Source organism: Bradyrhizobium sp. RP6 (assembly GCF_003837805.1).
Classification (GTDB): domain Bacteria; phylum Pseudomonadota; class Alphaproteobacteria; order Rhizobiales; family Xanthobacteraceae; genus Bradyrhizobium.
Genome location: NZ_RQIT01000022.1, coordinates 1 through 56,078 on the forward strand (window position 1 = coordinate 1; position 56,078 = coordinate 56,078).

Annotated in this window: 52 protein-coding genes and 2 pseudogenes (1 of these 54 running past the window's edge); 30 read left to right on the plus strand and 24 right to left on the minus strand. The window is 64.7% G+C overall.

The features are described from left to right. The coding region (locus tag EHH60_RS29150; protein ID WP_124162827.1) for a DUF1036 domain-containing protein at positions 1–540 on the minus strand (540 nt) is incomplete at its 3' end. Positions 541–706: 166 nt separating this feature from the next. Here EHH60_RS29150 and EHH60_RS29155 point away from each other — a divergent pair. The 3 genes from EHH60_RS29155 to EHH60_RS29165 all read left to right on the plus strand — a co-directional run bounded on the left by EHH60_RS29155 (position 707) and on the right by EHH60_RS29165 (position 3,385). Continuing rightward, entirely contained in the window at positions 707–1,012 is a 306-nt protein-coding gene (locus EHH60_RS29155) for a DUF1244 domain-containing protein (RefSeq protein WP_124162828.1), read from the plus strand. A 251-nt stretch (positions 1,013–1,263) separates the two neighbouring features. Then, positions 1,264–1,536, plus strand: a complete 273-nt coding sequence (locus tag EHH60_RS29160; protein WP_008546273.1) for a DUF2312 domain-containing protein — start codon at positions 1,264–1,266, stop codon at positions 1,534–1,536. A gap of 82 nt (positions 1,537–1,618) precedes the next feature. Next, positions 1,619–3,385, plus strand: coding sequence for an adenylate/guanylate cyclase domain-containing protein (locus tag EHH60_RS29165; RefSeq protein ID WP_124162829.1), 1,767 nt, complete (start codon positions 1,619–1,621; stop codon positions 3,383–3,385). Positions 3,386–3,433: 48 nt separating this feature from the next. Here EHH60_RS29165 and EHH60_RS29170 read toward each other — a convergent pair whose 3' ends face one another. The 3 genes from EHH60_RS29170 to EHH60_RS29180 form a co-directional block, all read right to left on the minus strand. Then, positions 3,434–5,080, minus strand: a complete 1,647-nt coding sequence (locus EHH60_RS29170; RefSeq protein WP_245454618.1) for a peptidoglycan L,D-endopeptidase MepK — start codon at positions 5,078–5,080, stop codon at positions 3,434–3,436. Positions 5,081–5,365: 285 nt separating this feature from the next. Next, positions 5,366–7,573, minus strand: coding sequence for a L,D-transpeptidase family protein (locus tag EHH60_RS29175; protein WP_124162831.1), 2,208 nt, complete (start codon positions 7,571–7,573; stop codon positions 5,366–5,368). 350 nt (positions 7,574–7,923) lie between these two features. Then, a complete protein-coding gene (locus tag EHH60_RS29180) occupies positions 7,924–9,420 on the minus strand; it encodes a sigma-54-dependent transcriptional regulator (protein WP_124162832.1) in 1,497 nt (498 codons plus the stop codon). A 127-nt stretch (positions 9,421–9,547) separates the two neighbouring features. Here EHH60_RS29180 and EHH60_RS29185 point away from each other — a divergent pair, with 127 nt between their 5' ends. The 12 genes from EHH60_RS29185 to EHH60_RS29235 all read left to right on the plus strand — a co-directional run bounded on the left by EHH60_RS29185 (position 9,548) and on the right by EHH60_RS29235 (position 20,414). After that, complete coding sequence (locus tag EHH60_RS29185; RefSeq protein ID WP_124162833.1) at positions 9,548–11,470, plus strand: M3 family oligoendopeptidase; 1,923 nt, start codon at positions 9,548–9,550, stop codon at positions 11,468–11,470. A 101-nt stretch (positions 11,471–11,571) separates the two neighbouring features. Further along, positions 11,572–11,796 carry an AbrB/MazE/SpoVT family DNA-binding domain-containing protein gene (locus tag EHH60_RS29190; RefSeq protein WP_124162834.1) on the plus strand — a complete coding sequence of 75 codons (225 nt, stop codon included), beginning with the start codon at positions 11,572–11,574 and terminating at the stop codon, positions 11,794–11,796. 11 nt (positions 11,797–11,807) lie between these two features. Continuing rightward, positions 11,808–12,203, plus strand: coding sequence for a type II toxin-antitoxin system death-on-curing family toxin (locus EHH60_RS29195; RefSeq protein ID WP_124162835.1), 396 nt, complete (start codon positions 11,808–11,810; stop codon positions 12,201–12,203). Between the two features lie 97 nt (positions 12,204–12,300). Then, positions 12,301–12,453 (plus strand): aa3-type cytochrome c oxidase subunit IV, encoded by a 153-nt coding sequence (locus EHH60_RS29200; protein WP_008136857.1) that lies wholly within the window; start codon positions 12,301–12,303, stop codon positions 12,451–12,453. A gap of 137 nt (positions 12,454–12,590) precedes the next feature. Then, on the plus strand, positions 12,591–13,721 hold the full coding sequence (locus EHH60_RS29205; protein WP_124162836.1) for a Re/Si-specific NAD(P)(+) transhydrogenase subunit alpha: 1,131 nt from the start codon (positions 12,591–12,593) through the stop codon (positions 13,719–13,721). Positions 13,722–13,743: 22 nt separating this feature from the next. Then, positions 13,744–14,061 carry a proton-translocating transhydrogenase family protein gene (locus EHH60_RS29210; protein ID WP_028180801.1) on the plus strand — a complete coding sequence of 106 codons (318 nt, stop codon included), beginning with the start codon at positions 13,744–13,746 and terminating at the stop codon, positions 14,059–14,061. Between the two features lie 39 nt (positions 14,062–14,100). Beyond that, positions 14,101–15,498: an NAD(P)(+) transhydrogenase (Re/Si-specific) subunit beta gene (locus EHH60_RS29215; RefSeq protein WP_124162837.1), complete on the plus strand. Its 1,398-nt coding sequence runs from the start codon at positions 14,101–14,103 to the stop codon at positions 15,496–15,498. 216 nt (positions 15,499–15,714) lie between these two features. Beyond that, positions 15,715–16,512, plus strand: coding sequence for an alpha/beta hydrolase (locus tag EHH60_RS37720; RefSeq protein ID WP_199752174.1), 798 nt, complete (start codon positions 15,715–15,717; stop codon positions 16,510–16,512). A gap of 97 nt (positions 16,513–16,609) precedes the next feature. After that, positions 16,610–17,944 (plus strand): sodium:proton antiporter, encoded by a 1,335-nt coding sequence (locus EHH60_RS29220; protein WP_199752172.1) that lies wholly within the window; start codon positions 16,610–16,612, stop codon positions 17,942–17,944. Between the two features lie 49 nt (positions 17,945–17,993). Next, entirely contained in the window at positions 17,994–19,091 is a 1,098-nt protein-coding gene (locus tag EHH60_RS29225; protein ID WP_124162839.1) for a calcium:cation antiporter, read from the plus strand. Between the two features lie 20 nt (positions 19,092–19,111). Then, complete coding sequence (locus EHH60_RS29230) at positions 19,112–19,396, plus strand: cupin domain-containing protein (protein WP_124162840.1); 285 nt, start codon at positions 19,112–19,114, stop codon at positions 19,394–19,396. Between the two features lie 94 nt (positions 19,397–19,490). Beyond that, positions 19,491–20,414, plus strand: a complete 924-nt coding sequence (locus EHH60_RS29235; RefSeq protein ID WP_124162841.1) for a hypothetical protein — start codon at positions 19,491–19,493, stop codon at positions 20,412–20,414. A gap of 21 nt (positions 20,415–20,435) precedes the next feature. Here EHH60_RS29235 and EHH60_RS29240 read toward each other — a convergent pair whose 3' ends face one another. Together EHH60_RS29240 and rpsU are read right to left on the minus strand one after the other, a co-directional pair. Then, complete coding sequence (locus EHH60_RS29240; protein WP_124162842.1) at positions 20,436–21,086, minus strand: tetratricopeptide repeat protein; 651 nt, start codon at positions 21,084–21,086, stop codon at positions 20,436–20,438. Positions 21,087–21,209: 123 nt separating this feature from the next. After that, a complete protein-coding gene (gene rpsU / locus EHH60_RS29245) occupies positions 21,210–21,506 on the minus strand; it encodes a 30S ribosomal protein S21 (protein WP_008546194.1) in 297 nt (98 codons plus the stop codon). Positions 21,507–21,764: 258 nt separating this feature from the next. On the opposite strand from rpsU, the gene aqpZ reads away from it, so the two are divergent. After that, positions 21,765–22,487: an aquaporin Z gene (aqpZ, locus tag EHH60_RS29250; RefSeq protein WP_124162843.1), complete on the plus strand. Its 723-nt coding sequence runs from the start codon at positions 21,765–21,767 to the stop codon at positions 22,485–22,487. A 36-nt stretch (positions 22,488–22,523) separates the two neighbouring features. Here aqpZ and EHH60_RS29255 read toward each other — a convergent pair whose 3' ends face one another. Then, the gene (locus tag EHH60_RS29255) at positions 22,524–23,612 is read right to left on the minus strand and encodes a 5-(carboxyamino)imidazole ribonucleotide synthase (protein ID WP_502697429.1); all 1,089 of its coding nucleotides are present in this window, start codon (positions 23,610–23,612) and stop codon (positions 22,524–22,526) included. Positions 23,613–23,626: 14 nt separating this feature from the next. Further along, complete coding sequence (gene purE, locus EHH60_RS29260) at positions 23,627–24,115, minus strand: 5-(carboxyamino)imidazole ribonucleotide mutase (RefSeq protein WP_124162845.1); 489 nt, start codon at positions 24,113–24,115, stop codon at positions 23,627–23,629. 142 nt (positions 24,116–24,257) lie between these two features. Between purE and EHH60_RS29265 the strand changes: the two genes are divergently transcribed. Beyond that, positions 24,258–24,980: a GGDEF domain-containing protein gene (locus EHH60_RS29265; RefSeq protein ID WP_199752148.1), complete on the plus strand. Its 723-nt coding sequence runs from the start codon at positions 24,258–24,260 to the stop codon at positions 24,978–24,980. 2 nt (positions 24,981–24,982) lie between these two features. Here EHH60_RS29265 and EHH60_RS29270 read toward each other — a convergent pair. The 3 genes and pseudogenes from EHH60_RS29270 to EHH60_RS29280 form a co-directional block, all read right to left on the minus strand. Then, a pseudogene (locus EHH60_RS29270) lies at positions 24,983–25,227 on the minus strand (hypothetical protein). Between the two features lie 22 nt (positions 25,228–25,249). Next, positions 25,250–25,468, minus strand: a complete 219-nt coding sequence (locus tag EHH60_RS29275; protein WP_124162847.1) for a hypothetical protein — start codon at positions 25,466–25,468, stop codon at positions 25,250–25,252. A 128-nt stretch (positions 25,469–25,596) separates the two neighbouring features. Beyond that, positions 25,597–25,803, minus strand: a complete 207-nt coding sequence (locus EHH60_RS29280) for a YdcH family protein (protein WP_008546179.1) — start codon at positions 25,801–25,803, stop codon at positions 25,597–25,599. Positions 25,804–26,132: 329 nt separating this feature from the next. On the opposite strand from EHH60_RS29280, the gene EHH60_RS29290 reads away from it, so the two are divergent. Then, positions 26,133–26,312: a YdcH family protein gene (locus EHH60_RS29290; RefSeq protein WP_061880823.1), complete on the plus strand. Its 180-nt coding sequence runs from the start codon at positions 26,133–26,135 to the stop codon at positions 26,310–26,312. Between the two features lie 137 nt (positions 26,313–26,449). On the opposite strand, the gene EHH60_RS29295 is transcribed toward EHH60_RS29290, so the two are convergent. Next, positions 26,450–27,577 (minus strand): NAD(P)/FAD-dependent oxidoreductase, encoded by a 1,128-nt coding sequence (locus EHH60_RS29295; protein WP_124162848.1) that lies wholly within the window; start codon positions 27,575–27,577, stop codon positions 26,450–26,452. A 172-nt stretch (positions 27,578–27,749) separates the two neighbouring features. Between EHH60_RS29295 and EHH60_RS29300 the strand changes: the two are divergent. From EHH60_RS29300 to EHH60_RS29320, 5 genes and pseudogenes are all read left to right on the plus strand, one after another. Then, positions 27,750–30,431, plus strand: a pseudogene (locus EHH60_RS29300) (sensor domain-containing protein). A 34-nt stretch (positions 30,432–30,465) separates the two neighbouring features. After that, entirely contained in the window at positions 30,466–31,944 is a 1,479-nt protein-coding gene (locus EHH60_RS29305; protein WP_124162849.1) for a glycerol-3-phosphate dehydrogenase, read from the plus strand. Between the two features lie 52 nt (positions 31,945–31,996). Then, a complete protein-coding gene (locus tag EHH60_RS29310; protein ID WP_124162850.1) occupies positions 31,997–33,169 on the plus strand; it encodes an ABC transporter ATP-binding protein in 1,173 nt (390 codons plus the stop codon). Continuing rightward, positions 33,166–34,080 (plus strand): ABC transporter permease, encoded by a 915-nt coding sequence (locus EHH60_RS29315; protein ID WP_124162851.1) that lies wholly within the window; start codon positions 33,166–33,168, stop codon positions 34,078–34,080. The genes EHH60_RS29310 and EHH60_RS29315 overlap by 4 nt, the downstream gene beginning before the upstream one ends. A 4-nt stretch (positions 34,081–34,084) precedes the next feature. Continuing rightward, positions 34,085–34,897, plus strand: coding sequence for an ABC transporter permease (locus EHH60_RS29320; protein WP_124162852.1), 813 nt, complete (start codon positions 34,085–34,087; stop codon positions 34,895–34,897). A 116-nt stretch (positions 34,898–35,013) separates the two neighbouring features. Here EHH60_RS29320 and EHH60_RS29325 read toward each other — a convergent pair whose 3' ends face one another. The 4 genes from EHH60_RS29325 to EHH60_RS29340 all read right to left on the minus strand — a co-directional run bounded on the left by EHH60_RS29325 (position 35,014) and on the right by EHH60_RS29340 (position 40,391). Further along, entirely contained in the window at positions 35,014–35,865 is an 852-nt protein-coding gene (locus tag EHH60_RS29325; protein WP_124162853.1) for a carbohydrate ABC transporter permease, read from the minus strand. Next, a complete protein-coding gene (locus EHH60_RS29330) occupies positions 35,862–36,734 on the minus strand; it encodes a carbohydrate ABC transporter permease (RefSeq protein WP_124162854.1) in 873 nt (290 codons plus the stop codon). The genes EHH60_RS29325 and EHH60_RS29330 overlap by 4 nt, the downstream gene beginning before the upstream one ends. A 94-nt stretch (positions 36,735–36,828) precedes the next feature. Then, positions 36,829–38,214 (minus strand): ABC transporter substrate-binding protein, encoded by a 1,386-nt coding sequence (locus EHH60_RS29335; protein WP_124162855.1) that lies wholly within the window; start codon positions 38,212–38,214, stop codon positions 36,829–36,831. Between the two features lie 248 nt (positions 38,215–38,462). Further along, the gene (locus EHH60_RS29340; protein ID WP_199752150.1) at positions 38,463–40,391 is read right to left on the minus strand and encodes an AsmA family protein; all 1,929 of its coding nucleotides are present in this window, start codon (positions 40,389–40,391) and stop codon (positions 38,463–38,465) included. A gap of 272 nt (positions 40,392–40,663) precedes the next feature. Here EHH60_RS29340 and EHH60_RS29345 point away from each other — a divergent pair, with 272 nt between their 5' ends. Together EHH60_RS29345 and EHH60_RS29350 are read left to right on the plus strand one after the other, a co-directional pair. After that, on the plus strand, positions 40,664–41,401 hold the full coding sequence (locus EHH60_RS29345; RefSeq protein ID WP_124162857.1) for a CoA transferase subunit A: 738 nt from the start codon (positions 40,664–40,666) through the stop codon (positions 41,399–41,401). Beyond that, positions 41,401–42,051, plus strand: coding sequence for a CoA transferase subunit B (locus EHH60_RS29350; protein WP_124162858.1), 651 nt, complete (start codon positions 41,401–41,403; stop codon positions 42,049–42,051). The genes EHH60_RS29345 and EHH60_RS29350 overlap by 1 nt, the downstream gene beginning before the upstream one ends. 59 nt (positions 42,052–42,110) lie before the next feature. On the opposite strand, the gene EHH60_RS29355 is transcribed toward EHH60_RS29350, so the two are convergent. From EHH60_RS29355 to EHH60_RS29380, 5 genes are all read right to left on the minus strand, one after another. After that, on the minus strand, positions 42,111–43,757 hold the full coding sequence (locus EHH60_RS29355) for an ABC transporter permease (protein ID WP_124162859.1): 1,647 nt from the start codon (positions 43,755–43,757) through the stop codon (positions 42,111–42,113). A 55-nt stretch (positions 43,758–43,812) separates the two neighbouring features. Continuing rightward, entirely contained in the window at positions 43,813–44,838 is a 1,026-nt protein-coding gene (locus tag EHH60_RS29360) for a Fe(3+) ABC transporter substrate-binding protein (protein ID WP_124162860.1), read from the minus strand. Positions 44,839–45,013: 175 nt separating this feature from the next. Beyond that, entirely contained in the window at positions 45,014–45,892 is an 879-nt protein-coding gene (locus EHH60_RS29365; RefSeq protein WP_124162861.1) for an SUMF1/EgtB/PvdO family nonheme iron enzyme, read from the minus strand. 52 nt (positions 45,893–45,944) lie between these two features. Further along, positions 45,945–47,042 (minus strand): copper-containing nitrite reductase, encoded by a 1,098-nt coding sequence (nirK, locus tag EHH60_RS29370; RefSeq protein WP_199752152.1) that lies wholly within the window; start codon positions 47,040–47,042, stop codon positions 45,945–45,947. A 476-nt stretch (positions 47,043–47,518) separates the two neighbouring features. Continuing rightward, complete coding sequence (locus EHH60_RS29380; protein ID WP_124162863.1) at positions 47,519–47,719, minus strand: hypothetical protein; 201 nt, start codon at positions 47,717–47,719, stop codon at positions 47,519–47,521. A 165-nt stretch (positions 47,720–47,884) separates the two neighbouring features. Here EHH60_RS29380 and hemN point away from each other — a divergent pair, with 165 nt between their 5' ends. Beyond that, positions 47,885–49,237: an oxygen-independent coproporphyrinogen III oxidase gene (gene hemN, locus EHH60_RS29385; protein WP_124162864.1), complete on the plus strand. Its 1,353-nt coding sequence runs from the start codon at positions 47,885–47,887 to the stop codon at positions 49,235–49,237. A 207-nt stretch (positions 49,238–49,444) separates the two neighbouring features. Continuing rightward, positions 49,445–49,642 carry a DUF1858 domain-containing protein gene (locus EHH60_RS29390; RefSeq protein WP_124162865.1) on the plus strand — a complete coding sequence of 66 codons (198 nt, stop codon included), beginning with the start codon at positions 49,445–49,447 and terminating at the stop codon, positions 49,640–49,642. A gap of 107 nt (positions 49,643–49,749) precedes the next feature. Here EHH60_RS29390 and EHH60_RS29395 read toward each other — a convergent pair whose 3' ends face one another. After that, entirely contained in the window at positions 49,750–50,460 is a 711-nt protein-coding gene (locus EHH60_RS29395; protein WP_124162866.1) for a Crp/Fnr family transcriptional regulator, read from the minus strand. A 129-nt stretch (positions 50,461–50,589) separates the two neighbouring features. Here EHH60_RS29395 and EHH60_RS29400 point away from each other — a divergent pair, with 129 nt between their 5' ends. After that, entirely contained in the window at positions 50,590–51,801 is a 1,212-nt protein-coding gene (locus tag EHH60_RS29400; protein ID WP_124162867.1) for an NnrS family protein, read from the plus strand. Between the two features lie 2 nt (positions 51,802–51,803). On the opposite strand, the gene EHH60_RS29405 is transcribed toward EHH60_RS29400, so the two are convergent. Beyond that, complete coding sequence (locus EHH60_RS29405; protein WP_124162868.1) at positions 51,804–52,835, minus strand: AraC family transcriptional regulator; 1,032 nt, start codon at positions 52,833–52,835, stop codon at positions 51,804–51,806. Positions 52,836–53,038: 203 nt separating this feature from the next. On the opposite strand from EHH60_RS29405, the gene EHH60_RS29410 reads away from it, so the two are divergent. Together EHH60_RS29410 and EHH60_RS29415 are read left to right on the plus strand one after the other, a co-directional pair. Then, positions 53,039–53,659 (plus strand): response regulator transcription factor, encoded by a 621-nt coding sequence (locus EHH60_RS29410; protein WP_124162869.1) that lies wholly within the window; start codon positions 53,039–53,041, stop codon positions 53,657–53,659. A gap of 169 nt (positions 53,660–53,828) precedes the next feature. Then, positions 53,829–55,502 (plus strand): mucoidy inhibitor MuiA family protein, encoded by a 1,674-nt coding sequence (locus tag EHH60_RS29415; protein WP_124162870.1) that lies wholly within the window; start codon positions 53,829–53,831, stop codon positions 55,500–55,502. A 146-nt stretch (positions 55,503–55,648) separates the two neighbouring features. Here EHH60_RS29415 and EHH60_RS29420 read toward each other — a convergent pair whose 3' ends face one another. Beyond that, on the minus strand, positions 55,649–56,078 hold the 3' portion of the coding sequence (locus tag EHH60_RS29420; RefSeq protein WP_124162871.1) for a heme ABC transporter ATP-binding protein. Its footprint extends 371 nt past the window's final position; 430 of the gene's 801 nt are visible here — the last part of the coding sequence; its start codon lies off the right edge, out of view; its stop codon occupies positions 55,649–55,651.

Genomic DNA, 56,078 nt, shown 5'->3' on the forward strand with positions numbered 1-56,078 from the left:
GGGCGTACCACTGGGCGGACCATTGGGCAAACCCGGAACGCCGCCGGGGCCAACCGGGCCGGGCAGGCCTGGTACGCGTTGCTGCGCCGGCTGTTGTTCGTTGGCGTCGGTCAACTGCACCGTCCAGGCCCGCTGCTCACCGGTATCGACCTCGAAATAGCCGGTCCGGTCGTAGCCGCGCGCGAGGCAATCCTCGGTGCCGCGGATGGTGAACTCCTTGTCGCGCGAGCACATGAAGGCCTGGCCCGACCATTCGCCGCCGCGGTCATAGTCGATGGCATAGATGTAGTAGTAGCGGGCGACCAGCGTGCCCCGGAGCAGCGTCTCACAAGAGCGCGACGAGATGTTCCACCAGCCTTCGGTGGTCCAGCCCTCGGCGTCCTTGTAGCCGAGCGCGATCCCGACCCGGCTCGATGTGTTGTTGCAGAGGCGGAAATCGGCCGAGGCCGGGCTGGCGTAAAGGCACAGCAGGGCGACCACCAGCACCGGAACCAACCGGGCGACGAGGCGAAGCGGGGAGGGGGGAGATTCGGCAATCATTGTCGCGGAAGCTATACCAGATCATTGACGATTTGGCGTTGGGCCGGGGCCCGTCCCGAAGCCGGGCGTCGGCCCGTTTGCGCCGCGATATGGCAAAATCTGTGACAGGACCCACCTGATCCCGTAAGGGTGACCGCCATCGGGACGGGCCTTAAGGAACACAGCCATGGCAATCGACGACAAAACCAGAACGGAGCTTGAGGCGGCGGCTTTCCGGCGCCTGGTCGATCATTTGCGGAGCCGGACGGACGTCCAGAACATCGATCTGATGAATCTGGCTGGTTTCTGCCGCAACTGCCTCTCCAACTGGCTGAAGGACGCGGCCGACGCCCAGGGCGTGCCCTTGAGCAAGGACGAGAGCCGGGAGGCCGTCTACGGCATGCCGTACGAGACCTGGAAGTCGAAATACCAGGGCACGGCCACGCCCGAGCAGCTTGAGACGATGAAGAAGGTCCATCCCCACGGGCATTGACCAATTTCGTTCCGTCGTTCCGGCGATCCAAAGCATCGACCCGGGATCTCGAGATTCACCGGTGCGCAAGTGCGCAGCGCAGTTCGCCCTTCGGGCGCCCCGGAATGACGGCGTCATCTCCTGTGGGCGCGCTGTGGACGAGTGCGATGCTTGCTTGAATGCAGCTGGCGCCAACCCTAAGGGTCTACCCAGCACGCGCGGTGAGGGATGCCGGCGTCACCTCATTTTGCCAGTTCCATTGGGAGTACAAGATGGCCACCTCCGCCGCCGTCCGCGACGACGAGCCCGCGACGAAATTTGCCAAGGACCAGCTCAAGTCCATCATCGAGCGCATCGAGCGGCTGGAGGAAGAGAAGAAGGCAATCTCCGACGACATCCGCGACGTTTATGCCGAGAGCAAGGGCAACGGCTACGACGTCAAGGCGCTGCGCACCATCGTGCGCCTGCGCAAGCAGGATCCCAACGAGCGGGCGGAGGCCGAGACCATTCTCGAGACCTACATGCAGGCGCTGGGGATGATCTGAGGCACATCTCCCGGCGTTGCCGCTCATCACGCTTGGGCAGAACCTCTGCGTCTGCTAGATTGCTCGGGGAAGAGACCGAGCGATGGATGTGCCGGGACCAGAGCGCAGGCTCGCCGCGGTCCTCGCCGCCGACATGGTCGGATTTAGCCGGCTCATGGAGGTCGACGAGGCCGGCACTCTCGCGCGGCTCAAGACCCATCGGGTCGAACTCATCGATCCAGCCATTGCCAAGAACCGCGGCCGTATCATCAAGACGACCGGCGACGGCATGCTGGCCGAATTCTACAGCGTCGTCGATGCCGTGCTCTGTGCCGCCGAGGTCCAGCGCCGCATGGCGCGGCGCAATGCCGACGTCCCGCCGCCGCGGTGGATACAATTCCGCATCGGCATCAATCTGGGCGATGTGATCGTCGATCAGAGCGACATTTTCGGCGATGGCGTCAACATCGCTGCGCGACTGGAGGCGCTGGCCGAGCCCGGGGGAATCTGCGTTTCAGGCGCGGTGCGCGATCAGGTCGGCGACCGCCTGGACGGAGTTCAGTTCGATGATCTCGGTGAACAGAGCGTCAAGAACATCGCCCGCCCGATCCGCGTCTTCCGCATTCGGCTGGTGGAGGGGCCTGCAGGCCCGCCCGGCGGGTCGAACACTGCGGCGACGCCACCAGGTGTCTCGAAGAAGCCGTCCATCGCCGTGCTGCCATTCGCCAATATGAGTGGCGATCCGGAGCAGGAGTTCTTCGCGGACGGTCTCACCGAGGACATCATCACTGAGCTTTCACGCTTTCACGATCTGCTTGTCATCTCCCGCAACTCGACGTTCGTCTACAAGGGCAAGGCCGTGAAGGTTCAGGACATCGGCCGCGAGTTCGGAGTTGACTACGTCATCGAGGGCAGCGTGCGGAAGGCCGGGGAGCGCGTCCGCGTCACCGTGCAGCTGATCGATGCAGAGACCGACCGCCATATCTGGGCCGAACGCTACGACCGCGAGCTCCAGGACATCTTCGCCATCCAGGACGAGATGACCCGCGCGATCGTGGCGACTTTGCCCGGTCGGGTAGAAGCCGCAACGCACGACCGCACCAAGCGCAAGCCGACCGACAACATGCCCGCTTACGAATGCGTGCTGGCTGCAAAGCTCCTGCATCACCGATCAACCCGCGACGACAACGCTCAGGCGCAGACGCTGCTCAACCGCGCGCTGGCGATGGATCCGAACTATGCCCACGCTCATGCCTGGAAGGCATGCGTGCTCGGCCAGTGCTGGATCTATGGCTGGTGCGCCGACCGCGAGGCGACCTTCGAGCAGGTGGCTTCGGAGCTCGAGACCGCGCTGGCGCTCGATGACAATGACGCTGACGTGCACCGGATTCTCGCCGCACTCAACCTGACGCGCCACGATTACGAGAAGGCCACCTATCATCAGGAGCGCGCGCTCGCACTCAATCCAAACTACGACCTCGTGGTCGTGCAACAGGGGGAACTCCTGACCTGGCTGGGCCTGCCGGAGGAAGGCATCGACTGGATCAGGAAAGCGATGCGCCTCAATCCCTATCATCCCGAGCGCTTCTGGAGCCATCTGGGCCGCGCCTACTATTGCGCGGAGAAATACGCCGAGGCCGCCGAAGCATTTTCAAGGATCACGCGCCCCGATTACACCCATCATGCGTTTCTGGCGGCGACATTCGCGCAGATGACGAATGCGGTCGCGGCTGGCGCTCACGCCGCGGAGGTCTTGAAGCGCGAGCCGGGGTTCTCGGTGGCAGCTCATCTTGCGACGCTCCACTACAAGCGCGAACTCGACCGGCAGCGCCACGAGGCTGGCCTCATCGCGGCTGGCCTGCCGGCTTGATCGACCGGAGCGAGGAAGAGCAGCAAGAGCCTTGCTGCCACCCGGGACTCAGCGCAGCGCGGCGGTGCGCACGACGAAGGACGTCGTCTCGAGCCTCGCGGTCGCGCTGCCCGAAAAACTCTCGCAGGACAGACCGTGCATGGGATCGTCGGCAAAACCCATCGTGATCACGGATTGCGGCTTGACGAAGAAGCCGCGCAGCGCTGCGGTATCGAGTTCGCCCATCAGCGTCACCGACATCGCGCGGCTGGCGCTCGGCGACAGCATCACGATCTTGAGCCAGATGCTCTCGCCGGCGGCGGAGAGGCGGGTGGCGGTGGCGACCCTGCCGTCGATGCTCTTGCCGACCACCATGTTGACGTCCGTCGCGTGAGCCACGCCGCGGGATGCAGCAGCGGGTCGGGCGGTGCGCGGGATCGGCGCGGAGGCGGCGACGACATTGGCGCGGTCGACCGGGGAGGCGGCCGGCGCGTAAGCCAGGGCCTGGAAGGCTGCGTTGGAGACGCTCGCGGTTGGTTGCGGATCGGTGGCGGCGGCCAGCGCCTGACGCGCCTTCAGCGCTGCGACCTGAGCCGGCGTCGCCTGCTGCGGCGCGGCCGGGATATCATCCCAGAAGCCGCGGGCATTGATGATGTCGGCCGGGGTCTCCAGCTTGCCTTCAACAGAGTTGCTTTCAACAGACTTGCCCTCAACAGACTTGCCGGCCGCCGGCTTGTCAGCCACGGGCGCGGGCTTCGGCTTGGCCGGCGCGACGATCTGGGCATCGGCCGAAGCGAGCTGGAGGGTCCCGGCAATCTGCGGCTTGGCGCGGGGCGTCGGCACCAGCTCGGCGGGCTTGGCGGCGGCAGCGACCAGGGTCGGTGCGGACGGCTTCGCGGCCGTTGCGGGCGCGCCCTCCTCATCCTCGTCGCTGCTCGCGGCGGGAGCCGGCTTGCTCCTGAACAAGGCGGCAAAGAAACTCGGCTTGCTGCCGGCATCGTCGCCGCTGCCGCGCCGCTCGATCTCCGCCTTGGCCAGCTCATAGTTCTTCAGCGGTACGCCGTCGGTCGGCAGGTGCACCGTCTTGCCGTCCGGGAAGACGCGGGCGAGCTGGTCATGCGTCATGCGCGGCCAGTGCCGGATGCTGCCGGTGTCCAGATGCACGAAGGGCGAGCCTGACGTTGGGTAGAAGCCGACGCCGCCGCGCTGGAGGCGCAGGCCGGCGAAGCGGATCTGCTCGAGCGGCACGCCCGGAATGTAGAAGTCCATCGCATGTCCCAGCATGTGCTGGCTGAAGCGCGCCACACCGGAGGAGCGGCGGCGGAGCATGGCGTTGGTGGCGGGAGAGCGATAGGAGGAAATGATCTGGATCGGCTGCTTGCCGTCGACATCGCGATAGACTTCCCAGAGGATGTCGAAGAGGCGACGGTCCATGACCGTCTCGTCCTGGGTGCGCCAGTCGCGCAAGAAGTGGTTGAGCTGCTTCAGCGCGGCTTCGTCGTAGCGGCCGTCGCGCTTGAAGGTGACGGTGAGGTCTTCGCCGGAATGGGTATGGTGGAAGGAGAGCGTCTTGGTCTCGTTCAGCGCGGCGGCGTCATGGACCGAGCCTGCGGCGGCAAGCAGCAACACGGAGGCGAGGCCGATCCTGGATCCGGCCTTCACCCCCGCATGGGACAACGACAGCACAGCGAATTGGCGTGCGAGACCAGTCAGCACGTATGAGCCCACCCAGTCGACGAGCGTTCAAAATGGACTCTCCCGCCAACCCCGTTAGCAGCGCGAAGAGGATGAACGCTTTCTTAAAGCAAGAAGGTTAATTCGAGGTTGACCTTCCCGCCCCCAAACCAAGTCAGAGTACGATCCTAAACGGTTGACTGTGGCAAAAAAACGCCCGCTGTCCGAGTGCAGGTTGGCGCATGGTTAACGTTAAGCGGCCCCATCCAAAGGACGGGGCCGCTGATTTCATTGCAGAATTCTTGTAATCCAGGCGCTGAGCCGGGCTCAGCGGGTAAACACCCGCTGGGGACGACGGCCGACCGGCGCCGGCGGCTGGGCCGGGGTCGGCGCTCCGAACAGCCGCTCGAAGAAGTTTGGCCCCGACGAACCGAAGCCACCGCCATTGTTGGCCACCGCCATGCCGGAGGGCAACGTCGTCGCCGGGCGCGAATAGCTCGGCTGGGAGTGGGCGACGACGCTCTCCAGATCCTTGCCGCGGCTATTCTTCAGGATGTTGATCATGGTCGCATCGCGGCCGTAGATGTCCTTGCGGAATTGCAGCTTGCCGGCGTCATCCACGAACGCCGTCTGATAGGTGATGTTGACCGGGATCGGGGTCGGGAATTTCAGATCGATCTCGCTCTTGCCGTACATGCTGCGCACGCGCTCCGGCGTGTACTTCTCGTTCGGCAGGGTGATATTGAGCAGCACGGAGGCGTATTGATCCGGATTCTGCACGCGCATGCAGCCATGGCTGAAGGCGCGCTCGTCCCTCGCGAACAAATGCTTGTCCGGCGTGTCGTGCTGATAGACCAGGAACTTGTTCGGGAAGTTGAAGCGGATGCGGCCGAGCGCGTTGGCTTCGCCGGGCGGCTGCGAGATGTGCACCGAGCCGTCGCGGTTCTGCTCGAGCTTGAGGCCCATGCGCTGAAGCACGGTCGGGTCCTGCTGCAGCGCCGGCAGGTATTCGTTGTAGACGATCGACGGCGGCACGTTCCAGGTCGGATTGACCGTGATGTACTTCATCGTCTCGGTGAGCAGCGGAGTGGCGTGCTGGCCCGGCTTGCCGGTGACGACGCGGGTGGTCCAGACCTGCTGGCCGCGCTGCATCACCTTCAGCGTGAAGTCTGGAATGTTGAGGATGACATAGGCATCGCCCAGCGAAGGCGCGCCGAGCTCGCGCGGCAGCCAGCGCCAGCGCTCCATGTTCACCACCACAACGTCGATCTGCTTGTCGCGCTTGGGGGTGTTGAGCGCCTTGACCGTCTTGTCGTCCAGAATACCGGTCGCCTTCATCTCGGCGCCGCTCTGGAATTTGCGCACGGCTTCGGCGACCGCCGCGTCATAGCGGGTGTCGCCGGCGTTCTCGGAGAGGCCGAGCTTGGCACGGAGCTGCGGCACGCGCGGATCTTCCAGGACCACTTCGGCCTGCTTCTTGCTGGCCGGGGTGTATTTCAGCGTCGGACCATCGGCGATCTCGATCGCCGGGCCGTTGCCCTGACCGCGCAGCTCGGCGAGCTTGGCCTTCAGCTCCTTGTAGAGCTTGTGCGGCGGGTTGTAGCTGTCGAGCGCTGCGGAAGCATCCGCCGCGGTCGTGACCTTGGCCAGCACCTCGTTGGGGTCGACCGGATGTTCGGGATAGAGAATGTCGCCGCTGACCTGCGACCAATGCATGCGGCCGCTCTGGGCATGGCGCGCATAGTCGAACATGCCGGCGGTGAGCTTGAGCTCGGCATCCGCCAGCGCGTCGGGCGTCGTGGCGGCGGCGAAGTCCGGCACCGGATAGTCGGCGGGATTGAGGCCGTCGGAGGCCGCGTCCTTCAGCCGCGCGATCACGCCCTTCGCCGCGGCGGTCAGGTTGCCGCCTTGCGTCCAGATCGGCGCGAAATCGCGTGCGCCGTAAAATTTCTCGATCGCCGCGCGCTCGTTCTTGCGGTCGAAATAGCGCGAGGTCTTGGCGCCGATGATATCCTTGAGCTTGTCCGCGACCGGCTGGTCGGCGGCGGGCACGTTGCTCGCGGCCTTCACCGGCTCGGCGGCGGGAGCCGCTGCAGCAGGTGCTGCGGGAGCGGCCGGCGTGGCGGTCGCGGTATCAGCCTTTGCGGGTTCCGTCTTTGCAGGCTCGGTCGCAGCCTCGCTCTTCGCAGCCTCGCTCTTCGGCGCTTCAGGCGCCGGCGTGGTGGCGACGTCGGACGGCCTGGTCTCGACCTTGACCGGCGCTGGCGCGGCCTCCGCCTTGACGGACTCCTTCGCGATTTCCTTGGTGGGATCTTGCACCGTGGCGGTGGTGTCCAGCTTGATGTCGGCTGCAGTGGGGGGCGGGACGTTTGCCGGCTCGGGGCGCGGGATCGCAGCTTCGATCGCGAGCTCGGCGGCGCTGCTGCGCGCCTGGTCCTGTGCCAAGGCCGAGCTGGCGGACACCGCGAGGAAGGTCGCCGCGACCGTCATCAAGACACGGTCAAAGCCCGCACGGTGGTTCAAACAGTCACGCATTGTGTCGCACCCCTCGGGTGAACTGTCCCCTCATGGAACAGCTTCGTTATCGCCTATTGATGAGCTTCGGCTAAACCGCGCCGGCCTCTCGAAAGTTGCACGCCTGCACGCAACGATTCTTACGCAGACGATATACAGGCCCCGATTTTGCGGCCAGCGCTACCCGGGACAACTCACGACAAACTGACTTCAAGGGGGCCTCTTGGCAACGGATTGTGCGCTTCTGCCACGCGGTTTTCCCTCTGTCTGTCACTTCCGGGTCACGGTTCAAATCGGAGTCGAATTCTGTCGCCATGCGAACGGCTTACAGCTGTGGCGCACACTCGAGCGAACCTGCGTTCGCAGCTGGCTCAGTGCGTCTCCTCACCGCTTTTGCCGCCATGTCCGGGAACCCCTGCCTCGTCGAGTTTACGGTAGAGCGTTGACCGGCCGATCTTGAGGCGGCGAGCCACTTCGGACATCTGGCCGCGATAGTGCGAGATCGCGAAGCGGATGATCTCGTTCTCCATGTCCTCGAGCGCGCGGACATCACCGGTCGCGGTGAGCATCGCGAGAGTTCCCACGGAGGGGAGCGGCGCGATCGGTATCTCATTACCCGACACCAAGGAAGGCATCGCCGCCGGCTCGAGCATCAGGGGAGCGGTCGGAATATCCGTGACGGGATGCGGCTGCGAGGCGAGCAGGGGAAAATCGCCAATGTCGAGCTGGTCGCCGTCGCTCATCACCACGGCGCGGTAGACCGCGTTTTCGAGCTGGCGGATGTTGCCGGGCCAGTCGAGCCGGGCCAGGTGCGCCACCGCCTCGCCGCTGATGCCAGTGAGCGGGCGGTTCTCCTCGGCGGCAAAGCGCGCCAGGAAATGCCTGAGCAGATGCGGGATGTCCTCGGGCCGCGCGCGCAGCGAGGGGATCGTCAGCGGCAACACATGCAGGCGATAGAACAGGTCTTCCCGGAAATGTCCCTGTTTCACCCGCTCCAGCAGCTTGCGATTGGTGGCCGAGATGATGCGGACGTCGACCTTGACCGGCTTGCGGCCGCCGACGGCCTCCACGGCACCTTCCTGGAGCGCGCGCAGCAGCTTCACCTGCGCGGTCAGCGGCAGCTCGCTGACCTCGTCCAGAAACAGCGTGCCGCCATGGGCCTCGACAAACTTGCCCATGTGCCGCTCGGTGGCGCCGGTGAAGGCGCCCTTCTCGTGGCCGAACAGGATGGACTCGACGAGGTTGTCGGGAATGGCGCCGCAATTGACCGCGACGAACGGCTTGGCCTTGCGCTCGCCGCTGCCATGGATGGCGCGCGCGAACATCTCCTTGCCGACGCCGGACTCGCCCTCGATCAGCACGGGGATCGCGGAATTTGCCGCCTTCTGCGCGGCTCGCATCACCGGGGTCATCGCCTCGGCGCGCGTGATGATGTCCGAGAAGGTGAGCCGGCCCTCGCGGCTGTGACGGATCCGCTGCAATTCCCCCTTGAGCGCGGACGTGTTGAGCGCGTTGCGCAGGGAGACCTGGAGCCGCTCAACGCCGACCGGCTTGACGACGAAATCGGCTGCGCCCGCGCGCATCGCCGAGATCACGTTATCGATGCCGCCATGGGCGGTCTGCACGATGACGGGAATGCTCAGGCCCGCTTCGCGGATTTTCGCCAACACGCCCATGCCGTCGAGGCCGGGCATCACGAGATCGAGGATGACGGCGTCGATGGCCGGTGCGTCGGGTGCGGTGAGGGTGGCAATTGCGGCGTCACCGGAGTCCACGACGACCGTCTCATAGCCGCATTTCTGCACCATGTTCTCGACCAGCCGGCGAGCTACAGGATCGTCGTCGGCGATCAAAATACTGGCAGCCATGGTGTTCCCCGCACGCTACTACTATCTGTCTCGAATCGGGGCACTCTGGCCGAAGCCGATTAACGCATGCTTAAGCCTTGATGCCCCCGTCCGCCGTCGCGCTTGTTGAACACAGGTTTTCCACACAATGACTTCGCGCTCCAAGACCGCTCTCTCGAAATCTGCACTCCGCAAGCCAGCCACCAAGAAATCAGCCGCCAAGAAATCCGCTGCCAAGAAATCCGCCGCCAAGAAAAAACCCTCCAGGCCTTCGCCCGCAAACCCTGCGAGCAAGACGGGCAAGATTCCGGAGTGGAACCTCGCCGATCTCTATTCCGGGATCGACGCGCCGGAAGTGGCGCGCGATCTCGAAAAATTAGATGCCGACTGCGTCGCCTTCGAGACGGACTACAAGGGCAAGCTGGCGACAGGGACAGCAAACGAAGATGGCGGAAAATGGCTCGCTGAAGCCGTGCGACGCTATGAGGCGATCGATGACCTCGCCGGCCGTCTCGGCTCCTATGCCGGCCTCGTCCATGCCGGCGACAGCGTGGACCCTGCGATTTCAAAGTTTTACGGGGACGTGTCCGAGCGCCTGACGGCGGCGTCCACGCATCTGTTGTTCTTCGCGCTCGAGCTCAATCGGATCGATGACGATATTTTGAACCGCGCGATGCAGGCCGCCGAGCTCGCGCATTATCGTCCCTGGATCGAGGATTTGCGCAAGGAGAAGCCGTACCAGCTCGACGACAAGCTCGAGCAGCTCTTCCTGGAGAAGGCGCAGACCGGCTATTCCGCCTTCAACCGGCTGTTCGATCAGACGATCTCCGGCCTGCGCTTCAAGGTCGGCTCCAAGGAGCTCGCGATCGAGCCGACGCTCAACCTGCTGCAGGACCGCGACGGCGCCAAGCGCAAGAGCGCGGCGGAGGCGCTGGCGAAGACCTTCAAGGCCAATGAGCGCACCTTTGCGCTGATCACCAACACGCTGGCCAAGGACAAGGACATCTCCGACCGCTGGCGCGGCTTCAAGGACGTCGCGGATTCCCGCCACCTGAACAACCGCGTCGAGCGCGAGGTCGTCGACGCGCTGGTTGCCTCGGTGCGCGCGGCCTATCCGAAGCTGTCGCACCGCTATTACGCGCTGAAGGCGAAGTGGTTCGGCAAGAAGCGGCTGGCCTATTGGGACCGCAACGCGCCGCTGCCGTTTGCAGCGACCGACGTCATTGCCTGGCCGGAGGCGCGAAGCATGGTGCTGACGGCCTATCGAAGCTTCTCGCCCAAGATGGCCGACATCGCCGAGCGCTTCTTCACCGATCGCTGGATTGACGCGCCTGTGCGGCCGGGCAAGGTGCCGGGGGCGTTCTCGCATCCGACCACGCCGTCGGCGCACCCCTACGTGCTGATGAACTACCAGGGCAAGCCGCGCGACGTGATGACGCTCGCGCATGAGCTTGGCCATGGCGTCCATCAGGTGCTCGCCGCGAAGAACGGCGCGCTGATGGCGCCGACGCCGTTGACGCTGGCGGAGACCGCGAGCGTGTTCGGCGAGATGTTGACCTTCCGGCGGCTGCTGGCCCAGACCAAGAACGCCAAGCAGCGGCAGGCGCTGCTCGCCGGCAAGGTCGAGGACATGATCAACACCGTGGTGCGGCAGATCGCGTTCTATTCCTTCGAGCGGGCGGTCCATACCGAACGCAAGAATGGCGAGCTCACCGCGACGCGGCTCGGCGAGATCTGGCTGTCGGTGCAGGGCGAGAGCTTAGGGCCCGCGATTGAGATCAAGGCGGGCTACGAGAACTACTGGATGTACATCCCGCACTTCATCCACTCGCCGTTCTACGTCTACGCCTACGCATTCGGTGACTGCCTCGTGAACTCGCTCTACGCCGTCTACGAGAATGCGGCCGAAGGCTTTGCGGAGCGCTATCTCGACATGCTCGCCGCCGGTGGAACCAAGCACTATTCCGAGCTGTTGCGGCCGTTCGGGCTGGATGCCAAGGACCCCAAGTTCTGGGACGGCGGGCTCAGCGTCATTGCCGGGATGATCGACGAGCTGGAGGCGATGGGCTGAGGTGCCCGGGGCGCTTTTGGGGGCGGGGCGCACGTAAAACATTTGTTGAACTAAGGCTTCGGCGATGTTATACATATGTATAACGCGCTGGAGCCCATGCCATGAAGATCGAGATCAAGAAGATTGGCAATTCCGACGGACTACTGCTGCCCCGTGAATTGATGCAGCGGCTCGATCTCAAGCGCGGACAGCAATTGCACGTCGTGGAATTACCCGGCGGTGGTTTTCAGTTGCTGCCTTACGATCCCGACTTCGAGCGGACGATGGAGATCGCCGACGAGGTGATGGACAAGTATCGCGACACGCTCGCGGCGCTTGCGAAATAGTCGGCCATGCAATGAGCGATCCCCAGGAGCCGCTCTGGATCACCTACGAACAGGCTGTCGCCATTCACGGTCGCCAACTCCGGCGCTTCGGTGGTGCGCCGGGATTGCGTGATGAAGGCATGTTGCGGTCGGCGCTGGAACGGCCGACCAACAAATGGCGCTATGAGCAGGCGCCGATGGACGAACTCGCTGCAGCATATGCATTCGGCCTTGCGAAAAATCACGCATTCGTCGACGGAAACAAGCGCATCGCCTTCATGGCATTGATGGTCTTTCTGCACAAGAATGGCGTGGCCTTCAGTCCCGATCCGGCGGAAGCGACGACCATCATCCTCTCTCTCGCTGCTGGCGAAGTCAGCGAGGAGAGCCTCGCGCGCTGGATCCGCGACAATCTGGATTCCAAATGACCCGATTTGCGGGAAAACCCTGCTTTGGTGCCGTTGCCCTGCTCAAATCTTTCAGGTATCCCAGCCCGAGAATTCGACTTTCGACTGGGGACATTCCATGGCTGACCATAGCGAAGTGGCGTACACCACCGCCGACGGCAACGACTATGTTGCCCACGAGCAGACCTATGAGGGCTTCATCAAACTGGTGAAGTACGGCACGGCCTCGGTCGCGCTCATCGTGATCCTGATGGCGATCTTCCTCACCTGATCCATCGACTGCCGCACCGCCAGCGTCGTCGGTGCCCATAAAATTTGCATTCAAGCCGGTCCCAAAACCGGTATCCAACGTTGCGGGAGTAACGCTAAGTTCGCGTGCGCGCTTTTTCCCGCGTCGCCGGAGGCCTCATGAAGATTGCCGTTGCCAAGGAAATCGATCCGTCGGAGCCGCGCGTCGCCGCTTCGCCTGACACGGTGAAGAAGTTCAAAGCGCTGGGCGCCGAGCTTGCCGTCGAGCCGGGTGCGGGTATCAAGTCGGGCCTGCCGGATTCCGAGTTCACCGCGGCTGGCGCCACCGTCAGTGCCGACGCGCTCAAGGACGCGGACATCATCATCAAGGTGAAGCGCCCCGAGGCGTCCGAACTCGCGCAGTACAAGCGCGGCGCGCTCGTCATTGCGATCATGGATCCCTACGGCAACGAGGCGGCGCTCAAGACGATGGCCGATGCCGGCATCTCCGCATTCGCGATGGAGCTGATGCCGCGCATCACCCGCGCGCAGGTGATGGACGTGCTCTCCTCGCAGGCGAACCTTGCCGGCTACCGCGCCGTGATCGAGGGCGCCGAGGCCTTCGGCCGCGCCTTCCCGATGATGATGACGGCCGCCGGCACCGTGCCTGCGGCCAAGGTGTTCGTGATGGGCGTCGGCGTCGCCGGCCTGCAGGCGATCGCGACCGCGCGCCGTCTCGGCGCCGTCGTCACGGCCACGGACGTGCGTCCCGCCACCAAGGAGCAGGTCGAATCGCTCGGCGCGAAATTCCTCGCGGTCGAGGACGAGGAATTCAAGAACGCGCAGACCGCCGGCGGCTACGCCAAGGAAATGTCCCGGGAGTACCAGGCCAAGCAGGCCGCGCTCACCGCCGAGCACATCAAGAAGCAGGACATCGTGATCACGACCGCGCTGATTCCGGGCCGGCCGGCGCCGAAGCTCGTCAGCGCCGACATGGTCAGGTCGATGAAGCCGGGTTCGGTGCTGGTCGATCTCGCCGTGGAGCGCGGCGGCAATGTCGAGGGTGCGAAGCCGGGCGAGGTCGTCGATGTCGATGGCGTCAAGATCGTCGGCTACACCAACGTCGCCGGCCGAGTCGCGGCTTCGGCTTCCAGCCTCTATGCCCGCAATCTGTTCTCCTTCATCGAGACCATGGTCGACAAGAAAGAGAAGAAGCTCGCCGTCAACTGGGACGACGAACTGGTCAAGGCCACTGCGCTGACGAAAGACGGCGCCGTGATCCACCCGAACTTCCAGCCCAAATCATCTTAAATCGGGTTTAAGGAGAGCCGCCATGGAGCATGCAGCACAGCTCGTCGACCCCTTCATCTTCCAGCTGTCGATCTTCGTCCTCGCCGTCTTCGTCGGCTATTTCGTCGTCTGGTCGGTGACGCCGGCGCTGCATACGCCGCTGATGAGCGTCACCAACGCGATCTCCTCGGTGATCGTGGTCGGCGCGCTGCTCGCGGTGGGTGTCGGCATGATTTCGAGCGGCTCGGGCTGGGCGCGCGGCTTCGGCTTCGTCGCGCTCGTCTTCGCCTGCGTGAACATTTTCGGCGGCTTCCTTGTCACCCAGCGCATGCTGGCGATGTACAAGAAGAAGTCGAAGTGAGCGGCCACCTCGGGCTGAAGGGATCAATGGGGACCTGAGATGAGCGCCAATCTCTCTGCATTCTTGTATCTCGTGGCGGGGGTGCTGTTCATCCTGTCGCTGCGCGGGCTGTCGAGCCCGGCATCGTCGCGCCAGGGCAATCTGTTCGGCATGATCGGCATGGCGATTGCGGTCGCCACCACGCTCGCAAGCCATCCGCCGGCCGACGGCGTCGCGTGGATCCTCGTCATCCTCGCGGTCGCGATCGGCGGCGGCGTCGGCGCGGTGATCGCCCGCCGCGTGCCGATGACCTCGATGCCGGAACTGGTCGCCGCCTTCCACTCGCTGGTCGGCATGGCCGCGGTGCTGGTCGCGGCCGGCGCGTTCTACGCGCCCGAGGCCTTCGGCATCGGGACCCCCGGCAACATCCATCCGCAGAGCCTGGTCGAGATGTCGCTCGGCGTCGCCATCGGCGCGCTGACCTTCACCGGCTCGGTGATCGCGTTCCTGAAGCTGTCGGCGCGCATGAGCGGTGCGCCGATCATCCTGCCGTTCCGCCACATCATCAACATCGCGCTGGCTCTGGCGCTGGTGTTCTTCATCGTCGGCCTGGTGCTGTCAGGCAGCGCGTTCGATTTCTGGATGATCGTCATCCTCGCCCTGGCGCTCGGCGTGCTCATGATCATCCCGATCGGCGGCGCCGACATGCCGGTCGTTATCTCGATGCTGAACTCATATTCCGGCTGGGCCGCGGCCGGCATCGGATTCACGCTCGGCAATTCCGCGCTGATCATCACCGGCGCGCTGGTCGGCTCCTCCGGCGCGATCCTGTCCTACATCATGTGCCACGCGATGAACCGGTCCTTCATCTCGGTCATCCTCGGCGGCTTCGGCGGCGAGACCGCCGCGGCCGGCGGGGGAACCGGCGAACAGAAGCCGGCCAAGCTCGGCTCGGCGGACGACGCGGCCTTCATCATGAAGAACGCCTCCAAGGTCATCATCGTGCCCGGCTACGGCATGGCGGTGGCGCAGGCCCAGCACGCGCTGCGCGAGATGGCCGACATCCTGAAGAAGGAAGGCGTCGAGGTGAAATACGCCATTCACCCGGTCGCCGGCCGCATGCCCGGCCACATGAACGTGCTGCTCGCCGAGGCCAACGTGCCCTATGACGAGGTGTTCGAGCTCGAGGACATCAACTCCGAATTCGCACAGGCCGACATCGCCTTCGTGATCGGCGCCAACGACGTCACCAACCCGGCGGCCGAAGAGGACAAGTCCTCGCCGATCTACGGCATGCCGGTGCTCCAGGTCTGGAAGGCCGGCACCGTGATGTTCATCAAGCGCTCGCTCGCCTCTGGTTACGCAGGCATCGACAATCCGCTGTTCTATCGCGACAACACCATGATGCTCCTTGGCGACGCCAAGAAGGTCACCGAGAACATCGTCAAGGCGATGTAGCGCGAGGCACACGGACCGCGGCCATCAACAAGGATTGGCACCGGTCTCATCCCATGCCTCCCAAGGCGACGCGCGAGCAGCGCATCGCATGGCACGCTGCTCACAAGGCGGCGTGCGGCTGTCGCGACGTTCCGGCGAGTCTCCGGCCCGATGTCATGAAATTGCTGCGGGGCCGTCGCAAGCCCTAGTCTCAGCTGAGGACCGGGCCGGGCAATGATGACCATCGTCAAGTGGATCGCCATCCTGCTCGTGACCATCTATCTTGTCGGTCTCGTCGTGCTGTATGTCCGGCAGCGCGAGATGCTGTTTCCGATCCCGCCCGTCGGCCGCACCGCACCCGATGCTGCCGGTCTTCCCGAGGCGGAAGAGCATGTGCTGACCACGTCGGACGGCGAGAGAATCGTCGTCTGGCACGTGCCGGCCAGGCCAGGTCGTCCTGTGATCCTGTACTTCCCCGGCAATGGCGATTTTCTCGCCGGCCGCGTCAGCCGTTTCAAGGCGATGACCGCCGACGGCACCGGTCTCGTTGCCCTGTCGTATCGTGGCTATGCCGGCTCGAGCGGGGCACCGAGCGAACGGGGCCTGCTGCGCGACGCCGCAGCCGCCTACGCTTTCACCACTGCGCGCTATGGAGCGGAACGTATCGTCGTCTGGGGCTTTTCGCTGGGGACGGGCGTGGCGGTGGCGCTCGCATCCGAACTCCCGATCGGCAGGCTGATCCTGGAGGCGCCTTACACCTCGACGGTCGACATCGCCGCACTGGCATTCCGGTTCGTGCCGGTGCGCCTCCTGATGCGCGACCAGTTTCGTTCCGACGAACGGATCGCGCGCGTCACGGTGCCGCTGTTGGTGATGCATGGCACCAATGACCTTGTCATTTCGATCATGTTCGGAGAGCGTCTGTTCGCGCTCGCGCGCGAACCGAAGCAGTTCGTTCGCTTTGCGGGTGGCGGACACGACAATCTCGACGCCTTCGGTGCGGTCGAAAAGGCAAGGCAATTCATTGGATCCTAAACGGCTCGTCACGCGGCTCTGGAGCCAGGCCCTCGTCGCCATCCTGACATTGTTGCCTCATCAGGCGTGGGCCGCGACCGGGCTCGACGGCGCGGCGATGCGCTGGCCCTATGCGCTGCCCTTTGCCGGCCTGTTGCTGTCGATCGCACTGGGCCCGCTGCTGTTCGCAAAATTCTGGCACCACCATTACGGCAAGATCGCCGCGGCCTGGTCGCTGCTGGCGCTCGCCTCGCTCGTCATCTTTGCCGGCGGCATGGCGACGCTGGCGGCGCTCGTTCACGCCGTGCTGGTCGAATATCTCGGCTTTATCGTGCTGTTGTTCTCGCTCTATGTCGTGGCCGGCGGCGTCCTCATCACCGGGGACATCAAGGCGACGCCGGCGATCAATGCCGGCATCCTCGCGCTTGGTACGTTGGGGGCGAGCGTCGTCGGCACCACGGGTGCCGCGATGATCCTGATCCGCCCCTTGATCCGCGCCAACCGGCCGCGGCGCCACAACACCCATGTCGTCATCTTCTTCATCATCCTGGTGGCCAATGTCGGCGGCGCACTGAGCCCGCTCGGCGATCCCCCGCTCTTCGTCGGCTTCCTGCACGGCGTCGACTTCTTCTGGACCACGCGGGCCCTCTGGTTGCAGACCGCGATCGTAGCCGGACTGCTGCTCGCGATGTTCGTGGTCGTCGATATCTGGCGCTTCCGGAGCGAGCCGCCGCCCGACGGTGCCGGCCCCGAGCAGCCGGTGCGCATCCGCGGGCTCGTCAATCTGGTGCTGATTGCGGCCATCGTCGCCAGTCTGCTGGCCTCGGCGATGTGGAAGCCCGGCATTGCGTTCGACATTCTCGGCACCAGGCTGGAGCTGGAGGACATCGCCCGCAACCTGGTGCTGCTCGCGATTGCGGCGCTGTCGGTGTGGCTCACGCCGGACGAGCACCGGCAGGCCAACGGCTTCACCTGGGAGCCCATCCGCGAGGTCGCAAAGCTGTTCGCCGGCATCTTCGTCGCCATCATTCCGGTCATTGCCATGCTCAATGCCGGCCATCACGGTGCGTTCGCCTGGCTGCTGTCTGCGGTGACGGCGCCGGACGGCGCGCCGCGCGAGGTCGCCTATTTCTGGTTCACCGGCCTGATGTCCGCGCTCCTCGACAATGCTCCGACCTATCTGTTGTTCTTCGAGCTCGCCGGCGGGGATGCGCAAGTGCTGATGCATCAGCTCTCCGGCACGCTTGCCTCGATCTCCATGGGGGCGGTCTACATGGGAGCGCTCACCTATATCGGCAACGCGCCGAACTTCATGGTCAGCAGCATTGCCAGCGAGAACGGCATCGAGATGCCGAGCTTCTTCGGCTATCTCCTGCGCGCGGGTGTCGTGCTGATCCCCCTGTTCCTGCTGCTGACGCTGCTGCCGGTGGCGCCGATCCTGCACTGGCATTGAATCTCGCTCCTGATTTGCTACTGCTCATTCAAGCAAATGGAAGTGGTGGATGAGCGCGCATAGTCCGATGCCCCGGTCGGCCTGGGTCTTCCCGGCGCTGGCCGTGCTGCTGTTCGCAGCCGTCAGCGCGACGGACTATGTGTTCACGCTGTCGTTTGCCGGATTCGTTTTCGCCGTCGTCCTTCTGGTCATCCTGTTCGGCACCGTGTTCGCCGCGGTTCATCATGCCGAGGTGATCGCGGAGCGGGTCGGCGAACCCTATGGCACGCTGGTGCTGACGCTCTCGGTGACCATCATCGAAGTCGCGCTGATCACCACGATCATGCTGGGCGACAAGCCTGCCCCGGCACTGGCGCGCGACACCGTATTCGCTGTCGTCATGATCGTCTGCAACGGCCTCGTCGGCCTCTGCATCTTCATCGGCGGCCTGCGCTATCGCGAGCAGGGCTTCCAGCTCTCGGGAGCCAACGTCTATCTCAGCGTGCTGTTCGCGCTCGCGACCATCACGCTGATCTTGCCGAACTACACCACGACCACGCCGGGGCCGGTCTATTCGGCGGTTCAGCTCGGTTTCGTCGACGTGGTTACGCTCGCGCTGTACGGAGTGTTTCTCTACACCCAGACCGTCCTGCACAAGGACTACTTCGTTCATGAACGGGCCGAGGGCGAGGGCGGGGAGGTGCACCTGTCGGCCGGGGCGCTCGCGCTCACCGTCGCGCTGCTCCTGGTCTCGCTTCTGGCGGTCGTGCTGCTGGCCAAGAAATTCTCGCTTGTGGTCGATGCCGTCGGCGCCAGGATCGGTGCGCCGTCGGCCTTCGCCGGCCTTCTGGTCGCGCTGCTGATCCTGATGCCGGAGGGGGTCGCGGCCATCGCGGCGGCCCGCAGGAACGATCTCCAGAAGAGCATCAACCTTGCGCTCGGCTCGTCGCTGGCGACCATCGGTCTGACGATCCCTGCCGTCGGCGTCGCCACCTACGCGCTCGACAAGGAGCTCGAACTCGGCCTCAGCGCCCAGGGCAGCGTGCTTTTGCTGCTGACCTTCTTCCTGAGTATGCTGACCTTCGGCACGGGCAGGACCAATGTCCTGTTCGGACTGGTCCATATGGTGGTATTTGCCGTCTACGTGTTCATGGTTTTCGTGCCCTGAAGTGCAAAAGGAGAGTTTCGATGCTTGCCGCCAAGTCCGAGGTTCAGATCGACAACGAGCAGGTCCGGGTGACCGAATGGCGGCTCGCCCCGGGTAGCGCCACCGGGCATCACACCCATGGGATGGATTATGTGATTGTTCCCGTCGCCGCCGGCGAGATGACCATCGTGGCGCCCAGTGGCGAACGGTCCAAGGCGCAGCTCGCGGCCGGAAAATCCTACTTCCGCAAGGCCGGCGTCCAACATGATGTACTTAACGAAACCTCAACTGAGATCGTGTTCCTTGAAATCGAGCTGAAGCCGTAAGTTCGGCGTTACCCTTTGCCATTGATCCGTCGCAGTTGATCCCTCACAATGCCCTAAAGTTCCCGCATCAGATCGCGCGGGGAGTGGCCGAGAAATGCTGAAATACCTCGCTAAAATCTCGATGGATATTTTCCCCTCGGTGCTCGCGACGATCATCGGGGCGTACATCGTTAACCACTACATCAACGCCAAGCCCGCCCCCGATGCTCCGTCAGCCGTGACGGCGCCGGCCCAGCCTGGCAGCGAGGGCAAGCCGACCGATACCGCCAACCTCCCCGTGCACGGCGTCAAGGCCAAGGGCATCTCGGAGAAGAGCATCTCCGAGAAGAGCGGGACGGACAAGGCAGCCGAGAAGCCCGCCGATCATCAGCCCGCTGCCGAGACCAAGGCCGCAGACGTGGCCCCCGCCGAAACCAGCCCGCGGGGTCGTACGCCCGCGCGTGAGAAAGCCGCCGCCAAGTCGAACCCGGCTCCGGCCATCGTGGAGGCCAATTCGGCGTCGACTGCTGTCACCCCGGCCCCGACCCCCGACGCCAACGATCTCGCGCGCGCCGCCATCGAGCGGTTGCGCAAGTCGCCCGAGGGCAGGGCCGCCGAGGCAAGATCTGTCGAAGCCAAATCGGCCGAAACCAAGCCGGCCGAGAGGCCGGCGGAGCCTGCGGTGCGAGAAGCCGCCCGCACGCCGGAAGCCCCTCGTGTCATCACCGCGGAGCCGTCCACGGTCCGCCCGCTGCCGCCGCCGATCACGGTGTCGACGCCCTCATCCGAGGCCTATGGCAATGGTGGCGCCTCACAAGGGAGCCCGTCCTACACGGCCACGATCGGCAATGACGACCCGACTCGGGTGACGCCGCCGGCCGATATTCCCGTGCCGGTGATCGCACCGCCGCTCGACCTTCGGGCCGATGCCGGTGGCGCCATGCCGCGACCGAAGAGGACGAATGTCGCCGACGAGATGCTGTCGGGCATGAAGTCGATGTTCCAAGCGGTGCTGCCGAAGGGCGCCACCCCCGATTAAAGCGACAGCTGAGCCGCGCAATCAGCCGCCGACGCGGGCAAGACCGCTGCGGGCGGCCTCATCGCGTGGACGAAGCGCGACGGCCCTGGTGTAGGACGCCGCCGCCTTGGCTCTGTCGCCGAGCCGTTCGTAGGCCTGCCCGCGCGTGGTCCAGACCTGGGCGTTGTTCGGATCGGCCTCGGAGGCTTCATCGAGATCGGCTGTGGCCTCCTTGACCTTCCCGAGCGCGAGATAGCTGATCGCACGGCCGAGCAGCGGCTCGGCCTTTTGCGGGTTGAGCCCGCTCGCGGCACTGAAATCGGCAATCGCGAAGTCGTGCTGGTTCTTGCCCTGGTAGATTAGGGCGCGGCCATAAAGTGCCTGCGCATTGTAGGGATCGAGCCCGACCGCGCGATTGAACTCGTCGAGCGCTGCCGCGGTCTCGCCCGACTTCGCCAGGGACTGGGCCTTCGCGGTATGGGCATGAGCTTCGGTGACGTTGCCGGCGCTCACCGCGCTCTCGGCGGGCGCGGCCGCCTTGGGCGCTTCCTGTGGCTTGTCTTTCTCAGGGAGTAGCGATCCAAGATCGAAGGAGCAGCCGCAGAGCGTGATCCCCATCACGGCCAGCGCGAGCGGCTGCCGCCAGATCTGGCGTAGCCGCGGCAAGCCACGCTCGGGGAAAGGGGAGGCCATCTACGGTTCGCTCGCGCTAGTGCCGCATCGGTAGTGCCCGTCCCAGAAAGGCACCGCTCACAAACAATAACGCGGGCCAGGGGCCCGCGTCATCGAAAACTGAACTCTTACGGATTCGGCAAATCAGCGCGGGCCGCGCGGGCCTGCACCGGGGCCGCCACGACCGCCGCGATCACCGCCGGGGCCCGCGCCGAACACCGGCTTCGGCTTCATCGGCAGCAGGCCTTCGCGCTGCAGCTTCTTGCGGGCCAGCTTGCGCGCACGGCGCACTGCTTCGGCCTTTTCGCGGGCCTTCTTCTCGGAGGGCTTCTCGTAATGACCGCGGAGCTTCATCTCGCGGAAAATGCCCTCGCGCTGCATCTTCTTCTTCAGCGCCTTGAGGGCTTGATCAACATTGTTATCGCGAACGAGAACCTGCACGCGGCATCCTCTTCAGGTGGATCGGATTTGAATTCTGGTAAGTCAAAGGGATGGCAAAACGCGCAAGCCCTTAACCTTGAGCGCGCCGATGTATCAGACAAAACCTTGGATGTCCACCGGCCAAGCGGGTTTTCGGGCCAAGTTCGGCCATTAAATGCGGCGAAAATACCTCCACGCGGCCCCGATTTGGGCGGTTTGACGCCATGGGCGGGGCGGCGACCGGAGCTTGTTCCGGGGTTTTGCAATGAGGGGACCACAATGGACATGAAAAAATACGCTGCCGAAGCCATCGGCACCTTCTGGCTCACATTCGCCGGCTGCGGAAGTGCGGTGATTGCGGCCGGCTTCCCCCAGGTCGGTATCGGCCTTGTCGGCGTCTCCCTTGCCTTCGGGTTGAGCGTGGTCACCATGGCCTATGCGATCGGCCACATCTCGGGCTGCCATCTCAACCCGGCGGTCACGGTCGGTCTCGCTGCCGGCGGCCGCTTTCCGGCCGGCCAGATCCTGCCTTATGTCGTCGCCCAGGTGGCAGGCGCGATCGTGGCCGCATCGCTGCTTTATGTCATTGCCAGCGGGGCGCCCGGCTTCGACGTCAGCAAGGGCTTCGCGTCGAACGGATACGGCGCGCATTCGCCCGGTCAGTACAGCATGATGGCCGGCTTCCTCACCGAGGTGGTGATGACCATGATGTTCCTGTTCATCATCATGGGCGCCACCCATGGCCGCGCGCCGGCGGGCTTTGCACCGCTCGCGATCGGGCTTGCGCTGGTGATGATCCATCTCGTCAGCATTCCCGTCACCAACACCTCGGTGAACCCGGCGCGCAGCACGGGCCCGGCACTGTTTGTCGGCGGCTGGGCGCTGTCACAGCTCTGGCTGTTCTGGGTTGCACCGCTGATCGGCGGCGCGCTGGGCGGGGTGATCTATCGCTGGCTCAGCGAGGAGCCCACCGGCGTCGTCGCGGGCGTGAAGGCGGCGTAATCGCAAAGGGGATCGCGGCCAGCAGCTGCGGTCCCCTCATTTGCCCCTTGACGGCCTGACTTCGGTGACATGGCCCATCTTGCGGCCGGGGCGCGGCGCGCCCTTGCCATAGATGTGCACGGTCGCGCCCGGCACGCTCAACCACCTTTCGTAATCGTTGATCTCGTCGCCGATCAGGTTGGTCATGGTGACGACTTCGCCGTGGCGCACGGGCTTGCCGAGCGGCCAGCCGGCGATGGCGCGGATGTGCTGCTCGAACTGCGAGACGGAGGCGCCATCGAGCGTCCAGTGCCCGGAATTGTGCACGCGCGGCGCGATCTCGTTGACCAGCACCCTCGGTCCGCTGCCATTGGCGAGCACGAACATCTCGACAGCGAGCACGCCGACATAGTCGAGCGCGCCTGCGATCTTGCCGGCGATGCTGCGCGCTTCCTCCGCGAGCGCAGCCGGAATCGGCGCGGGCGCGCGCGATATCTTCAGAATGTGGTCGCGGTGCTCGTTCTCGGTGACGTCGAAACATTCGACCTCGCCTGTGGTCGAGCGGGCGGCGATCACCGAGATCTCGCGCTCGAACGGGACAAAGGCTTCCAGGATCGCCGATTTGGTGGCGAGGCTGGTCCACACTTTCGCGATGTCGTCGCCCTCGCGGATGATGGCCTGCCCCTTGCCGTCATAACCGAACCGGCGGGTTTTCAGCACGGCCGGAAGGCCGATCCTGGCGATCGCCTCGCGCAGTGAGGAGACGGAGGTGACGTCGGCATAGGCTGCGGTGCCGATGCCGAGCCGCGTGACGAAATCCTTCTCCGCGAGCCGGTCCTGGGTGGTCTCGAGGATCTTGCGGTCGGGCAGCACGGGTCGGCGCGCATCCAGCACCATCGCGGCTGCTGCGGGCACGTTCTCGAATTCATAGGTGATGACGTCGACGTCGTTCGCGAACAGCTCGAGCGCTTCGACATCGGCATATTCGGCGCAGGTCGCGTTCAGCACGACGTCGAAAGCCGGCGAGTCCGGATCCGGCGAGAACACCTGGCAGCGCAGGCCAAGCCGGGCCGCAGCCATGGCCAGCATCCGGCCCAATTGTCCGCCGCCGAGAATTCCGATGGTGTCACCGGGCTTCAGTTTCATATGCCTGGTGCCGCTCACGCCTTGTCCTCCGGGCGCTCGGCGACCGCCTCGGTTTGCGCCTTGCGCCAGGCGGCGAGGCGATCGGACAGCGCCGGGTCGGACAATGCCAGCACGGCGGCTGCAAGCAGCGCGGCATTGATCGCGCCGGCCTTGCCGATCGCGAGGGTGCCGACCGGGACACCCGCTGGCATCTGGACGATCGAATAGAGCGAATCGACGCCCTTGAGCGTCTTGGATTCGACGGGAACGCCAAATACGGGAAGTTCCGTCAGCGCCGCCGCCATGCCGGGCAGATGTGCAGCGCCACCGGCGCCGGCGATGATGACCTTGTAGCCTGCGGCCTTGGCGCCCTTGGCGAAAGCGAACAGCCGGTCGGGCGTGCGATGAGCCGAGACGACGCGCCTGTCGGCGGCAATGCCGAGCGCTTCAAGCGTGTCGGCGGCATGCCGCATCGTGTCCCAGTCCGACTGGCTTCCCATGATGATGGCGATCGGCGCGGTCATGACATCAATTGTGCCCGGAAAAACAGAAACATAGGCCAGATCTACGGTTCCGGCCGGCGGCTCGCAAGGCGGTGGCAAGGAGAAGGGAATCCACTATCCTGTCTTGGTGAATCCCCGCAAGCCTTCATTGAGCAGGATGCCCATGAAGAAACGAAAAAGGGCGAGTGCTGCGAAGGCCAAAAAAAACGGCCGGAAGACCAGCGCCGGCCGATCCGCCCCCAAACGGCTGACCAAGCGTCCGGCGAAGCCCCCGCGGCGCGCCGTCTCGGGCGATGGCGCAGCCGAGGATAACGTCAGCGCGACAATCCGGGGCTTGCGAGCCAAGCTCAAGCAGGCGCAGCGCCGGGTCGCGGAACTGGAAGCTGCGGCCGACACCGATTTCCTGCTCGACATTCCCAACCGGCGCGGCTTCGAGCGCGAGCTCGCGCGCGCCATCGCCTATATGAAGCGCTACCGCGCCAGCGGGGCACTGATCGTGCTCGACGTCGATCGGCTGAAGCCGATCAACGATTCGTTCGGTCATGCCGCCGGTGACGAGGTGCTCAAGGCGATCGTCGCCACGCTGACACGACAGGTCCGTGCCTCTGACGTGGTCGGCCGGCTCGGGGGCGACGAGTTCGCGCTGCTGCTCTGGAATCTCAGCGAGACCGACGCCAAGGCGAAGGCCGCGGCCTTCGAGCAGGCGATCGACGAATTGTCCTTCGTCTTTCGCGGCCAACACGTGACCGCGGGCGCTTCCGCGGGCGTCGCGCTGCTGGGGGCGCAATCCGACGCAGGCCGTGCCCTGGAGGAGGCGGATGCCGCCATGTACGTGCGCAAGGCGCGTCGGCGGCACGAGCCAGCGATCAGGCTGGTCAGCAGCTGAACTTACAGTGCCCCCAGATCCTCCGGCACGTTGCCGAATTTGCGCAGCAGCCTGGCGTCGCCGAATTCGCCGGTCAGGGGATCGCCGCTGCGGCTGAACGCGACCGCGCCTATATGGCCGGCACCAATATCTCGGCGCGCCGCAACGCGGCGGTCGAGGTCTGGCACTCCTCGGCAGTGCCCGCGACCGGCGAGCCGTCGGCGTCGATCAAAAAGGGCATTGCAACGTAGTAGGTCACATCCGACATGGCGTTGCTCCAGTTTTGAAAATCAGGCGGCGCTGCTCTTGCTCCGCATCTTGCTGCGCGAGGTCTCAGGAATGCAGCCGGCGGAAATCGCCGCCTGCAATTCCTCCAGCTCGGCTTCCAGATATTCATTGGCCATGATCAGCGCCTTGATGGTGCTGCGCAGATTGCCGTCGCACATCGCGATCGCCTGATCGCAAGCCTGTTCATAATGGCTGTTGTCGAGAAGGGGCGTTGCCGACATCTGCGTTGTCCTCGTGCCGTGAGCATTGGCGTTTTCGGAGAATTGGGCGCTCCGGAATGTTCCTCTTTTGTTCTATTTGAGTCAAGCGGATTCATGTGGGCGAGCCGCGACGCAGGCCGGCTCACGGATCAGGCGATGATGTCGGGGGTAATCTGGTCTTCGATGAACGCGATGCGATCACGCAACAACAGCTTGCGCTTCTTCAACCGCTGTAACCGCAATAGGTCGGGGGCGGGCGATTGATGCAGTGCATCGATCGCGGCGTCCAGATCTCGGTGTTCCTGCTGCAACCGGGTGAGCTCGGCTTCGAGCTCACGCTCGTCTTCATTGGTCATGTCTGCGGTGGCCGAAAACCGATAAGCGTGAGATTAAAGGCTGTGGATGCCTTGTGGAAATTATCGTCCTTGCGCGGCGTGATCGCAAGCGATCTGCGATCCTCGCGCGCCGGTCTCCCGCAACATATTTCTGCAGGCCGACGCGGCGTTGCGCAGGCGCATTGATATCATGGATCTTTCGCGCGCGGTTCCCTTAGTCACGCTTCGTTACATATGAACTTTCAAAAATGACACTGCGACGACGGATACCCATCGACAGGACGAATCGGTGATGTAGACTTGCTTGTCCGGATCGAATCCTAAGGTTCAACCTACCGAGGAGGTTTCGAATGACAATTCAGGCACATCTTGTTGAATTGGAGCGGAAGCACAAACTTCTCGAAAACGAATTGCATGAAGCTCTCGTGCACCTTTCAACAGACGACCTGCAAATTGTTGAGTTGAAGCGCCGGAAGTTGATGGTCAAGGACCAGATCGAGCGTCTGAAGCACGGCGACACGCTCCACTAACCACCCCCGTAACACCGTAGAGTTGATCACATCCTTACGCAGGGATGAGAGCATTCGTGCTCATCCCTGCTGCAAGATGGCGCAAGATGTTTGCCTAGCGCCAGCTCTGCCGGGACGTCGTTTCTCGACGCGAACCGCTATTCACCTCGCTCGATAGCGTTCTGGATGTCCGCGAGCTCTGCGACGTGATCGGCGATCGCGAGCGACGACGTCAATCCCGGGGATTCGATACCGAACAGATTGATCAGTCCTGCAACGCCGTGATCGCGCGGGCCCTGCATCAAGAAGTCCTGTGTGGCCACGGCCGGCGGCACGATCTTCGGGCGGATGCCCGAATAGCTCGGCATCAGCGCGCCATCGGGCAGCGTCGGCCAGTATTTGCGGATCGCCGGATAGAAGCGCTCGGCGCGTGAAGGATCGACCTCGTAGTTGATCGTCTCGATCCATTCGACGTCGGGCCCGAAACGTGCCTGCCCTGCCATGTCCAGCGTCAGATGGACACCTAGCCCGCCCGGCTCGGGCACCGGATAGATCAGGCGCGAGAACGGCGCCTTGGCGTTGCAGCTGAAGTAATTTCCCTTGGCGAGATAGGCCGGGGGAATCCGGTCCAGCGGCATGCCGTCGATGTTGCGCGCGACATTCGTCGCCGACAGCCCCGCGGCGTTGACAAGGAGGCTGCATTGCAGCGTCATCGGCGCCTCGCCGCCGGCCTCGACCTCGATGACGCCGGCAGTCGCCTTGGCGCGGATCAGCGGGGTGTGAAACGCGAAGGCCGCACCGGCATCCTCGGCCTCGCCGCGCAGCGAAAGCATGTAGGCGTGGCTGTCGATGATGCCCGTTGACGGTGACAGCAGCGCAGCATCGCAGGCGAGCGCCGGCTCCAGCGCCCGCGCGGCCTCGCCCGTGAGCAGCTGCATGTCGAGCACGCCATTGGCCTCGGCATGCGCCTTGATCGATTGCAGCTTCTCGGTTTCCTTCGCATTGGTCGCGACGATCAGCTTGCCGCAATTCTTGTGGGGGATGCCGCGCTCGGCGCAGTAGCGGTACAGCGCGTGCTTGCCGCTGACGCACATGCGCGCCATCCAGCTTCCGGCGCGGTAGTAGATACCGGCATGGATCACCTCACTGTTGCGCGAGGAGGTGACGGTGCCAATGGCCTCGGCTGCCTCGAGCACGATGACCTCGCGCCCGGCCTGGGCGAGCTTCCGGGCCACCGCGAGCCCGACCACGCCGGCTCCGATGACGATGCAATCGACCCTATCCATGGTTGTGCAGGAAGTCCGCTGGCGGCACAGGGGAATTTTCCGTTAAGAAAGCATTTATCATGTCAGGGCAATTGCCGTATTTCACGTCACATTATTCTGTTGTGCCTACAGGCGTTTACCCGATCCAAACCCGCGAGGCCAGACAATCCGACGTTGAAATCGCGGGTGGCTGATGGCTGAGAAGAACTGGCACGTGGGCAGCACGCTTTCGATTGCTGTGCAGGCCCTCCTATGCCTGGCCGGTGCGGGCGCGCCGGCCCGCGCCTTTGCGCTGTCGAACGGCCTCTCCGCTCCGGATCTCGCCAAGCTCGATCCCAACGTAATCTGGGAGATCTTGATCGCCGGCATCGTCGTCTGCTCGTTCCTCGCCGCGATTGCGCTGTGGATCCATTCGTCGCTGCGCCGGACCCGGCGTTTGCAGTTGCGGCGCAATGCCTTCATCTCCTCCGCCATGAACAATCTCAATCAGGGCGTGGTGATGACGGATGCGCAGCGCCGCGTCATCTTCTGCAACGACCGCTACCTCGAGATCTATGGTTTGACGCGGTCGGATGTCCGACCCGGCATGAATGGCCGCGAACTCCTCGAGCTGCGACGCAGGCGCGGCGTGCTGGGCGCCTCCGACGACGAATTTTACGACAAGGCGGCAAGCCCCAACGGCCTGATTACCGAACTGCCGGACGGGCGGGCCATCCTGGTGAAATATTTCGTGCTGCCGAACGGTGGCTCGGTGGCGACCCATCTCGACGTCAGCGACCAGCGCAAGCTGTCGCGGCAGCTTGCCTCGACCAAGCAATTCCTGGAATCGGTGCTGGACCATGTGCCGGCCTGCGTGGCAGCCAAGAACATCGAGGACGGTTGATACATCTTTGCGAACAGCGCCTATGAGCGGTTCTGGGGATTGTCGCGGGACTTCGCCGTCGGCAGGAACGCGCAGGAGCTGTTTGCGCCGGGCTCGGCGGCCAGCATCGAGGCGGCCGACCGGGCGGCGCTCAGTTCGCCGGATGGCCAGTACCGCAATGAGTTCGAGGTCGACCGTGCCGGTGCGCGGTGCATGGTCGCCTCGATCCGGATCGTGGTGCGCAACGAGAGCAACAAGCCCGAATTTCTGCTCATCGTGTTCGAGGACATCACCGACCGCCGCTCGCTGTCGCAGGAACTGGAGAGCACCAAGAAGTTCCTCGAGCTCGTGGTCGACAACATCCCGGTTGCGCTGATCGTGGAGCAGGTCAAGGACGGCCGCTATCTGCTCGCCAACCGCAGCGCGGAGACGATCCTCAACCGCAGGCGCGAGGAAACCACCGGCCTGACGGCTTCCGACATCTTCAACCCCAAGGAAGCCAGGCTGATCATCGCGCGCGACGAGGCCGCGATCAAGAAGCGCGGGATGATCACCGAGGAGCATCCGATCTCCACAAAGGACGGCCTGCGGCTGTTCCTGACCCGCCGCGCCACCGTGCTCAATGATGCCGGCGAGCCGCAATATCTGATCAAGACCCATGAGGACGTCACCGATCGCCGGCAGACCGAGTCGCGCATGGCGCACATGGCCTATCATGACGGCCTCACCGACCTGCCGAACCGCGCCGCTTTCCTGCAGGCACTGACCCAGATGATCGAGGCCTGCGAAGGCACCGGCGAGGAGTTCGCCGTGCTCTGCGTCGATCTCGACGGCCTCAAGGAGGTCAACGACGTCTTCGGCCATGCGCTCGGCGACAAGCTCCTGATCGAGGTGGCCCATCGGCTCCAGGACTCCGCGCGTGGCGGCGTGGTGGCGCGCCTGTCCGGCGACGAGTTCGGCCTGATCATCGACGGCAAGCAGCCTGAGGCGGGCCTCGCACTGGCGCGGCAGATCGGCGAATCCGTCGCCCGGGAATTCCAGATCGACGGCCGGCCGGTCCGCGCCGGCATCACCACGGGCATGTCGGTCTTTCCGCACAATGGCGCCGATGGCGCCTCGCTGCTCGCCAATGCCGGCGCGGCGCTGTTCCGCGCCAAGCAGAAGTCGCGCGGCACGATCAGCCTCTACCAGCCGGAGATGGACCAGCAGATCCGCGACCGCCGCGTGCTGCATCAGGACCTCTCGATGGCGGTCAAGAACGGAGAGCTCTCGCTCGCCTTCCAGCCGCAGGGGGCGGCGGGCCACAGCGTCGGCGAGAGCGAGATCATCGGCTTCGAGGCTTTGGCGCGCTGGCAGCATCCGGTGCGCGGCCAGGTTTCGCCCGCCGAATTCATTCCGATCGCCGAGGAGAGCGGCCTGATCGTCGAGATGGGCGAGTGGATCCTGCGGGAGGCCTGTCGCGAGGCGGCGTCCTGGCCGAAGCCGCTCCAGGTCGCGGTCAATCTGTCGCCGGCGCAGTTCATGCACGGTGACGTGGTTGGCCTCGTCCATTCGATCCTGATCGAGACGGGCCTTGCACCGGGCCGGCTCGAGCTCGAGATCACCGAGGGCGTGCTGATCGAGGATTTCGATCGCGGCCTTGCGCTGCTGCGCCGCCTGAAGGCGCTCGGCGTGCGCATCTCCATGGACGATTTCGGAAGCGGTTACTCCTCGCTGAGCTATCTCCAGGCGTTTCCGTTCGACAAGATCAAGATCGACCGCGCATTCATCATCAATCTCGGCCGCAACCCGCAATCGGCGGCAATCGTGCGCGCGGTGATCGATCTCGGCCACGGCCTCGACATGTCGATCATCGCCGAAGGCGTCGAGACGGTGGACCAGCTCGCCTTCCTAGCCAAGGAGGGCTGCGATGGCGTGCAGGGCTATCTGCTCGGCAAGCCGCTGCCGATCGGGAAATATGCCGGCCTCGTCGGTCGCGCCGAAGCCATGGAGCTTGCGCTGAAGACCGGCTAGTTATGGGAGTGCTTCGCTTCCATTCGACGGCTTCATGGCGGATTACGACCTCGCGATCATCGGCGGCGGCCTGAACGGCGTCAGCCTCGCGCGCGATGCGGCGGGTCGCGGCCTGCGGGTTATCCTCTTCGAGCAGGGCGATCTCGGGGGCGCGGCGTCGTCGGCAACACCGCGGTTGATCCACGGCGATCTCTCGGTGCTGGAGCGCCGCGGCTTCTGGCGGGTGCGCCAGGCTCTGGCCGAGCGCCGGACCTGGCTCCGGATCGCGCCGCATCTGGTCCGGCCGATGCGCTTCGTTGTTCCCGCGCATCCGGATGAGCGTCCACCATGGCTGCTGCGCGCCGGCCTGTTCCTGCATGACAGCCTCGCCAGCCGGAGCGGCCTGCCCGGATCGACGACCCTCGACATCACCCACCATCCGGTCGGCAACGCGCTGAAGCGCCCTTTCGGTACGGCGTTCGAATATTCGGACTGCGTCGTCGACGATTCCCGCCTTGTCGTGCTCACGGCGCTGGACGCGGCCGAACGTGGCGCGGCGATCCGAACCGGGGCACGCTGCGTGCGTGCCGACAGAACCGACATCTGGCGCCTCGCCGTGGTCGATCGCGGCCATCGCCGCACCCTCACGACCCGCGCGCTGGCCAATACCACGGGCGCGTGGGCGTCGATGGTCGCGGAGACGGTCCTGCGCCAGCCGCGGCCCGCCGCGACAGCTATGCAGATGAGCCAGATCATCGTGCCGCGGCTGTTCGAGTCAGACAACGTCTACGTCTTCCAGAACAACGATGGCCGGCTGGTGTTCGCAAGCCCGTTCGAGCGAGAGTTCACGCTGATCGGCACGGTCACGCACGATTTCACCGGCGATCCTGCCATCGTGGCGATGTCCGGGTCCGACATCGGCTATCTCTGCGACGCGGCCAGCCGCTACTTCCGCGAGCGCGTCGCTCCGGCCGACGTGGTCCGGACGGTCTCCGGCGTCAATTTGAGGCCGGCGTCCGTGCGGCGGGGTGACGGCACGACCCTGTTCCACGCGCGCCGGCGCAAGGCGCCGCTGCTGACGATGTTCGGCGGCGACGTCACCACGTCGCGCCTGCGCGCGGAACGCGCGGTGACGAAGCTGACGTCGTTCTATCCGATGTCGCCGCCCTGGACCGCCGGCGCAGCGCTGGCCGGCGGCGATTTCGCCTGGGATCGTTTCGACACCGAGGTCGACCTCGCGCGCGACCGCTGGCGGTTTCTCTCGGAGCCCGAAGCTCAGCGCCTGGTTGCGGCCTATGGCTCGCGCCTGCCGGCGGTGCTCGGTGACGCCTGGACCCGCGACGAGCTCGGCCCGGCCTTCGGTCCCGGACTGACCGGCGCCGAGGTGCGTTACCTGATGAATCACGAATGGGCGCGCTTCCCCGAGGATGTCCTGTGGCGTCGTTCCAAGCTCGGCCTGACCATGCCCGCGGCGGACCGTGAGGCGCTGGCCGCGTTCATGACAGGTGTGAACGATTCATCCCGAACCGGTTGAGCTGGGAACGATCGGCCGCTAGCGTGCGGCGGAATCGGGGTTGGCAGGGAACATGACGGACGAGTTGCCCAGAACAAGCACCGCGTCCAATGCGGCCGGTGGAGATCCGTATCCCGCGGCAGGGCAGCCGTTGCTGCGCATCGAGGGCGTCACCAGGACGTTCGGGACGTTCCGCGCCGTCGATGGCGTCTCGCTTGACATCAAGGCCGGCGAGTTCTTCGCGCTGCTCGGTCCCAGTGGGTGCGGCAAGACCACGCTCTTGCGCATGCTTGCCGGCTTCGAGGCGCCGGACGAGGGACGCATCCTGCTCGGCGGCAAGGACATCGCGCAGGCGCTGCCGCACGAGCGCCCGATCAACATGATGTTCCAGAACTACGCGCTGTTCCCGCATCTGTCTGTGCGAGACAACATCGCCTTCGGCCTGAAGCGCGCCGGCATGCCGCGCGCCGAGATCGCCATCCGCGTGGCCGAGATGGTCGCGCTGGTGAAGCTCGAAGGGCTCGAGAAGCGCAAGCCGGATCAACTCTCGGGCGGCCAGCGCCAGCGCGTGGCGCTGGCCCGCGCGCTGGCGCGCCGGCCGCAATTGCTGCTGCTCGACGAGCCGCTCGCGGCCCTCGACAAGAAGCTGCGCGAGAGCACGCAAGGCGAGCTGATGGAGCTGCAGCGGCGGCTCGGCATGACCTTCATCATCGTCACCCACGATCAGGAGGAGGCGATGACGATGGCTGATAGAATCGGCGTGATGAAGGCCGGCAAGCTCGCCCAGGTCGCGAGCCCCCGCGAGCTCTACGAGGCGCCGCGCTCGCGCTGGATTGCGGAGTTCGTCGGCGACATCAATCTGTTCGACGGCGAGTCCAAATTGCGCGACGGTCATCGTCTGGTCATCGGCACGCGTGATGCGGGTGCGCTGGTGGTGGCCGAGCCGCGCGAGCCGGTCGGCGCGGGAAGATTGGCGGTCGCGATCCGCCCCGAAAAGGTCAAGCTGTCGCGCCGCGGTCCCGTGAGCGAGGCCGGTCGTGAAACGGCGATCAACCGGCTCGACGGCGTCATCGCCGACATCTGCTATCTCGGCGGCACCACCACCTACAAGGTGAAGCTCGACACCGGCGGGACGGTGCAGGCCTCGGTCGCCAACAGCGCACGCATCGACGTCGACGCCTACAGCCTGAACCAGCATGTCGTCGCCTGGTTCACGCCCGACGATTGCGTGGTGCTGCCGTCATGAGCTCCCGCCGCATCTTCGCGCGACCGGCGCGCTTTGCCGCGATTGCACCCTATGTCTGGATGGTGCTGTTCTTCATGGTGCCGTTCGCCTTCGTGCTGAAGATCGGCTTGTCGCAGACGGCCATCGCACAGCCGCCCTACGATCCGGTCTTCGACCTGACGGCGGGATGGGACGCGCTCAGGGGTGCCTTTGCTGCACTCTCATTCGACAATTTCAAGCTGCTCGTCTCCGATGACATCTATGTATTTGCCTATGTGCGCAGCCTGACCGTCGCCATCACGGCCACCGTGCTGCTGCTTCTGATCGGCTATCCCATCGCCTATGGCATGGCGCGATTGCCGAGGCGCTGGCAGGCGGTGGCGATGGTGCTGGTGATCGTGCCGTTCTGGACCTCGTTCCTGATCCGCATCTATGCCTGGATCAACATCCTCCAGCATGATGGCCTGCTCAACCAGATCCTGCTGGCGCTGCATCTGGTCAGCCGGCCCGTGGTGTGGCTCTCCACCGACAGCGCGATGTATATCGGCATCGTCTATTCCTATTTGCCGTTCATGATCCTGCCGCTCTACGCCACGCTCGCCAAGATGGAGCCGGTGCTGGAGGAGGCAGCCGGCGATCTCGGCGCGCCCCCCTGGCAGGTGTTCTGGCTCGTCACCTTTCCGCTTTCGCTACCCGGCGTCGGCGCCGGCGTGCTGCTGTGCTTCATCCCGATCGTCGGCGAATTCGTCATCCCGGACCTTCTGGCCGGCTCCAATTCGCTGATGATCGGCCAGACCCTGTGGCTGGAATTCTTCACCAACAAGGACTGGCCGGTTGCGTCCGCTGCCGCCATCGTGCTGCTGGTGGTGCTGCTGGTGCCGCTGCTGCTGTACGAACGGCTGCAGAAGCGGCAGCTCGAACACGAGCGGTGAGGCGATGCGCAGGATCACCCGCCTGTCCCGCTTCAACATCGCCTCGCTCGCGCTGGGGCTGGCGTTCCTCTATCTGCCGATCCTCATCCTCGTCATCTATTCCTTCAACGCCTCGCGCCTGGTGACGGTGTGGGGCGGCTGGTCGCTGCGCTGGTATCACGAGTTCTTCAATGACCGCGCCATGATCGAGGCGGCCTGGATGAGCCTGCGGGTCGCGGTCTCCTCCGCGACCATCGCCACGCTGCTCGGCACGCTGGCGGCGGTGGCGCTGTCGCGCGGCGAGAGGTTCCGCGGCCGCACGCTGTTCTCCGGCATGCTCTATGCGCCGCTGGTGATGCCGGAGGTGATCACCGGATTGTCGCTGCTGCTGCTGTTCGTCGCGCTGAATGCCGAGCGCGGGTTCTGGACGGTGACGATCGCCCATACCACGCTGACGATGTGCTTCGTCGCCGTGGTGGTGCAGTCCCGGCTCGGCTCGCTCGATCGTTCGCTCGAGGAGGCCGCCATGGACCTCGGTTGCGACCCGGTGCGCGCCTTCATCTCCGTGACGTTGCCGCTGATCGCGCCAGCGATCGCTGCCGGCTGGATGCTGGCCTTCACGCTCTCGCTCGACGATCTCGTGATCGCGAGCTTCACCACCGGCCCCGGCTCCGCCACGCTGCCGATCCGCATCTATTCGGAGGTGCGGCTCGGGGTGAAGCCTGAGATCAACGCGATCTGCACGCTGGTGATTGCGCTGATCGCGGTCGTCATCGTCATCGCCTCGCTGGCCTCGAAACTGTCGAGCTCGCAAGGCGAGAGCGCAGCGCCGCTGTAGAGACGATCGTCATTCCGGGGCGATGCGAAGCATCTAACTCAGGTGCGCAATTGCGCACCTGAGAATCTCGAGATTCCGGGTCTGGTCCTTCGGACCATCCCGGAATGACGGCCTATTTACGACTTCACAGCACCCGCCGTCAGCCCGCCCACCATGTAGCGGCGGAAGGCGTAATAGACCGCGGCCGGCGGCAGCGCGTAGATGAAGCCGGTGGTCATCAGCAGCTCCCAGGGCGAATCGTCGGCGGCGAGGAAGTTGCCGAGCGCGACGGGGAGGGTGATCTCGCGGTCGTTGGAGAGCAGCAGGAACGCGTAGAGATATTCGTTCCAGGCCAGCAGCACCGCGTAGGTGCCGATCGCGACCAGCGAGGGCATCATCAGCGGCAGGTAGACCAGGCGGAAGATCTGCAGCGTCGTCGCGCCGTCCATCACCGCGGCCTCGTCCAGCTCGACCGGCAGCTTGTCGGAGGCCTGCTTGAGCACCCAGATCGCGTAGGGGCTCGCGATCGTCACCATCGCCAGGATCAGCGACCAATGATTGTTGAGCAGGCCGTAATTGCCCATGGTCCGGTACATCGGCACGGCGAGGAACGCCGCGGGGATGAAATATGTGAACAGCGCGAGGTTCAACACCATGCGACCGCCCGGCACCTTCAGCCGCGAGATCGAGAACGCCGCGGCGGTCGCGATGAACAGCGTCAGCACGCCGACGGACGCCGCGATCACCGTCGAATTCCAGAACTGGACGTAGAAGTCGCGCAGGAAATAATGCTGCTGCTTGAACACGATCTCGAAGTTGTGCAGCGTCGGGTGATCCGGCCACAGCTTGCCTGAGAACGCATCCTCCTTCGGGGAGATCGCGAACAGGAACATGTGATAGATCGGGATCATCGTCCACAGGAAGACGGGAATGCCTATCAGCAGGAGCCGCGCTTCGGTTCCGACTTCGCGCAAGGAGGGGAGCTTCATCGCGACAACCGTTTCATCATGAAGTACACGAGCGGCAGGACGAACGGCATCGCGCAGACGATGGATGCCATTGCCAGCGAGAGCTGGTCGAGCCGGAGATAGCGGATGCCGAGCGTCGCCAGCACATGCGTGAGGTCGGCCGGGCCGCCGCCGGTGAGCAGGTAGACGCTGTTGAAGTCGCCGAGCGTCCAGATCATCGAGAGCAGCGTGCAGGTGACGTAGAGCGTCTGCATCGACGGCCAGGTGATGTAGCGGAATTTCTGCCACCAGCTCGCGCCGTCGACCTCGGCGGCCTCGAACAGATCGTGCGAGATCGCGAGGCGCCCGGTGATCAGGATCAGCGTCCAGAACGGCAGCGACTTCCAGATATGCACAGCGATCGCCATGGTCAGCGCCACGGTCGGATCGTTCAGCCAGTTCGGGCCGTCTTCGCCGGTCAAGGAGAAGATGTAGTGGTTGATCATGCCCCATTCGGGATTGAGCATGAAGCGCACCGACAGGATGGTCGGGATCGACGGCACTGCCCAGGGCAGGATGAAGATCACCGAGAGCCATTTGATCCAGGTGCGCTGCTGGGCGAAGAAGCCGGACAGGAACAATGCGATCAACATCTTGATGTTGATGCCGATGACCAGGAAGATCAGCGTGTTGATTGCGGCGCGCGCGAAGATCGGATCATTGTAGAGCGCCACATAATTCGAAGGGGCCCGCGCCAGCCACAACCCGTAGCAGACGGGGTAGACGACGAAGGCGAGGAAAACGAGCAAATAGGGCGCGAGCAGCACGATGCCCCAGACCTGCGCCGGGGTCAGTCGCGACGACAGGGGCGGGCCGGGGATTGCCTGAGCGCCAGAGAGCGTGATCGCCATTCTTTTCTGACTCTTCAAAGAGAAGCCGGCCGCGAAACGCGGCCGGTGTTGTTCTTATCCCTCTCCTCGCAACGCGGGGAGAGGGAAGGTTGGCTCAACCCGCGACCTGCTTGATGCGGGCGATCAATTCGTCGACGGCCTTGTCGACCGGAACTTTCTCGCTCACCACGCGGTTCATCGCCTTGGCCCACACGTTCTCGTTGTTGAGGATCGTGAACTTCCAGTTCTTGGTGAAGTCGAACGCCGCGGTGCCGCCCTTGAACTGCGTGTAGACGGCCTTGCGGTGCTTGTCGGCCTGCCAGAACGGGCTTTCCTGGCTTTCCTTGGTCACCGGGAACCAGCGGCCGAGCGCGCCTTCGATGTAGGGACGGACGTTCTCTTCCTGGAGCAGGAAGCTGATGAACTGCTTGGCCTCGGCCTTGTTCTTGGCCGCGGTGAACACCAGTCCGGTCTTGACGTCGGAGCGGTAGCGGATGGTCGAACCATCCGGTGCCTTCGGGAAGGACGCCGTGATGATGTCTTGCTCATAGGCCTTCTTGCCGGCGTCGCGCTGCTCCTGGGTGAGCGCCTGGTTCTGCGAGTCCTCGAACCATTTCGCCGCGATGGAGATCGTGAAGTTGTGGGTCATCACGATGGTCTTGTTGTGGAACGCGACGTTGTTGTCCGGGTCCTTCCATGTCGTCGAGGACGGCGGCGTGCAGCCCTTGATGTAGGTGTCGGTATAGTCCTTCATCGCCTTGATCAGGCCGTCGCGGACCTTCGGGTCGTCGACCAGCAGCTTGCCGTCATCGTCGACCAGCTTGACATGGTAGGCGTCCATGAAGGTGTAGAAGGACTGGAAGGCGTCGGTGGATTCCACGCCCATCGGCTGGCCGACGGCATAGATGCGCTGGCCCGTGGCCTTGCGGATCGCCGGCTGCACCTTGTCGCACCAGAACGTCCAATAGCCCGTCCAGTCGTTCGGGATGTCGCTCTGCTTGAATCCGGCCTTCTCCAGCATGTCGTTCCAGATCTGGACGTGCATGCTCTGCTGCTTCAGCGGGAAGCCGTAATAGGCCTTCTTCTTGGCGACGTCGTTGTAGAGGATCGACGCATCGAGCGTGTTCTGCACGAACCGGCCCTTGATCGGCTCCATGACATCCGTGAGGTCCTCGAGCTTGCCTTCATAGGCCCACTTGCCCTGCGCCTGCACGTCATAGGAGTCGGAATAGGCGACATCTGGAACCGTGCCGGCATCGAGCGCTGCGACTGTCTTCGGAATCATGTCCTGGATCGCGTATTGCGACAATTCGACCTTGATGCCGGTCTTGGCTTCGAATTTCTTGATCGTCTCGATCAGTGCGTCGTCTTCGGACCGATAGAAGCCCTTGCCCCACCAGACCGTGATCGTCTTCTGCTGTGCAAAGGCGGGTGCAGTGGCGGCAAAAAGCCCAACCGCAGCGACCGCCAATGATACTGCGCCAATTACCTTGGATCTCACGTTTTTCTCCCTCAAACGGCCGGTGTTTTTAACCGGTCGTATAAAACACTAGCGCATGGTGGTAGCGCAATCAACGCATCTTGTCAGGCCTGGGTCGTGGGGGTGTTGGGTCAGTTGCTCAACGCGTGGATCGATCCAATCGCCGCATCAATTCGGCCGGATCAATTCGCGACGGTCGCGCCAACACCGGAGAGGCGCCGTACTCAGTTGAAACTCACCTGAGTCCGACGTCAGCTTAGTTGGACTTGTTAGTTGGACTTGGCGCTCTCTTTAGAATTTTCCGCCGTCGGCGATTCCGCCGGCGCGGGACGTTTTCCGCTGCCGGTGATGCGATCGATTGCGGAGCGCACGGCATCGCCGCCCTTGCGGTCCTTCAGCATGTCGAGCAGCGGCGCGGAGGCCGGCGAGCGGCGGATCAGGCTTTCCGGATCGGGGAAGATCAGTGGATCGTCCCAGGGGCCCTGCACCACGAACGGCAATTCGAATCCCGAGGCGCTGTTGAGGCTCGCCACGCCCTTCATGTCGTATTCGCGCGTCGGCACCGAGGCGGTGCCGGTGAGCGTGATCTTCGTCGCCGGCCCTTCGACGCGGATGTCCTCGGCGGTAGCGATGCCGTCGGAGAATTTCACGGCGATGGTGAGATTGGTGTAGGGCGTCGAGCCGTTGCGGAAATTGCCGCCGCCCGACAGCGGCCGCCGCTCCAGCCGCTTGAGGAGCTGCTCGGCGTTGAAGCCCGAGATCGCACCGTCATGCCCGGTCACGGTGGCGCTTCCATCGAGCGACTGCACGAGGCCGAACGGGCTCGATCCGGAGGCGAGGAGCGAGACGTTGATGTTGCCGCGGCCGGACAGCTTGTTGAGACCGAACAGTTCGGTGGCGCAGGCCTGGAGATCGACGTCGGTGAACTGGAATTGCGCCTTGATGTCGGCGACGGTATCGGACCGCGCGATGCCGAACGAGCCCTTTGCGATCCCGCCATAGACTTGCGCCTCGCCGACCGAGAGCGCCAGCGTGCCGTTGCGCAAATTGGCGCCGATCGCGGTGCGTCCGAGCTTCGTCGGCCCGACCGTGAGCTTGGCCGCGGACAGGCGCATGTCGAGGTCGGTGGTCGACAATCCATTGAGATCGAACAGCTGCCTGTTCCAGTCGCGCGCGCCGCTCGCGAGCAGGCGGAAGGTCGAGATATAGGGTGTGAAGTCGAGCGCGTCGGCGGCGAGCGTGGCCTGCAGCGTCTGCCGGCCGTTATTGGCGTAGGTCATGACACCCTCGGCGGCGTTGCCGTCGAGCTCGACATTGACGTTGGTGAGCGCGATCGAGGCCCCAACGACGTTGGCGCGCGCCTTCAGCGCGAAGCGGCCGAAGCCGCCGCTGCCGGGCTGTGGCTGCCCGGTCCAGCGCAGCGCGTTGCGCAAGGACGGGCTGTCGACGGTGAGCGTGCCTTCCATCATCGGGCTGGTGCGATTGGCGACGCTGCCGTCGAAAGCGAGCTTGAGCGGCGCACTGGCGATTCGCACCTTCAGGCCGGACCGGTCGCCGGAGAGGGCGGCGACGAAATCGGAAAAGCTGATCGAGCCGTCGACGCGCTCGCCGCGCCAGTCGAACTGTCCGGTCGCGGCAAAAGAGCGCGAGATCGAAGGCCACGCCAGCGACAGGTCGATGTCCTCGAGCTTCTCGGTGGCATGCGTGGCGGTGTCCTCGTAGTCGAGCACGCCGTCCTGGATGCGAATTTCGGAGAACGAGACCTGGTTCTCGGCCCCGGGCTTCATGGTGCGCGCGATGGTCTGGATGAAGGGCGTCCAGTTGCTCTCGCCGTCCGGCTTGAGGCTGACATGGATGCGCGGGCGCAGCAGCGTGAGGTCGGCAATCTCGAACCGTTGCAGCAGCAGCGGCAGCAGCCGCAGATTTGCGGTGAGCACGTCGACCTGGAGCGCTGGCGTGCTGGTGCCGCCGCCCTCGAGGCCGACGTCGTGGAAGGAGATGTAGCTCGCCGGCAGTACCGAGATGTCGATGCTGCCTGCGACATTGAGCTCGAGCCCGGTGACGTCGCGGATCTGCGCTTCGACCGCCTTGCGCAGCGCGTCGCGGTTGATGAGCCAGGAGCTCGCGATCAGGGCGATCAGCGCGACGCCGAGCAGCGCCGCGATCGGCGTCCCGAGGCGCTTCATTCCTTGGGCCATGGTCAATGGCATGTCCTGATCGGGTTGGTCGTTGGAGCCAGAAGGGCGGGCCGGGAAACCTGCGCGCCCACACCCAACCCCCGCAACTTGATGGGTTTTCTTGACGCTTTCAAGGCCGCGGACGGTTCTGCCCACGGCGTGGGCAGCTTCTATCACCCGGGCGCGGTGCAGAGAACCCCGTATCATTGACGGCTTCGGACGATTTCGCCTAATAATCGCCGCCAATAGGGCGCGGGGCCTCCAAGCCGCAGGTTCAGTCGAAGGTTTTTTGTATGAACAAGGTCTATCCCGACGCCAAGTCGGCTCTGTCAGGCATTCTGAAGGACAACATGATGATCATGTCGGGAGGCTTCGGCCTCTGCGGCATCGCCGAGGAGCTGTCGGATGCGATCCGCGAGTCCGGCGTCAAGGGCCTGACGGTGGTCTCCAACAATGCCGGCGTCGACGGGATCGGCCTCAGCCGCCTTCTCGAAACCCGCCAGATCAAGAAGATGATCTCGTCCTATGTCGGCGAGAACAAGCTGTTCGCCCAGCAATTCCTCGCCGGGGAGCTGGAACTCGAATTCAATCCGCAGGGCACGCTGGCCGAGCGCATTCGCGCGGGCGGCGCCGGCATCCCGGCCTTCTACACCAAGACTGGCGTCGGCACGCTGATCGCCGAAGGCAAGGAAGTGAAGGAGTTCGACGGCGAGAAGTACCTGATGGAGCGCGGCCTGTTCGCCGACCTCGCCATCGTGCACGCCTGGAAGGGCGACACTGCCGGCAACCTCATCTACCGCAAGACCGCGCGCAATTTTAACCCGATGATGGCGACCGCCGCGAGGATCACGGTGGCCGAGGTCGAGCATCTGGTTCCGGCCGGTGAACTCAATCCCGACCACATTCACACCCCCGGCATCTTCGTGAAGCGTATCGTCGAGGTCGGCACGGCCAAGAAGCGCATCGAATTCCGCAACACTCGCCCGCGTCCGACGAAGGCGCCGGCGGCCGGCACTGGAGTTGAAATCTGATGGCCTGGACCCGCGAACAGATGGCCGCGCGCGCCGCGAAGGAGTTGCGTGACGGCTATTATGTCAATCTCGGCATCGGCATCCCGACGCTGGTCTCGAATTACATCCCGGACGGCATGGACGTCTCTTTGCAGAGCGAGAACGGCATGCTCGGCATGGGTCCGTTCCCCTATGAGGGCGAGGAAGACGCCGATCTCATCAACGCGGGCAAGCAGACCGTCAGCGAGCTGCCCTCGACCTCCTATTTCTCGAGCGCGGATTCCTTCGGTATGATCCGCGGCGGCCACATGGACCTATCGATCCTCGGCGCCATGCAGGTGGCCCAGAACGGCGATCTCGCCAACTGGATGATCCCTGGCAAGATGGTCAAGGGCATGGGCGGCGCGATGGATCTCGTTGCCGGCGTCAAGCGCGTCATCGTGGTGATGGAGCATTCGGCCAAGGACGGCCCGAAGCTGCTGAAAAAGTGCAACCTGCCGCTGACGGGCGAGCGCGTGGTCGACATGGTCGTGACCGATCTCGCCGTCTTCACCATCGACAAGCACGGCAGCGGCGGCATGGCCCTGATCGAGCTGGCCGACGGCGTCTCGCTCGACGAGGTCAAGGCCAAGACCGAAGCCGAATTCCGGGTCGCGCTGAAGAACACGTAGGCGAGAAACGCTGGGGGCGCGCATGACGATGCGGTCGACGCGTCCTCAGGCCCATGCCTTCAGGCGGGGCCGCTCGGCACCTCGGAGAACCGGGTCAGCCAGACAACGGGGCCGATGCTGGCGGCGATGATCAGGAGGGCCGCGAGCGCGCCGTCCTCGAAATTGCCGCGGCTTGCGAACTGGTAGATCGACGTCGACAGCGTTTCGACGTTGAGGGGCCGCAAGAGCAGCGTTGCCGGCAGCTCCTTAAGGCAGTCGACGAACATGATGATGACGGCGCCGAGCATCGCGGGCCGGAGCAGCGGCAGATAGATCTGCCTCAACATGACCGCCTGGCCAGCGCCGACCGTGCGTGCGCTCTCGTCATAGTCGCGCGGAATACTGTCGAACCCAGCCTTGATCATGCCGACCGGCACGGCCAGAAAACGAATCGTGTAGGCGATGACGACGGCCGTCCCGGAGCCGACCAGGATCAGCCCGGGCAGCGAACGTCCCGTCCAGGTAGCGACCGCGCTCAGCGCGTTGTCGACCGCCAGCACCGGGGTCAGCAGGCCGAGGGCAATCACGAGACCCGGCAGCGCGTAGCCGGTCTGCGCGACGCTCATCGCCACATATCGCAGAGGATCGGGCCGAAAGCGGTGCGCGATCGTCGTGGCGAGCGCAAGCATCAGCGCCATGAGCGTCGCGAGCGCCGCATAGGCAAACGAATGGAAGGTGTGGCGCCACAGGAGCGGATCGAAATTTGCAAGCAGTCCGCGACCGAGAGCCTGATGCGCCAGACAGAACAGCGGCACGACGAAGCCGATCAGCACCGGCAGCACGCAGACCGCGAACGCGATCCACGCTCTTGCGCCCGAAAGCGGGGTTCGCTGCCTCACATGCGGGCTTTCGGCCGAGAATTCGGCATTGGCGTTGCGACGGCCGTAACGCTCCATCGCGATCAGGCCGGCGACGATCGCAAGCATCAGGCATGCGAGTTGCGCCGCCCCGGCAAGGCTGCCGCGGTTGAGCCAAGTGGTGAAGATCGAGACCGTCAGCGTGCGGATGCCGAGATATTCGCTGGCGCCGATGTCGTTGAGCGTTTCCAGCGCGACCAGCGCCACGCCGACTGCCAGCGCCGGCCGCGCCATCGGCAATGAAACGCGCCAAAAAACAGTCCATCGGCCGGCACCCAGCGTCGTGGCCGCCTCGGCGAATTCGGCAGATTGAACCTGAAACGTCGCGCGCGCCGACAGATAGACGTAAGGATAGAGCACGAGCCCGATCACGAAGATGGCGCCCGGCAGCGAGCGCAGGTTGGGCAGATGGCCGAGGGCATCGCGCAGCGGCAGCCAGATCGCCAGGGTGCGATGCACCAGGCCGAGCGGTTCGAACAGATCGGCATAGACGTATGCGGCAAGATAGGTCGGAATCGCCAGCGGCAGTGGCATCAGCCACAGCAGCATGCCCCGGCCAGGAAAATCGTGGCGCGATATCACCCATGCAGTACCGGCGCCGATCAGAAGCGTGAGCGCACCGACCCCGACGAGCAGAAGCGCAGTGTCCAGGAGGGCGGCCGGCAGCACGTAGTTGATCAGGTCGTGCCACACATCGGGCGCCGGCTGCAAAGCCAGCGAAATGATCGAGATCACGGGCGCCGCGACCAGGATCGCGGTTGCGATCGCGATTGCGGTCGCGGCGCGCCCGGCGTGGACGCGGCCTCTCAAACGAGGCCGTGCACCCGTAGCTTCTACCAGTTTGACAGACGAGGGCCGCCAGAGATCAGTTGTCAAAGCCGACCTTGTCCACCAGCGAGGCTGCGGCCTTGCGGTTGGCGGCGATCTTTGCGATCGCCAACGGATCCGGGCCGAGCTTGCCGTAGCCCGCGATGGTGGAGTTGACGGCGACACCGCCCCGAACCGGATATTCGTAGTTCTGGTCGGCATACATCTGCTGCGCCTGCTCGCTAACGAGCCACTCGATCAGCTTGATGCCGTTGGCCTTGTTGGGCGCGTGCTTGGCGAGCAGCACGCCGGAGAGGTTGACGTGGGTGCCGCCGCCCTCGAAGGTCGGCAGGATGACGCGGGTCGCCTCCGCCCACGGTTTCTTCTCGGGATCGTTGTTCATCATCAGCGCCCAGTAATAGGTATTGCCGATGCCGATGTCGCACTTGCCGGCGGCAACGTCACGCGCGGCTTCGCGATCGCCGCCTGACGGCTTCTGCGCGAGATTGGCCTTCACGCCGCGCAGCCATTCCTCGGCCTTGGCCTCGCCGTACTTGGCCGTGTAGGCCGCGAACAGGGCATTGTTGTAGATGTGCTGGCCCGAGCGAATGCAGATCTTGCCCTTCCACTTGGGATCGGCGAGCTCCTCATAGGTGATCTTGTCCTGCTTGACGCGATCCTTCGAGGCATAGATCACGCGTGCGCGCATGGAGATGCCGGCCCAGTGTCCGTCCGGATCGCGATACTGCGCCGGCACGACCTTGTCGACCACCTCCGACTTGATCGGCTGGGTGACGCCAGCCTGCACGGCCTCGTCGATGCGGCCGATGTCCACCGTCAGCAGCACGTCGGCCGGACTGTTGGCGCCTTCCGCCTTCATGCGCTGCTCCAGGCCGGAGCTTGCGGAGACGACATTGACCTTGATGCCCGTCTCTTTGCTGAAGGCGTCGAACAGCGGCTGGATCAACTTGGTCTCGCGATAGGTATAGACGTTGACCTCGCCATTGGCGGCTGCTTTCGACACGAAGGACGAGGACAGGCTCAACACCGCCGCGGATGCGGCGAGGACGCGAAGATTGATCATAAGGGCTGCTCCAGGCGCGCGATTTGAACGCCGCTTGAGTAGCGCAAGGCGGTGCGGCAACGTTAGCGACGGGATGTCGCGAGGGCCATGACTTAGAGGGATTCCAAACTCAATTTAGACCGGTTCTAATCAATGGATCGAGACGTTGACGCGAAAGCGATGCGCGCTGCCATGGTTATGATCTCGCCGGCCACGGCTTGCTCAAGCGCTGCGAAATGCTGACCAGCCATGACGTCTCCTCGCGTACCAGGCGGAAGCCGAGATTGGCGGGCGGCACGCCCTGGGCGCAGCCGCCGGCGCGGGCATCGCGGATGAAATCGGTGACATAGGCGCGGTGCGCGCCCTCGGCGACACGCACACCGCAGTTCACGGTCGGGCGGCCGGCATTGCCGGCCTCGTCGACGCGCGAGCGCACGAAGCAGGTCGAGGTCCACTCCCAGACGTTGCCGGCGAGATCTTCGATGCCGTGCTCGTTCGGGCCGAACTTGCCGAACGGATGGGCCGTGGTGTCGGTGACGTCGCGTTCGGATTCCCGCTCATAGCGGCTGATCCAGCGTTTTGAAGGATCGCTTGCATCGACCGGCACACCGTCATCCTTGAATCTGGAGCCGGCGGCAAAAGCCCATTCCTCGTCGCTTGGCAGGCGGTAATGCTGGCCGGTCTTGCGCGACAGCCAGCCTGCATAGGCATCGGCATCGTACCAGCTCACCTGCACCGCGGGGCGATTAGGGGCGATCGCCACGTCGCGATCGAGTGCGCGGCAGGCGCCATCCAGCACGCAAAGTCGATAGTCGGATGAAGCGACCTGATTTCGCATGATGTGCAGCGGCCGGTCCATCCGCATGGTGCGCAGCGGCGCTTCCGCCTGCTGGCCGCCGCGTGTGAAATCGCCGGCTTCGCGATATGAGAAGCTGCCGGCAGCGATCTCGACCATGGCGGGCTCGCTTTCCACATTGTGCGTCGCCATCTCGGAAACCAGAGGCGCAACGGCCAGCGGCCCCGCAAGCCCGGCCGCGCAGGCGAGTGCCAGCTTGAGTTTGAATGCGATCAGCATGGTCGTTCCCCGAAACAAGAAGGGGCCGGTGATGACCGGCCCCTTGTCGCGTCTAGTTGGTGCTGGCAGGCGGTATTTCCGCAGGTGCCTTCACCTGGGTCATCAGATCGTCGTTCCACTTGCCTTCGACCTTGAAGTGCGCGGTGGCGCCGAGGTCTGCGGCCTCGATCAGATTATGCGTGACATAGGCGTAGATGCCGGGCTGCTGGAATTTGTACAGCGCAGCTCCCGCCGACCCGCCGCGGATGAACCAGGTCTCGAGCCCGACCTCCGGTGCATTGCCGAACTTGCCGGTCTCCCAGACATAATCGCCGTGGCCGCCGATCAGATGCGGACGGCTGTCGCGATTGGCCTGCGAATGTATGATCAGCACGTTCTCGCCGACCTTGGCGGTGAGCGCATTCTTCCCGGTGAGCGCGCCGACCTTCCCGTTGAACACGACATGTGTGGGGATCAGCTTCTTCATCACCTCTTCGGTCTCGGTGAAGGCTTCGCCCGGCGAATCGTAGGACTTGAAATTGCCATTCTCGTCGCGCGGCACGTACATGTCCTGCTCGCCGATATAGTAGACCTTGTCGTATTTCAGAGCATGACCCTTGCCGTCGTTGAGGCCTTCACGCGGCAGCACCATCACGGCACCGTTCATGCCGGAGACGACGTGCCAGGGGATCATCGGGCCACCCGGTGCGCAGTGATAGACGAACACGCCGGTCTTGGTCGCCTTCCAGCGCAGCACGACCTGTTCGCCGGGGTTGATGAGCGTGAGTTCGCCGCCACCGAGCGCGCCGGTCGCGGAATGGAAGTCGATATTGTGCGGCATGGTGTTGGTCGCGGGATTGACCAGCGTCAGCTCGACATAGTCACCCTCGTGCACGACCATGAGCGGTCCCGGCATCGAGCCGTTGAACGTCATCGCCTGGAAGTTGGTGCCCTTGTCGTCGATGACGACCTTCTTTTCCTCGATCGTCATCTTGAACTCGATGATCTTGGGGCCCTGCGTCGTGGCCTGTTCGTGCGCGTGCACGAAGGGCGGAGCGACCAGCTCTACCTTCTGACGCGGCAGCTTGAGATCGCTGGCGGCGAAAGCGGGGGTCGCCAGCATCAAGGCGGTCGCGGCGGCGCTGATCAATGCGGCTCTGCGGGTGAACATCGGAAGCATCCTTCATCTGAAAAGGTTTTGATGACGGATTGCAGTGTGCGCCGATCGCGGCAAGCGTGTTTGCGCTGCAACAAGCTTCCGCTGCATTCACCTCTGCAACAGTACTTAGGTGCTTCATCAGAGCAGCGATTGATGACGCCACTTCGATCCGTCCGAGGCATATTGGGATGTCGAGGCCGAGGGATCAGTGGCCCGATAGCGGCGCTGACATTCTGACACGGCACTGCTCGTCGACAGCGCCGACGTGCTCGGCCTCTGCGGTGGCCGGCGCCACGCGATGCTCGGGATGGCGAGCGTGACCGCAGCCGCATCGGCGCTCAGCGGCAACTCGTTCGCATCTTCAAGCTGGATAGCGATCTCGCGTGCCGGCGTGGACGTTGGCCCCGGCAAGGCAGATCAGGACAACTGCGCCGGCACATGCGCGCATGGATAATATCTCGATCGAGGCCTTCGCGAAGGGGTGGTGGCTAGAGGAGAGATATGGCAAGCGCGACCGTCCCCCAGATCGCCAGCGACAACACGACGAAGACGGCGATTGCTGCGGCCAGGGCGCGCACCATTCCGACGGAGGCTGGTGCGGCCGGGGTCGGCCGGAAGTCGTCGAAACGTGGGATATGGCCGCGGACATCGAGCAGGGAGAGAATGAGTTCGAGTGCAAGAAGTCTCATGGCAACGCTCCGAATGGCCACGCGAATTGTTGTCATCATGGCTGGGAACCGGGCGCCGCGCTTTGCGCGAGCGCAAAGTCGTTGCCTCGCATCCGGGCTAATTGAACCTACTCCGTGATTTGCCGTGATGCCTGCGCGCGGCGCAAATTTACCAATGGGTAAGATATGAGAACTGATCTTGCGGCAGTCTACGGCGAGGAACGTCTGCCACGCTACACGAGCTATCCGACCGCCCCGCACTTTACGCCCGCGATCGGTCCAGACACGTATGCTCGGTGGCTGGCGGAACTGCCGGCGGGCGCCAGCGCGTCACTTTATCTGCACGTGCCGTTCTGCCGAGAGATGTGCTGGTACTGTGGTTGCCATACCCAGATCGTCCGCCGCGACGATCTCATCGCCGGCTATCAGCGGACGCTGCGCGGCGAGATCGCGCTAGCTGCCGAAACCATCGGCCGTCGGATCAAGGTCGAGCACATCCACTTCGGTGGCGGTACGCCGACGATCATGGCGCCGGAGGCTTTTGCCGACTTGATGGCGACGATGCGCCAGAAGTTCTTCGTGCTGCCTTCGGCCGAAATCGCGGTGGAGATCGATCCCCGCACACTGATCGCGGACATGGTCGAGGCCATGCGGCTCTCCGGCGTCAACCGCGCGAGCCTTGGCGTGCAGAGCTTCGATCCCGTGGTGCAGCGGGCGATCAACCGCGTGCAGAGTTTCGAGCAGACGGCTTCCGTGGTCGGCATGCTCCGCGGCGCGGGCATCGAGGGAATCAATTTCGACCTGATCTACGGCTTGCCGCACCAGACTGTCGCCTCGTGCCTGGACACAGTGCGGCGCAGCCTCGCGCTCGCGCCCAGCCGGTTCTCGGTGTTCGGCTATGCTCACGTGCCTGACTTCAAGAAGCACCAGCGCATGATCAACGAGGCCGTGCTGCCCGACGGCCTTGCGCGCCACGACCAGGCCTGCGCGATCGCCAATGCCCTGAAGGAGGCCGGTTACGTGCAGATCGGACTCGATCATTTCGCGCGGCCCGACGATTCCATGGCGGTGGCGTTCGAGGAGCGAACGCTGCGGCGCAATTTTCAAGGCTACACCACCGACAAGAGTGAAGTCCTGCTCGGCTTCGGCGCGAGCGCGATCGGACATCTGCCGCAGGGCTATGTCCAGAACGAGGTGCAGATCGGCGCCTATGCGCAGAGCATCGCCGCCGGCCGCTTCGCCACCGCGAAGGGCTATGGGCTCACCGGCGACGACCGGTTGCGCGCCGACATCATCGAGCGCATCATGTGCGAGTTCGGTGCCGATCTCGGCGACATCTGCGCCCGTCATGGCGCAGAGGCAGGCGCGATGCTGAAATCGGCGGCGCGTCTGAAGCCGCTGATCTCCGACGGCGTCGTGCGGTTGGAAGGCGATCGGCTCGCGGTCGCCAAGGATTCGCGCTTCCTGGTCCGCAGCGTCGCCGCCGCATTCGATGCGCATCTGGATCCCGGGAAGCAATTGCATAGCAGGGCGGTGTAAGATCCACCTCCCGTCATTCGGGGCGCGCCTCTTTGGCGCGACCCCGGAGTCCATTGTTCCACGTCATCCGCAGCACGATGGATTTTCAGATGCGCAGTTCCGCATCATAGTTCGCGCTGCGCCCGCCCCGGAATGACCAGCCAGCTTGCGCTTGAACAAAGAGGCTTCCGCTCGCTTCGCTATCGTCAATTCGGAACGGAGTTGTCCATGCCCTTCGGATCCGAAGATCTGGTCGACGACATCATGCGCACGGCGCCGCATACGATCCGCGTGTTTCTCGCCTTCAGGATGGCCTGCGTCGGCTGCCCGATCGCGACCTTCCACACCGTGGATGATGCCTGCCGCGAACATGGCATCGACCGCGACAGATTCCTCGCTGCCTTGAGCGATTGCGTGCCTGCGTGAAACGGTCTGAAATCGCGCGGGCGCGCGGATTCCCGGAGGAGGGACGCTTTCGCCGTAAGCGGAGGCGCCCCTCATCCCTGTGAGCGGAGGCGTCCCGGCGTCGGTTCTCACGCCGCGCCGTTGTCGGCGTTCCGCTCGGCCAACACGACGATCTTGTGCGGCTCTCGCAGGATGATGCGCTGGCGGCCGCTCTCGACGAGGCCCTGGCTCTCCCAGCCGCTCAGGATGCGGCTGACGGTGTGCAGCGTGGTGCCGGTCATCTGCGCGATATCCTGCCGGCCGATCGGGAAGTCGATCTCGATGCCGTGGTCGAGCTTCTTGCCGGACTGCTTGGCGAGGCGCAGCAGCGCGTGCGCGATGCGTTGCTCGACCTGCTGGGTCGACATTTCCAGGATGCGGGTGTGGCTCTCCTGAAGCCGGGTGCCGACGGTCTGGAGCGTGTTGGCGGCGAGCGCCGGAAACCGCTCGACCAACCGCGGCCAGGCCGAGGTCGGCCAGACCAGCACCACGCTGTCATCGACCGCCATCGCCGTCGCCGGATAGCGCGCGGCTCCGATCGCCATCGCGAGCCCGAATGTTTCGCCGGGCGCGACATAGCGTACCACGATCTGCTCACCGGTCGGCGTGGTCTTGGCCGCGCGAACATGGCCGTGCAACAGCAGGAAGAAGGACTGCGCGTCGGCCCCCTGCTCGAAGATGGCACTGTTCCTGGGAAAACGGGCCGAGCGGGCCTCACGCAGGATCTCGTCCAGAGCTTCCGGCGTCACCCCCGCAAACAGCGGCAAATGCGCAACCAGCGATGTGTCGACTTTGGCCATTCTGCCTCCTTGGCGCTCAGGAGTGTGATGGCACCTGCAATCGTTCTGGTGTTTGCGGTAGCGCAAAACGGGCCGGCAGAGTGGCGGTATTTTTCCAGACGACGATATGAATTCATTGGAGTGGATGCCATGGCTGGCGCCCGATCCCGTAACTTTGCGGGCTGGCCGTTGTTTGCGAACAGCTTTCGGCCTTTTTTCCTGCTTGCCGCGATCCAGGCTGCACTGTCGATCCTGGTCTGGCTGCCGATGTTTCATGGCGAATTGTCCGTGAGTTCCGCATTCGCGCCGCGCGACTGGCACGTCCACGAGATGCTCTATGGCTTCCTGCCGGCCGTCATCACCGGGTTCCTGTTCACGGCCATCCCGAACTGGACGGGGCGGCTGCCGATCCAGGGCAGGCCGCTGGGGGTGCTGCTGATGGTCTGGCTTGCCGGGCGCATCGTGGTGACCGTGTCGGCCAATATCGGCTGGGCATTTGCGCTGATCGTCGATGCCGCCTTCCTGGCATTGGTCGTCGCCGCCGCGACGCGCGAGATCATCGCAGGCGGCAATTGGCGCAACCTGCCCGTGGTGGGGCTGGTGTTCGCTCTGCTCGCCGGCAACATCGCCTTTCATGTCGAAGCGCACGACCAGGGCGCCGCCGATGTCAGCATTCGCGTCGGCATCAGCGTGGTCATTCTGCTGATTGCGTTGATCGGCGGCCGCATCATTCCGAGCTTCACCCGCAACTGGCTGGTCAAATTCAATCCCGGTCGTCTGCCCGTGCCGTTCGGACGCTTCGATGGCGCGGTGATCGGATGCAGCGCGCTCGCGCTCGTCCCATGGATCCTGGCGCCGTCGAATGCCGTCACCGGTGTTCTGATGGCACTTGTCGGCGGGCTGCACTTGCTGCGGCTTGCGCGCTGGGCCGGCGATCGCACCTTCCGCGAGCGGCTGCTCGTGATCCTGCATGTCGGCTACGTCTTCGTGCCGTTCGGTTTCATCCTGCATGCCCTGGCGGTTCTTGGTGTGCTGCCGCCAAGCGCCGGTATCCACGCCTGGATGGCGGGGGCGGCGGGAACCATGACGCTCGCGGTGATGACCCGCGCGAGCCTCGGCCACACCGGACAGGCGTTGACGGCTTCGCCGGCGATCCAGGGGATCTATGCTGCGATCGTGATCGCGGCCCTGGCCCGGATCGCTGCCGTCGTGTCCCCAGCGCATGGCGATGTTTTGTTGCATATCGCCGCCTGCGGCTGGATCGTCGCTTTCCTCGGATTTGCCATCGCGTTCGGCCCGCTGCTCGCCGGCAGCCGGTGGCGTGCCCTCGCCACGATGGGCGTGCCCGCACCCGCACGCTGAACTCAAGCTGCAGACGCCGTGGGCGGTGCCGTCGCGGGCCGGACGCCCTTGCGCCACTCGGTGATGGTGCAGCCGAACCGGCTGCGGAACCAGCGCGCCATCGCGCTCTGCGCGGAAAAGCCAAGCTGCATTGCGATGTCAGTCAGCCGCCGGCCGGGAGCATCGATCAGCTGGATCACGAGATCGGCGCGTCGTGCGTCCAGGATGACCGAGAAGCTGGTGCCCGATGCAGCGAGGCGGCGGTGGATGGTGCGGCGGGTGCAGGCGAGATGCTCCGCGACGCGCTCGACCGTGCAGTCGCCGCCGCCGGCAAGAAGGAAACGTACGACCTCGTCGACCTTCTGCTCCCAGCTGGCGGGCCGTGTTTCGATCGTTTCGATCCGCTTGCGCAGATAGCTCGCGATCAGCGGATGCGCGCTCGGGATCCGGCGTTCCATGTCGTGCGCCGACAACACGATCGCGTCATCCTTCGCGTTGAAGATCACGCGGCAGCCGAAGAATTCGCGATAGCGCTTGCGATCGTGCGGTGGCGGGTAATGCAGGTGCACCTCCTGCGGTCGCCAGTCATGCCCGAACAGCGACTGGATGATGCGGTGGACGCTGCCGAGCGCCACGTCGATCGACTGCCGCGACGCGCTCGGCTTCCGGCCGCGCAGATGCATGGTGATGGTCACGGCCTGCTTGCCGCGCGCGACGTCGAGCCGCATGCCATCGTGATGGATATGGATGAAGCGCGAGAATGCATCGATTGCCTCACCGACGGTCGCCTGTTCGCGCACGATGAGGCCGACCGTGCCGAAATTGGTCAGGCCGCCGCGCTCGGCGAGGCGCAAGCCGAAATCTTCGGCGCCGGACGCCTCCGCGGATGATTCGAGCAGACGCCGCAGGCCGGCGACGGCAATGGGCGTATCGGGCTTGTCGAGGCAGGCCGGCGGCAGCCGGGCCTTGCGCATCATCTGCCTGGGGTCGAGCCCGACCGACCGGGCGACCTCCGGATAATAAGTCAGGCTCGAGCTGCGAATGAGGTCGGTCATGCGAACCGGTCCTGCCAGCTGTTCCGCAGATGTCCCGAAATGTAAATTTTCTGTCCCGGTCAGTCAAATCCAGGAACCGCGGGGAACATACATAGGGGAAACCGAAGCACGCGCGTGAATGCCGTGCTCACGACGGCGCGGCAGCGCGATGGAGCCCGCTACCGTCTCAGGCCCTTTGACCAAGACATTGCTGGATCGGGATCATGCCGGGAAACATGCTTTCCAAGGGTGAGATATTCGTCATCGACACCGACGCTGCCTCTCGCGAGCAACTTTTGACTGCGCTCCGACAGAATGCCTATGAGGTGATCTGTTTCGCCGACGGTGCATCTCTCTTGTCCGCCGCAAAGGCGCGGATGCCGGCTTGCGTGCTGCTCGAGTTGCCGCCTGATCGATCCGGCCTTGAGGTGCTCAAGCGGCTGCGCGGGGAGAACTGCATGGCGCCCGTGCTGGTGACGTCGGCGAACGGTAGCATCGCCATGGCGGTCGACGCCATCAAGAGCGGCGCGGCCGACTTCATCGAAAAGCCGTTCCGCACCCACGACATCGTCGGCCGAATCGATTCCGCCATCGACGAATTCGCGCAACCCGGCGCGAGCCGGCAACGCTGGCTGACAGGCTGCGAGCCCCTGACCGCGCGCGAGGGCGACGTGCTCGAGCATCTCGCCGCCGGCCTCACCAACAAGGAGATCGCCCGGCGGATGCATCTGAGCGCGCGGACGGTCGAGGGCTACCGCGCCAGCATCCTGAGGAAAGCCGGTGCCCGCAACGTGACCGACCTGCTCCGGCGCATCTTTAGCCAAGGTTCGCCCACGCAGGTCTGAGGCTGCGCCGCGGCCGATCTCCGTTCCGCGGTCATGCTGCCGCCGCGGCAGCGCCCCAAGCAAACCGCAATCGAACCAGTTCCTTCCCCGCCGCGTCTCATCACGATGGCGAGGCATTTCATCGCGCGCGTCCGGCTGGCGGCGCGGCGATACCGGCAGGAGGGACTTTATGCGCATCACCGCCAAATGGTTGGCAACCACGAGTCTGGTCCTGATGACCACGGCCGCCGCATCGTCGTCGTCATGGGCGGCCAACGTGGAGGCCAATTCGGCGATCGACACGGTCACCGTCTATCCCGACGGCGCCACCGTCACCCGCGTCATTTCGCTGGATCTCGCCTCCGGCGACTCGACGCTGGTCGCCAAGGATTTTCCGCTCTCGCTCGATCCGTCCTCCCTCCGCGTCGAAGGAGAGGCGGGCGCCAAGCTCACCATCGGCACCATCGATGCGCGGCCGCCGAAGGCCGCACCGCCGGTCAACCTGCCCGAGCTCGACAAGCGCATCGAAGCACTGAGAGATCAGCGGGCCGACCTGCAAGGTGCGATCGACTCTGCCGATGCCCGGCGCAAATTCGCGCAGCATTTCGCCGAAGCCTCCCCGGCCGGCCTCGGCGAGAAGGGCGAGGCGCGGCCGATCACCGAATGGCGCGCGGCATTTGCGGCGGTTGCCGAGGAGATCGCGATTGCCGACACCGCGATCCGCGACGCCACGCGAAAACAGCGCGAACTTGACCGTCAGATCGCGCAATTGGAGGCCGAGCGCTCGGCCAAGCCGCCGAGCAAGCTGGAAGTGCGGATCGACGTCGCCTCGGCGGCGGCGACCAAGGCTACACTGCGGGTGACCTACGCCGTGCGCAATGCGCGCTGGATGCCGCTCTATGACGCCCGGCTCGACACCGGCGCGAAGGACCGCAAGCCGCAGCTCGAGCTCGTTCGCCGCGCCGAGGTCACGCAGTCGACCGGCGAGGACTGGTCGAACGTGACGCTCGGCGTCTCCACGGTTCGCATTGGCCGCGGCGGCAGCGCGCCGGAGCTGAACTCGCTGGTTGCCCAGTATCCGCAAGGCCCCAAGCCGCTGGCGCTCGGCACGGCCTCCGATCTGGCGCGGCCGGCCCCGATGACGCGCCAGGCGCAATCGCCGGCCATGGCCAAGATCGCGGAGGCGACCGAGCGCGCCGACGAGCAGCAGGCGGTCACCGAGATCGGCGATTTCCAGGCCACCTTCAAAATTCCCGGCCGCGTCAGCCTGGGCGCCGCCGAAGGCGCCAAGAGCCTGCGCATTGCTTCCATGACGGTGCCGGCCGATCTCGCGGTGCGCGCGGCGCCGGTGATGGATCCGACCGCCTTCCTCGAAGCCAGCTTCAGGCAGACCGACGATGCCAGTCTGTTGCCGGGCAAGGTCGCGATCTACCGCGACGGCACCTTCGTCGGGCGCGGCAAGATCACGGCGTCCGCCAAGGACGACATCGTGCGGCTCGGCTTCGGCGCCGACGACAAGGTGAGAATCGAGCGCGCGGTGCTCAAGCGCAACGAGGGCTCGGCCGGCTTGCTCGTGACGACGTCGAAGACCGACGAGCGTTCGTTCAAGACCACGATCCGCAACGGTCATGATTTCCCGATCAAGGTCGCGATCGAGGATCAGCTGCCGGTCAGCGAGAACGAGGATATCGTCGTCGAGATGCTGTCTTCGAGCACCCAGCCGACCGCGAGCAACATCCGCGAAAGGCGCGGCGTGCTGGAATGGTCGTTCGACGCCAAGCCCGGCGAGGCCCGCGACATCAACTTCGCCTGGCGCATCCGCTGGCCCAAGGACAAGGGCATGGTGATCGTGCCGGCGGGGTAGGGGGCAGTCGCGCCGCAAAGGAGGTGCACTCCCTCTCCCGCTTGCGGGAGAGGGCTGGGGTGAGGGCTCTTTCCTCTTGGGTGTTCTCGATTGTGGAGACACCCTCTCCCCAACCCTCCCCCGCAAGCGGGGGAGGGAGCGCACCGTCACCGCGGTGACGCCGCCGCCCGCATCGACTGCGGCAGCACATACGGCACGCCATCGGTCTGATGGACGACAGCGTCGATCTCGAAAATGTCGCGGATGATCTCGCGTGTGACGATCTCCGCGCGCGGGCCGTCGGCGACGAGCTGGCCGCCATTCAGCACGATCAGCCGGTCGGCGAAGCGGATCGCGAGATTGAGATCGTGCAGGATCGCGATCACGGCGGTGCCGCGGCCGGCGCGGCGGCGCGCGGCTTCGACGAGGTCGATCTGGTGACGCAGATCGAGGCTCGAGGTCGGCTCGTCCAGCAGCAAAAGTCCGGGGCCGTGCTCGGCCTCGCCGCAGGCGAGCTGCACCAGCACGCGGGCGAAATGGGCGCGCTGCTGCTCGCCGCCGGATAACGTCGGCAATTGCCGTTCGCGGAAATGTGCG

Excerpts from the sequence above, each read along its gene's own strand:
- EHH60_RS29165 (WP_124162829.1), top strand. The coding sequence starts at position 1,619 with ATGGATGTGCCGGGACCAGAGCGCAGGCTCGCCGCGGTCCTCGCCGCC.
- EHH60_RS29405 (WP_124162868.1), bottom strand. The coding sequence starts at position 52,835 with ATGACCGACCTCATTCGCAGCTCGAGCCTGACTTATTATCCGGAGGTC.
- EHH60_RS29200 (WP_008136857.1), top strand. The coding sequence starts at position 12,301 with ATGGCTGACCATAGCGAAGTGGCGTACACCACCGCCGACGGCAACGAC.
- EHH60_RS29255 (WP_502697429.1), bottom strand. The coding sequence starts at position 23,612 with ATGAAACTGAAGCCCGGTGACACCATCGGAATTCTCGGCGGCGGACAA.
- EHH60_RS29290 (WP_061880823.1), top strand. The coding sequence starts at position 26,133 with ATGACAATTCAGGCACATCTTGTTGAATTGGAGCGGAAGCACAAACTT.
- EHH60_RS29340 (WP_199752150.1), bottom strand. The coding sequence starts at position 40,391 with ATGGCCCAAGGAATGAAGCGCCTCGGGACGCCGATCGCGGCGCTGCTC.
- EHH60_RS29330 (WP_124162854.1), bottom strand. The coding sequence starts at position 36,734 with ATGGCGATCACGCTCTCTGGCGCTCAGGCAATCCCCGGCCCGCCCCTG.
- EHH60_RS29400 (WP_124162867.1), top strand. The coding sequence starts at position 50,590 with ATGGCTGGCGCCCGATCCCGTAACTTTGCGGGCTGGCCGTTGTTTGCG.
- EHH60_RS29360 (WP_124162860.1), bottom strand. The coding sequence starts at position 44,838 with ATGATCAATCTTCGCGTCCTCGCCGCATCCGCGGCGGTGTTGAGCCTG.
- nirK (WP_199752152.1), bottom strand. The coding sequence starts at position 47,042 with ATGTTCACCCGCAGAGCCGCATTGATCAGCGCCGCCGCGACCGCCTTG.
- hemN (WP_124162864.1), top strand. The coding sequence starts at position 47,885 with ATGAGAACTGATCTTGCGGCAGTCTACGGCGAGGAACGTCTGCCACGC.
- EHH60_RS29325 (WP_124162853.1), bottom strand. The coding sequence starts at position 35,865 with ATGAAGCTCCCCTCCTTGCGCGAAGTCGGAACCGAAGCGCGGCTCCTG.
- EHH60_RS29310 (WP_124162850.1), top strand. The coding sequence starts at position 31,997 with ATGACGGACGAGTTGCCCAGAACAAGCACCGCGTCCAATGCGGCCGGT.
- EHH60_RS29350 (WP_124162858.1), top strand. The coding sequence starts at position 41,401 with ATGGCCTGGACCCGCGAACAGATGGCCGCGCGCGCCGCGAAGGAGTTG.
- EHH60_RS29235 (WP_124162841.1), top strand. The coding sequence starts at position 19,491 with ATGCTGAAATACCTCGCTAAAATCTCGATGGATATTTTCCCCTCGGTG.
- EHH60_RS29295 (WP_124162848.1), bottom strand. The coding sequence starts at position 27,577 with ATGGATAGGGTCGATTGCATCGTCATCGGAGCCGGCGTGGTCGGGCTC.
- EHH60_RS29210 (WP_028180801.1), top strand. The coding sequence starts at position 13,744 with ATGGAGCATGCAGCACAGCTCGTCGACCCCTTCATCTTCCAGCTGTCG.
- EHH60_RS29320 (WP_124162852.1), top strand. The coding sequence starts at position 34,085 with ATGCGCAGGATCACCCGCCTGTCCCGCTTCAACATCGCCTCGCTCGCG.
- EHH60_RS29305 (WP_124162849.1), top strand. The coding sequence starts at position 30,466 with ATGGCGGATTACGACCTCGCGATCATCGGCGGCGGCCTGAACGGCGTC.
- EHH60_RS29225 (WP_124162839.1), top strand. The coding sequence starts at position 17,994 with ATGAGCGCGCATAGTCCGATGCCCCGGTCGGCCTGGGTCTTCCCGGCG.
- EHH60_RS29155 (WP_124162828.1), top strand. The coding sequence starts at position 707 with ATGGCAATCGACGACAAAACCAGAACGGAGCTTGAGGCGGCGGCTTTC.
- EHH60_RS29160 (WP_008546273.1), top strand. The coding sequence starts at position 1,264 with ATGGCCACCTCCGCCGCCGTCCGCGACGACGAGCCCGCGACGAAATTT.
- EHH60_RS29240 (WP_124162842.1), bottom strand. The coding sequence starts at position 21,086 with ATGGCCTCCCCTTTCCCCGAGCGTGGCTTGCCGCGGCTACGCCAGATC.
- EHH60_RS29175 (WP_124162831.1), bottom strand. The coding sequence starts at position 7,573 with ATGCGTGACTGTTTGAACCACCGTGCGGGCTTTGACCGTGTCTTGATG.
- EHH60_RS29365 (WP_124162861.1), bottom strand. The coding sequence starts at position 45,892 with ATGCTGATCGCATTCAAACTCAAGCTGGCACTCGCCTGCGCGGCCGGG.
- EHH60_RS29180 (WP_124162832.1), bottom strand. The coding sequence starts at position 9,420 with ATGGCTGCCAGTATTTTGATCGCCGACGACGATCCTGTAGCTCGCCGG.
- purE (WP_124162845.1), bottom strand. The coding sequence starts at position 24,115 with ATGACCGCGCCGATCGCCATCATCATGGGAAGCCAGTCGGACTGGGAC.
- EHH60_RS29380 (WP_124162863.1), bottom strand. The coding sequence starts at position 47,719 with ATGAGACTTCTTGCACTCGAACTCATTCTCTCCCTGCTCGATGTCCGC.
- EHH60_RS29315 (WP_124162851.1), top strand. The coding sequence starts at position 33,166 with ATGAGCTCCCGCCGCATCTTCGCGCGACCGGCGCGCTTTGCCGCGATT.
- aqpZ (WP_124162843.1), top strand. The coding sequence starts at position 21,765 with ATGGACATGAAAAAATACGCTGCCGAAGCCATCGGCACCTTCTGGCTC.
- EHH60_RS29195 (WP_124162835.1), top strand. The coding sequence starts at position 11,808 with ATGAGCGATCCCCAGGAGCCGCTCTGGATCACCTACGAACAGGCTGTC.
- EHH60_RS29230 (WP_124162840.1), top strand. The coding sequence starts at position 19,112 with ATGCTTGCCGCCAAGTCCGAGGTTCAGATCGACAACGAGCAGGTCCGG.
- EHH60_RS29215 (WP_124162837.1), top strand. The coding sequence starts at position 14,101 with ATGAGCGCCAATCTCTCTGCATTCTTGTATCTCGTGGCGGGGGTGCTG.
- EHH60_RS29220 (WP_199752172.1), top strand. The coding sequence starts at position 16,610 with ATGCGCTGGCCCTATGCGCTGCCCTTTGCCGGCCTGTTGCTGTCGATC.
- EHH60_RS29415 (WP_124162870.1), top strand. The coding sequence starts at position 53,829 with ATGCGCATCACCGCCAAATGGTTGGCAACCACGAGTCTGGTCCTGATG.
- EHH60_RS29410 (WP_124162869.1), top strand. The coding sequence starts at position 53,039 with ATGCCGGGAAACATGCTTTCCAAGGGTGAGATATTCGTCATCGACACC.
- EHH60_RS29390 (WP_124162865.1), top strand. The coding sequence starts at position 49,445 with ATGCCCTTCGGATCCGAAGATCTGGTCGACGACATCATGCGCACGGCG.
- EHH60_RS29190 (WP_124162834.1), top strand. The coding sequence starts at position 11,572 with ATGAAGATCGAGATCAAGAAGATTGGCAATTCCGACGGACTACTGCTG.
- EHH60_RS29395 (WP_124162866.1), bottom strand. The coding sequence starts at position 50,460 with ATGGCCAAAGTCGACACATCGCTGGTTGCGCATTTGCCGCTGTTTGCG.
- EHH60_RS29205 (WP_124162836.1), top strand. The coding sequence starts at position 12,591 with ATGAAGATTGCCGTTGCCAAGGAAATCGATCCGTCGGAGCCGCGCGTC.
- EHH60_RS29345 (WP_124162857.1), top strand. The coding sequence starts at position 40,664 with ATGAACAAGGTCTATCCCGACGCCAAGTCGGCTCTGTCAGGCATTCTG.
- EHH60_RS29185 (WP_124162833.1), top strand. The coding sequence starts at position 9,548 with ATGACTTCGCGCTCCAAGACCGCTCTCTCGAAATCTGCACTCCGCAAG.
- EHH60_RS37720 (WP_199752174.1), top strand. The coding sequence starts at position 15,715 with ATGACCATCGTCAAGTGGATCGCCATCCTGCTCGTGACCATCTATCTT.
- EHH60_RS29280 (WP_008546179.1), bottom strand. The coding sequence starts at position 25,803 with ATGACCAATGAAGACGAGCGTGAGCTCGAAGCCGAGCTCACCCGGTTG.
- EHH60_RS29275 (WP_124162847.1), bottom strand. The coding sequence starts at position 25,468 with ATGTCGGCAACGCCCCTTCTCGACAACAGCCATTATGAACAGGCTTGC.
- EHH60_RS29265 (WP_199752148.1), top strand. The coding sequence starts at position 24,258 with ATGAAGAAACGAAAAAGGGCGAGTGCTGCGAAGGCCAAAAAAAACGGC.